The organism is Hymenobacter tibetensis (assembly GCF_022827545.1).
In the GTDB taxonomy this organism is placed as follows: Bacteria; Bacteroidota; Bacteroidia; order Cytophagales; family Hymenobacteraceae; genus Hymenobacter; species Hymenobacter tibetensis.
Genome location: NZ_CP094669.1, coordinates 4,546,372 through 4,604,042 on the forward strand (window position 1 = coordinate 4,546,372; position 57,671 = coordinate 4,604,042).

Consider the following 57,671-nt stretch of genomic DNA (forward strand, 5'->3'; position numbering starts at 1 on the left):
CCCGCTTACTAACTACTGGTGGCATTCCGGCCGCCCGCGTCACCGCCTCCGGCCGCTCCCAATACCTGCCTGTTGCTACCAACGACACACCCGCCAATAAGGCCCTGAACCGCCGCACGGAAATCATTCTGACACCTAAGCTCAACGAGCTGTTCAAAATTCTGGATAGCAATTCCGCTACTCCTGCAGCTGGCAAATAAGAGGCTGGCATCCAGTATAAATTTTCTATATTTTCATTTATTATTCTTAAGGCCAACCTTTTACGGTTGGCCTTACTCTTTAATACGCCATCATGGGTTCGTTCACTTTATTTACTACGCAAGCTTATGCCTACCTCTTACTCACTCCGTTTATTGCTTGCCGTAGCTCTGTGGTTGGGGGCCTGGTGTACGGCTGACGCCTCTCATGTTATGGGAGGCGAGTTGTCTTACACCTACATCAACGGCTCGGCGTCGCAGTATCAAGTTCTTACCCGAATCTACGCCCGCTCCCCTGGAGGCCTTGTACCGGATCAGAATAATATCGTACTAAACTGTGTTATGAATGGGTGTTCGGCAACAACTCCGGGCAGTTTTTCTGTGCTTGTTAACCGCTCTAGGCTTACTTCTCGACGATTGGGTTGCGCCAACACTGACCTGTATGTGATAGGAGAATATGAAACGGTAGTCACGCTACCACCAGGCCAATGGAAACTCAGCACGCTCTTGGAGAATCGTGTTTTCAGCAGTAATCTGACGAATCCAATGGGCAACGCTGCGCAACTCAGTGCTTTCCTAGACAATTCCAATGGCTTGCAAAACTCATCCCCTAAGTTCACCTCCTTCACATTACCGTATACCTTACCTGCCAATCAGCCGTACCGACACAGCTTCAGTGCGTTCGAGCCTGATGGCGACTCGTTGGTGTACCGGGCAGCACAACCGACTACTGGGTCGTTTACAGCACCAGCAGCCTGTGGCACACCCATCCAATATGCCACTTATCCGGCAGGGCAATTTCAAGACCCAATTACAGGACAACTGGTGTCTTATCCGGCTGGTCAATTCAGCATAGCTTTTCCGGTTTTGTCGTTTCAGGCAGTTAATGGTGTGGCTGTTCCTTATTATAACTTGAATGCTACCACCGGTGAACTGCTTACAACACCACTAGCACAGGTTGGCGACTATTCAGCACCCGTACAAATAGATGAATATCGCCGCCTTAATGGCATATGGATCCTAATTGGGCAAGTAACCCGTGACGTTCCTTACGGAGTGCGTAACCCTGGCACCAACCGGAATCCTACCATCAGCAGTTTGCAGATGGCAGGTGCCGCACCGCAGCCCGTTGAGCAAGCCGTTGTGGTGCGGCCCGGTCAATCGGTATCCTTGACCCTTACGGCTACCGACCCCGATGCCGGCCAGGCCCTACAACTCAGCAGTGACGTAGCGGCAGTTGTTCCGGGTGCTTCCTTTCAAGCGCAAGGCACCAACCAAGGAGTGCTTACCTGGCAAGTACCAGCCACCCTTCCACTTGGCCGATACACCGTTGCCGTGACGGTCGCCGACAATAATTGCCTGCAAAGCGGCTTCGAGGTACGAACCCTCACGTTTTTGGTATCCAACCGAACCTTGGCCACGCAGGGTGGCCGCCCGCAAGTGCTATCAGCATACCCCCTACCCTTCCACGACCGGGTACAGTTCAAGCTACCTACCGCGGCAGTACAGCCCGTAACCATTACCGACAACCTAGGCCGCTTAGTTACGACGCTCAAAAGCCGCTCTGATGGCAGCGTGGAATGGCTTCCGAGTACTGATGTAGCGCCAGGCACCTACTTCGCTCGGCCAGCCGACGGCGGCTACGTCTGCCGACTGCTTCGTCAGTAAGCTCGATAGGTGTTCCACCTGCATTTCCTAGGTAGCGCACTGGCCGCAACAGAAAAGGCTGGCTCCCACAGGGAGCCAGCCTTTTCTGTTGCCATGAAAACTATCCTCTACTTGGTAGTGGGCAGCGTTACGCTAAGGCGCGCGAAGTAGAAGCCGCCGTTGTAGCCAAACTGGTTGGGGTTGTAGATGGTCCGGCCGCGGTTGGTGTTGTCGAGGCTGGAGTTGTAGTTCAGGAGTGGATCAACCGAGAAGTTGTTGGGGTCGTTGCGGGGGTTTACCTTGAACTTGTCGGGATACACGTTGAAGATATTGTTGGCGCCAACCGTAAGCCCAATCTCCTTGAGTAGCTGTACACTAACGGTCAGGTCGGTTACCCATTTAGCCCGGAAGGTCTGGTCGATGGACGAGTACAAGAAGTTGGGGTTGCCATCGGGGCTGCCGAGGCGAGCGTCTTTGTATTGCACCTTGCCAAACTGCACGGTCCGTACTTCCACTCCGAAGATACCCTTCGAGTAGTTGGCGGTCAGGTTGATTTTGCTGCGGGGCTGCGCTGTTTCCAAACGCCCGCGTTGCTGCCGGTCGAACAGAGTGTTCTGTAGGTTGGTGGCACCCACGGTGGGGTCGTTGTCGATGGTGGAAGAGCTGCGGACCCGCTGCACGGTGGTTTTGTTGAAGTTGGCAGCTACCGTCAAGCCGAGTCGGCCTTCGCCGAGGGGTAACCGCTGGTTGGCAACAATATCAACCCCGCGGGTGCGCGTATCTACAGCGTTAGCAAAGAATTGCACCTGGCTCACGGGCAACGTGCCCAGAATGGTGGCAACTGTGGGGTTGGTGCGGCTAAACTGCGACGACAATACAATCCGGTCGTCGATATCAATTTGGTAGGCGTCCACGGTCAGGGTCAGGCTTTCCAGGGCGCGGGCTGTCACGCCCAAGCTATAGTTCACCGATTTTTCTTGCTTTAGCGCTGGAATACCAAAGCCTTGTTGGCCCGCCCCGGTTGCGTTGAAGGTGTTGCGCACGATAGGATTATCGTTGTTCACGGTAAGCACTTGCTGCGCATTGCCTTGCACAAATTGCGTACTGGTGTTGGTGAAATAGCGCTGCTGAAGCGAAGGAGCCCGGAAGCCGTTGCCGAAAGTACCACGCACGGCCAGCTGCTCCAGGATGCTGTAGCGCCCCGAGACTTTACCGCTGACGTTGGAGCCAAAGTCGCTGTAGCGCTCTGCTCGGCCGGCTATGCCTACCAGCAGCTTCTCGGTTAGGTCGCTTTCCAGGTCGATGTAGCCGGCCACGTTGTTGCGCGAACGGTTCACTTCATCGGAGGGCTGGTACCCCGGAAACACCTGCGCCCCGGCGGCAGCTGGCGTCCCGGTGGAAGTAGGCGTCACGTTCACGCGGCGGCCACCGTAAATGTAGGAGCCTGGGTCGCCAGCTTCTATCTGGTAGTTATCGTTGCGGTATTCTCCCCCGAAGGCCACGTTCAGTGTGCTCAACGCCGCCACATCGGTGAAACGGCGCGAGAAGCTTAGGTTGGTGGTATTCTGCCGAAAGGCAATAGTGCCGGCGTAGAAAGTAGTGGGCGTATACCCTACCAACGACGCGTTGAGCGTGTTGCTGATGTCGAAGCGAATCTCGTTGCGGCCGAAGGTATTGCTTAAATCAACGTCGAATCCGGCCACCGTAGCCCGCAAACCAGCTAGTATAGACTGGTCGTTGATGGTGGTGTTGATGAACGGCAGGAAGCCATTCGGATAGAGGTTCAAATCAACTTGCGTCACTTGGTTGGGCAGCCGGTAGAATCCGGCGGCTTTGCCCGTGCGGTGGGTGGCGCCACCCGTCACGTAGGCTTCCAGCCCAATACTCGGCAAAAAGGTGTAGCCCGCATTCAGGAAGCCCCCAATATTGCGCGACTCCGACTGCCCGAGACGTAAGTTGCGGCGGTTGTAGCCGTTCTGTGCCACCAGTATATCGTCTTCGGCTTTTAATGCGCGGCGTTTGGCTTCGGTATCAGCGGCAGTACCACCGGGGAAGTTGCCGCTATTGCCGCCCAAATAGATGAGTGGAGCCGTATCCACGCCAGACCGATTGGTGTAGCCTCGGTTGCTGAACTGGCCGCTTAAGTCCACATATCCCCGCCCCGCCAAGCCAATACCCACGTTGGCATCAGCTTGGTAGAGGCGGCCGTCGCCTTCGTAGGTTTCGCCCACCGTGCTGGTGGCCTGAATGCCGGTGGTGTCGTCTTTGAGTTGGATGTTGATAACGCCCGCAATGGCGTCAGAACCGTATTGGGCCGCTGCTCCGTCGCGCAGCACTTCTATGCGCTTGATAGAAGCGTTGGGAATCACGTTCAGGTCGGTGCCGACGGAGCCCCGGCCAACCGTACCGTTGATGTTGACCAGCGCGGAGCTGTGCCGACGCTTGCCATTCACTAGCACCAGCACTTGGTCGGGGCCAAGGCCGCGCAACGAAGCGGGGTCTACGTGGTCGGTGCCATCCGAAATAGCCTGCCGAGACGACTGAAATGACGGCGCCACATAGGTCATGATCTGCGCCACATCGGTTTGGGCGAAGGCCTTGATTTCGCGGGCCGAAATAACATCGACCGGAGAAGTGGTCAGAATGTTGGAGCGGCCTTCGGTGGCCCGGGAACCGGTGACCACCACTTCGTTCAGGTCGGTAGCAGCATCCGTGAGGCGCACGTCAAGGGTGGTACGCCCATTTACGGGCACTTGCTGGCTGGCCGATCCAACAGCGGAAAACACCAAGGTAGCGGTACCAGGCACCTCAATTCGGTAGCGGCCTTCGGCATCGGTGGAGGTGCCATTGGTGGTACCTTGCTGGAGCACGGTCACGCCGGGCTGGGCCCCGCTGGTGCCGGTTACCCGGCCGGTTACCCTGATAGTCTGGGCTACTAGTGGCACTACTGTGCACAGAAAAAACCCTAAGAATAGGAGTAATTTTTTGCTCATACGAACGGCAGTAAAACGGTGAAGGAAGAATGGAACGTGCGCGCAACGGAATCAGTCAACAGCTCTATTGCCTCTGCTCACTCTATTGCACAGAACAGGAATCTGTCTAATATAACCACAGCATTTTAATACTTCCTACGCTTGTTGATCTAGCTCGGAAGTTTTATTGCTGAAGCTACTTGCAGAAACCAAGTCTCCACGCCTACTTCATCTTGATTTACAGTGTCTTACACACCACCCGCACTTTCCATCCATACCGCGTAGCGCCTGACGCTACGTTGCACATCAGCGCCACCAATAGCCCGTCAGGGGCCCCATAGCCACATCTATGCGCTGGCCAGGAGCCGGCAGTAGCAACGGCACATCGGGCTGCGCGGCAGCCACTAAGTGGTCGGCTGGCTCTTGCCAACTATGGAAGGCGAGGTTGAAAGTAGCCCAATGCAAGGGCAACAGCGGGCCGCCGCCTAGCGCACGGTGCGCCACCAGTGCCTCAGCAGGCCCCATATGAATTGCTTCCCATTGCTCGTCGTACGCCCCGATTTCCAGCATCACTAAATTAAAGGAACCGTAAGCGTCCCCAATTTCGCGGAAACCCGACTCGAAAGGGCCAGAGTCTCCTCCAAAGAAAGCGCGGTGTTTGGGTCCTATCACGCACCACGAAGCCCACAGGGTGGTGTCGCGCGTGAGGCCCCGGCCCGAGAAGTGCCGGGCGGGCGTGGCCACCACAGTATGCGTAGAGCCCACCCCGATTTCCTGCCACCAGTCCAGCTCATGAATCTGTGTTGCCGGTACTCCCCACCGGCGCAGGTGCCCTCCTACCCCCAACGGACAGAAAAACGGCACCCCCGTACGGGCCAGCATCCGAATAGCATCTTTGTCGAGGTGGTCGTAATGGTCGTGCGACAGCAGCACGCCGTCTAAAGCAGGCAGTTGTTCGAGCGGAAGGGTGGGAGCAAAAAATCGTTTGGGGCCCACTGCCACTGGCGAAGCGCGCAACCGCCACACCGGGTCGGTGAGGAAGCGTTTGCCGTCAAGCTCCAAGAGCGTACTTGAATGGCCAAACCACGTCACGCGCAACGCTTCCGCTGGCACAGGTTCGGCTAAGTCGGCGGCATTGGTTGTGAAGGGACCCAACGCCTGGCGTGGCACTCGCTCCTCTCGCCCGAGCAATTGCCGGCGCAGCATACGTCCATAGTCCATGGACATAGTGGTGGGAATGGTGTTTAAGTATTTTTTGCCGTCGAAGCGGGAAGGAGTTTTCATGGATGTCGTTGCTACTACTATCCTCCTACACGCTTTACTGGCTTATTTACTTTAATTGCCCCACGTTGTTTACCCTATTTCAGCAAGGTGCGCACCACGGGCAGCGCCTGCGTGGCCCACTGCTGCATGTGCTTACCCGAGTAATGAAGCCGGTCGGGAGTGAACTGCGTGTTGTCATCACTGGCCGAACGGGTGATTTCGGTGATGTCAACAAAGGCAATGCCCAACTGCCGGCATTCCTCCTGCGCCACGGCGTTGAACTGGTTGATTTGCTGGCTGACTCGAGCTTGGTCGTAGCCTTGCCCAAATGGCGAGCGGCCCCAGTCCGGAATAGACAACACAACCACCCGCCCCGGCCGGCCCGCCGCAAATTGAACGGCGGTTTCAAGTAGTTGCCGAAACTCCATTCGGTAAGTAGCCACTGGCTGCCCCCGAAACTGGTTGTTTACTCCAATCAGCAAGGACACCAGGTCGTAGGTTTTCGAGTTGTTGGCCGACCGAATGGCGGCCTGCAAATCAGCAGTGGTCCAGCCAGTACGGGCAATGATGTCGGGGGTAGCTAGGCCCTCTGATTTTGCCAACTGTGCTAGCTGCACACTCCACCGCTCCGTTGCGCCCGCACCTTCGCCTATGGTATAAGAATCACCGAGCGATAGGAAACTAATTGTGGAGGCCGGAGCGGTGGGGCCGGCCGGCGGCATTACTACCGGCTGTGGATCATCGGCTGCTTTAGTGCAGCTAACGATACTCCACAGCACCATCACCAAATACAAGTGGAGTGCGCGCATGCAGGAAAGGCTATCAGGTTCAGAAGCCGCATATACGCCGCGTCGGGCCGCTCAGATTGGCAAAGTCCCAACAACGTATGGGCCATTCTTGCCAGGTACGAAAGCGCTAGTCTCTACCGCACCCGGTAAGTCATGCCCAAGCGCAACGTCCGGGAGTAAACAGCTGCATCACTCCCATACAGGCCGCCTTGATAATTGATCAGGCCGTATGAATAGCCCGCCGTTACACCAATTTTCTCGTACCAAGCCGTTACCTCCGCGTGCAAACGAACGTCGCCCCGGCTCCGAATAACTTCACTTTGATTGATTTTCCAAGAGGTGCCGTTGTTGTACTCAAAGCTGCCGCTTCCCTTCTGTTTCACACCGAAGACATACGCCGCCTCCGGCCCAGCTAGCAGGTCTAGGTTCACCGTTCCCACCTGAAATCGATGCCCTGCTCCTAGGAATGCCGTCAGATTTTGGGTGATTATGGCAATGGTACCGTCAGCTGGATACCAGCTTCTAAACGAACTAAACAGGCTAGAAGAGTAATCCACTTGGTTGACTGCTGCCTGGCTGCGCATCCGGTCATAGCCTATGTCCAAAGCAAACAGTCCATTGTGTGAGCCAACGTGCTGCATGCGCCCTCCTACCATGAATCCTGTACCTACTTCCCGGCCATACGAATTAGATGCGAAGCCATTAGGACCCGTACTTAAATAGTCGTTGTAATAGCTGATGGTGGAAACAGAGGCCGCGCCCTGGCCACTAAACCGAAATAGCCCAAGGCCAGCCCGGCCGTTATATTCTGTGTGCTGCGCAGCGACAGGTCCTGCCAGACCCAGCAGCAGTGGAACTAGTATAGTTTTTTTCATAAAGAGAGGACATAACTGGCCAGACACAAGAGCGGGCTCTCCTGAAGGAGAGCCCGCTCTTGTAAAAGGTTGCATTACAGCCTCCTGCTACTTTCAGTTTCGCGCCGCACTTGACTAGCCAATAGCCTGCTTCAGATCCTCAAGCAAATCCTCGATATCCTCGATGCCCACGCTCAAGCGGATCAGCGAGTCGGAGAGACCGGCTTTGCGGCGCTCCTCGGCCGGAATACTGGCGTGCGTCATAGTAGCAGGATGCCCAGACAGGCTTTCCACACCCCCGAGGCTTTCAGCTAGCGTGAAGAGTTGCAGCTTTTCGAGCACAGCCACGGCATCTTCTTTTTGGTCGCCTTTTAGTACGAAGGAAATCATACCACCAAAGTCGCGCATCTGGCGGGCCGCCGCTTCATGGTTGGGATGGTCAGGGAAACCAGGCCAGAACACTTTTTCCACTTTGGGGTGGGCTTTGAGGTATTCGGCTACGGCGCGGCCGTTTTCGCAGTGGCGCTGCATCCGAATGTGCAACGTTTTGAGGCCGCGCAGCACCAAGAAGCAGTCTTGTGGGCCAGGAGTACCGCCGCAGGCGTTTTGCAGGAAGCGCAACCGTTCGTGCAGTTCGTCGTCTTGCACCACTACGGCACCCATCACTACGTCGGAGTGGCCGCCCATGTACTTGGTTAGGGAGTGCATCACCATATCAGCTCCCAGGTCTAGGGGAGTTTGCAGGTAGGGCGTAGAGAAGGTGTTATCAACTACCAACAGCGCCCCCGCCTTCTTGGCCACGGCCGAAGCGGCAGCAATATCAATGACGTTGAGCAGCGGATTGGTAGGCGTTTCCACCCAAATCAGCCTGGTTCGCTCCGTCACAACAGCCTCTACGGCTGCCATATCGTGCATCGGCACGAAGTGAAACTTGATGCCGTAGTTGGCGAACACCTTGGTGAAAATGCGGTAAGAACCGCCGTACAAATCGTTGGTGCTGATTACTTCGTCGCCGGGTTGTAGCAGCTTGATAATAGCATCAATAGCCGCCATACCGGAAGCGAAAGCGAGGCCGTGCTTTCCGTTTTCCAGCGCGGCCACGGCGTTCTGGAGCTGCGTGCGGGTAGGGTTGTGGGTGCGTGAGTACTCGTAGCCTTTGTGGTCGCCGGGCGAGCGTTGCACATACGTCGAGGTCTGGTAGATAGGCGTCATGATAGCCCCCGTTTCGGGGTCTGGGTGCACGCCGGCATGAATGGCTTTGGTTCCGAATTTCATGAGAAGGGTCTTGGAATCTTAAATACTAGGAGGGTGGAGCGGCAAAGGTAGAAAGGTTGAAATCTTTCCCACGTGCCTGCTACAACACACGCCGCAAGCGAATGGCCCATTACCCTCCTATTTTATTTTCGGCAACGCTATCGGCCATACTCACACTCCCACTCCATACTTCTATCTTGCCGGTAAAATCTTATTTTCACTTCTTCCTTTATCTACTTGAAAAAACTATTACTTCTCCTCTCATTGGCGTGGGTGCCAGTTGCTGGTTTCGCAGCCGTCACGCCCACCGACTCTATCGCTCGTTATAAAGCCGTAGTAGACTCTATGCAGGCCACGTTGCACTACGCAACCGGCCGCGTCACGCTGCCAGAAGGCGTGGGCGCCATTACCGTGCCTACCGGCTTCCGCTACCTTGATGCCGCACAAAGCACCCAGGTACTCACCAAATTCTGGGGCAACCCCAATGGTGAGTCGCTGGGCATGCTGTTTCCAGCCAACAAAGGCCCCCTCGATGAGGGCAGTTGGGCGTTTGTGGTGGAATACGAACAGATGGGCTACGTAAAAGACGACGCCGAAGACATCGACTACGACGACTTGCTCAAAGACATGCAAGCCGATACCGAGGAAACCAACACGGAACGTGCTGAAGCCGGCTACGAGCCCGTTACGCTGGTAGGCTGGGCCGCCAAGCCCTACTACGACAAAAGCCTGAACGTGCTGCACTGGGCCAAAGTGCTGAAGTTTGGGGAAGCCACTGAGAACACGCTCAACTACAATGTGCGCCTGCTAGGCCGCAAAGGAGTGCTCAACCTGAACGCCGTGGGCTCCATGGGCCAGTTGGCAGAAGTGCGCGGCACCATTCCAGCAGTTATCAAAAGTGTCACGTTCACGAAAGGCTTGCAGTACGCCGACTTCAACCCCGAGCTAGACGAAGTAGCGGCCTACGGCATTGGCGGGCTGGTAGCAGGCAAGGTGCTGGCCAAAATTGGCTTTTTCGCTATAATCTTGAAATTCTGGAAAATCGGTATTGCGTTGCTTGCTACCGCCTGGACGGCTATCCGGCGCTTCTTCGGAGCTAAAACTACGGAGGAGCCTGCTCTAGCTGGTGGCCCGACTCCGGAGCAAGAGCCGGAAGCGTAGCCTTAAGCACCATTCTTACGTTCTTACCTTCGGGCCGGCTCCACAACGCCGGCCCGATTGTTTTGTATTGCCTATGGCTTTTCTCCGCGAGCTTTTCCAAAAGAACGCTTCCACCCTGCTCTCCATGTTTTTGCTGGTCGCACTGCCCGTGTTGGGTAGCTCTACGCTCAGCTACATGTTATACCGCAACCAAGCCTTATTAGAGCATCTCACGCTCGGCCAAAGCTTGGTCTACTTCGGCATTATTGCCTTCACAATGGCCTTTGCCATTACTCCTACCACCTTTGTGGCCCTGGTTACGGGCTTTTACCTGGGGTGGGCTGGCCTACCGGGCATGGTGCTGGCCTACGCGCTGGCTTCGCTGGCCGGATACCAAGTAGCAGCCTCCCTCGACCACGGTAAGATGTTGCAGTTTCTGCACCATTTCCCTAAAGCCGACGCCGTCATGCGGGAACTGAAGCAGGATAGCTGGCAACTTATCATTCTGACACGCATTTCGCCGGTGCTCCCTTTCGCCCTCATGACGTTCGTGCTGGCCGTCATGCGGGTGGATCGTCGCCGCTTTTTGCTGGCCTCCGTGGTGGGCATGCTGCCCCGTAGCTTGTTTTTTTACTGGCTTGGTACCAAAGCGCAGGATGTTTTCGCTTTGCTCAAAGACCCTGATACAGGCACGGCCGGCAAACTACTCGTTATTGCCTTAGTGGCTATATCCTTGTTCGGGCTGTATTTCCTATTCAACCGTGCTCTGAAACGCGCCTTGGGCGGCAACAGCACCAACAAACAGTAAAAAATTTAAAACTGACTTTCAATGGCTTGCGCCTCTACCAGCCAAAATTTGCAGCCAATTACAGCAAGGAGCTTGCTGAATCGAAATTTAAGCTGTTATCTTTGTGCTCCGCAAAGGAAAAAGGGTTGTGTAGCTCAATTGGATAGAGCATCTGACTACGAATCAGAAGGTTTAAGGTTCGACTCCTTACACGACCACAAAAAAAGCCCTCAGCATCACGCTGAGGGCTTTTTTTTATCAGTTGACGTTTTTACTGAAAAACGCCAGTTGACCTCACCATGCTGATACGTCGCCTGAATCTGAATAAATCAGCACTCTGTGTTAGCAGGCTTGGCTGAATTGAAGCAGTTTTGCGTTTCTAGAAGCCCACACTGGCCTTACCTAACTCCTCTATTTAAGCTAAGGCAACTCTTTGTTTAGCTACTGGCGGCGCTTTAGTTGCGCGCCGATTGAAGCCATAGAGAGGGCGTTACTTAGTTACAGCCGGTTTCACGTTTCGATACGCAGAGTATCCGCCGCCGTTTTCAGTGGCCCGCAAAACTATATGGTCGCCGTTGTCTAATTCTAACACCCGGGCCTGGCCGCAGTTGTTCCCGTACCCATATGGATCCATGTTTTGTGAATTGAAGCCAGGCCCGTTGTCCTGTTGCCGGCCAAATTCCATTACGAAGTTACCGTCCTGGTCGTACACGGTGGTGGCATTGCTCTTGTACTTCGAGAATTGCCCGTCCTGGAACACGTAGCATAGTTTGCCGGCAATGTCTAACCCGGCCGAGAAGTGGCCGCCAAACACTTTGTCTGTCGTGATGTCGGGCCAGTAGCCCGGCACGTTGTATATCCCTGGGCTTACTTCGGTTTTCATGACCTTGTTGGGCAGCAACAGCTTGAACCACCCCGATACGCCCGGCTTCAGATAGCCTAGGTGGTGGCACCCCAGCGGCCTGTAAGCCGTTTCCATGCCAGCGAATGCCCCATTCGGAAACTGCGGGCACGTGTACTGACGATTCCACCCGGGCACGGGTAACGGCGTTTTGCCTTCCTGCCCTACTGCCTGCGTGAGTTCATCGAGCACAACCACTTGCTTTCCGAAAATAGGGAAGCCGTTGGCATCATTGGCCAAATCAACAAAAGGGCGGAACAGCACGCGGGTCCGCCAGCCCTGGCCCCGCACGAAGTGGTTCTCGAAGGTTCTGATGCCCTCTGGATACAAGGTCCAAGTGCGGCCTGTGTTAGGCTCGAAATCAAACCATTGTGAACTCCGAATTGGAGCGCTGCCATCTTCCGGCAGCTTGATCATCTCGCACTGATAGCCCGGTGTGTTTGGCATGCCGTTCGGATACGGACCTTTGTTGGGCTCATTGAACCGAGTATCCTGGCAGAAGATGACGGTGCTCTTGCGCCGGCCATCCTTCGACGTATACGTTTGGGCACAGTGCGGCGAGAGTAGGTACTTGGGCAAGAGCAAGCGCCAGTTCCGGACGATGCTGAACGAGCGGATATTGCTCCAATTCCCTTGCATCAAGTACATCTCGGCGTGCAAGTGGCTCTTTTGGGCTTTGTCGAAAGCGAGGTTGAAAAAATCCGGTAGATAACCAATCCGGTCTGCTTTCAGGTGTTGCGTCATCGTGGCGTTCCAGTGCTTGATTTCGAAACCGCCGGGGTTACCTAGCCAGATACTACCATCTGGAGCACGCGCACTAAAAGAAACGTAATTCTCCCAGTCGCCATCCTGTAGTGGCTCGTGGTTGAGCAGCGTGTAGGTGTTGTCGGTGACTACGGCGGTTGCCGTGTTGCCACCTGCCGCACCGTGCGCAAATTGCTCGACCCCGGCTGAGTTCAGCTTCACATATTGCATTCTCGTGCCGCTGACCCCAACCAACACGCCATTATCCGCCTCGCCCATTACACCGGCCAGGAATGGAATGGCGGTTACCTGAACCTGCTTGAAATTTGGGGCAGCGGGGTTCGTGCTTTGATTGACAAACTTGATGAGTTTGGTTGTGGTCCGCTTGGTATACGGCACGCTGTAGTCCTCGCCGCACACCACCCAAAGAGCTCCATCAGGCGTGAACGCCATGCGCCGCGGCATGTCAATCGAAATAGTCTGGATGACCGCATTGTTGGGGAATCTGCGAATCTCGATGCGGTCAAGCTTGTCGCACGAAATGGCTACCAATTTGTTGGCTCCTTTTTCGGCGGCAATACCGGAATTCTTCCACGTGTTGACGAACTCTTCCCGACGATTTTTCCAGAGCCCCTCATTGCCAGGGTTAGGCACTTGATGACCTTCCCAAGCCATTACTTTTCGCAACATCGTGTGGTCGGCGTATCCTACAAGGTCTTTACCGCCCTTGATTTCAACCGGAAGCTGCGTGGCCAAGTCGAACACCCCAACATATTTCTGGGTGTAGGTCAGGCGGGCGTTGTTGTTCAATAAGGCGAATACATGCGTACCATTGGTGGCCACATCGTAGCACTCCGAGTTGATATCGGTTCTAATTGCCCGCCGACGGTTGATTTCTTTCCACGGATGCACCACCAAAAGCGGGGCGTTTTCATTGAACCCCTTGGCGCATACCAACCCGTAGGTACCGCTGGCTGCCGCCCGGTAGGCGTTGTACCCACTTTCGGGGAACACCGAGTATCTGGGGTCGGCCGTGGTGCTACCGAGGACGCCCAGATAGTTGATGGTCCACTGACTGCGGCTTTTAGTGGCCGGCCGTACTACGGGTTTCAGGTGCCAAGCCGGCTTGTAGGGCTCGGCCGCGAAGGAACGGTCACCACCACCAAAGTCACCGAGGAAGACGGCGGCGCGCCGAAAGTTGCCGCGGCCCAAGTAAGATGCTTTAAGCCAGTGCGCGTTGGCCGGCACCGTTCCCTTATTCCGGAAGGCACCGTTGCCGAAGTGCCCGACGTACTTCTTGTTGATGTCGTAATAATTCCCAACGTAGATATCGATGTTGGACGTCACTACCTTACCGGGAATTACGCGCATAAAGCCGCTAATCGTGAAATCAGCCTTACCGTCACCAAACTCGTGGTGATAATTCTCGTTGCCACCGAGTGCCCAGCCGACCTTTGTTGCAGGGTCGTCGTGCCACAGCAAGTTGTCTCCTTCCACCGGCAGGGTTTTCGCTGTCCTGACAACGGGTGCGGGCGCCGCCTTGCTTTTGCTGCGAACGTGGTAGGTGCTCCCAGCCGGGGGGGCAGGCAACGGGGCTTGCGTTACTTGTTGTTGCATGGTGCGTGCGGAAGGTTAGGGCTGTAGCAGCGTGAAGGTAAACGCGAAGTCGCACTCCTGGATGCCGTTTCAACTCAGGGTCTGCGTTTCCGGTATGCGTACTCCACTAGCGTTTTCTAACGTGGCAACGTGGTCCGGTAGTTCAGCCAGCCGAGCGAGGCCGGTTACGAGCATCAAGCACCGTGCAGATAAGCAGCAGCTACCTATTTGGCCTGCGGAGCCATGTAGGCACTTGCTGGTGGTTGTCGCTAAGAGTCTGGCCGCTTGACTTACTTGCTGGTGGCGCGCCACTAGCTGCCGGTAGTTTGGAAAGCTTTTACTCTCGCTTCAAGCGAAGCACACCCGGAATCTGTACTTGAGCGGGCAATACTCCGGTACGAGCAAAGTCAGCCCATAGCGTACGTACTTGCTGCCCTGCTTGGTGGATAGGGTCCCAGTTGGCATGAGCGAGTAGTGGCGTAGCGCCCCAGCTGGCTTGCGTGCCTAGCAGCAGCGGCAAATCAACAGTATGCGCAGCTCCAAACGTGTCACCTGCGGGTTGGAAGAGCATCAGAAAGTGGTACGCACGGCCGCCAGCCCGGGCGTGCCGCTGGGCAAATGCTTCAGCCGGCTTCAGGTAGATCATGCCTGAGGTGACGCGTACCAACAAGCGCGAAAGCAGGGTACCAACGAACGACAGCCGCCGTAGCCAGTGGAATTTCGGGTCTATGGCGGCAAAGAATCGGGTTTCCTCGGCGGTAGCGCCAATCAGCACGTCCACTTGGGGAGCTACTGCCTCCCAGGCCTGCTCTATTTCAGACTCGGCGGGCAAGGGAAAAGCTCCGTATTGGGTGCCGAAGGGCATGCCACTTTTCAGCCCAAATCGGCGTACGGCTTTGTTGACAGCAGTTTCGCGCGCCAGCACTTCGTCGATGGAGGCAGTGGCGGGGAACGTGCCTATTGCGGCGGCCATGGCTTGGATCATAGGCTGGCGGTTGCGCGCGAGGCCTAGGGGGGCACTGTGCATGATAACGCGCCGGAACAAACCCGCAGCTCCTTCCGAAACCATGAGGTGCGCAATGGCATCCGCGCCGGATGAGTGCCCGAGTAGGGTTACCAAGTTTGGATTGCCCCCACATGCGGCAATGTTGCGCTGCACCCACCGCAAGGCTTCCAGCAGATCTAATAATCCTAAGTTAGGCGGAGTTCCACCTTCACTGCCCAAAAATCCTAGCAGCCCCAATCGGTACGTAACGGCCACCACTACCACCCGCTGCTCGCTCACGAGGGCCGCAGGGTCGTACAGGGGCACGTCGCCGGCACCGGTTACGTACGAGCCCCCATGCACCCATAGTAGCACGGGCAGAAATTCCGCTGGCTGCCGCTCAGCCGGCACCGTGACCGACAGCCGCAGACAGTCCTCGTCGAAAATAGCATCGGTATAGAAGTCTCCGAAGGCCAGGGCCAGCCGAGGGTCGGCCACTTGGGGACACGCGGGAGCCGGCGCAGTGGCGAGAATAGGTGTAACTGAAGGCGGCTCGGCTACGCAGGGCTTGAACCGCTCGGCGCGCGCATAACGGATTCCGGAAGCCCGCACCACTTCTCCATCACGCCACCCGATAATAAGGCCGGCTGGAGCATGAAATTGGGGAGGCTCGGTTGAAGGCATACAATAGCGGTGAGTTGTAATAGAATAGGAACAGGAACCGAAAATGAGTGGCGTTGTAGTAACCGCCCATACCCCGTCGGCATCTGTTAGTGCTCCGGCGGGTTTAGTGGTTGATTACACCCCGCCATTTAGAAGTGGCTTGATTGTACTGTAAGCACTCCGCAGGGTTGCCTTTCTTGGAAATTCGTGCCACTGCTCTTACTTCTCTCGAAAGATGGTTTCTAGTGCAAGCCCATACAGCAGAACAGGCTTGTATAGCAGGTAGTCGAGAATAGTCCGTGCATGCTTGCACTAGTTGGCACTCACAAAGGTGCGACGTTAGTGCACGTTGTTCTTTTGGTTCTTGGCACAAGTTGGCAAAGAAGCTACCTGTGTAACAGTGGTTGATTATTTCGCATTCTTTTCCAAAACGTACCGCTACGTACGTGCCTTCAATAAGGGCATTTCCCGGCTATCCAGGCGGATTTGTGGCAATCGAAAGCACGGGGTGAATAGCTGAATCAGACAATTGAAAAAGCCGTGGTATACATCCCGTTAAGTCTGTTTACTGAATGCATAGTCTACACTCTTTGCCGTGCATTCACTTATGTGTCATATATTTACCTTAATTAATACCATGAAAGGGTGAAATTATGGCGTCCATCACTGCTACTTTAACAAGAAAACTTCATGCAACTAGCACTGCTATTTTCGACAAAACTGTTGGGGAAGGTCGAATCAACTGGCCAGCTTTAGCGTTAGCTCGTTTTGTACTGGCTTTTATTGTTGCCGCTGCTCATATCTATGACTACACTACAGTCGATACCCCCCTTACCTTAATTAGAAGATTAGATGCTTTCCAGGCTATCCTCGGTTTTCTGCTGATAAGTGGCTTATCTATTGGTCATTCTATCCTTAAAAACGCTGAAGGGTATTACATAAGAAGAGCACAACGCATTTATCCAGTTTACCTCGTCTGTATTGCATTACATTATGCTGTCGTGCCCGAGCCTTTTACTTGGAACCTAATTACCAAGCTATTAGCTAACATATTTTTTCTCAACCAGGCCGTTACTGAAACCTCTTATATAGGCCCAGCCTGGACTTTAGCGTTGGAAGTGTGGCTATATGCACTAGCGCCTCTCTTTTTGAGGGCTTCCTATAAAACTATGCTCACTATAACTGCTGTGTCTTTCTTCAGCTACGTAGTCTATACTTGTTCAAGAACGCTGCTTGATACTCCTTATTACGCTGGAGTATCCTATGGACTTAATCTACTGTTTTTATCTTTTATCTGGACTGCAGGCTTTATGCTAGCTATTTTCAAGCATAAAACGAAAGCCATTTCCCTGATAGTAACACTAATTCTAGTTACACAATGGTTCTTAAATACAGCTATACAAATTGCCTATCGGATTAAGAACAACCAAGTGAACGAATTATGGGAAAACGATGCGTTAGATTTCTTCATGAGGGCAATTTGCCTATTGTTTATCTATTATATGGTTGTTGGCAACAAGAAAATACCCACGTTTTCTCCTCTGAGCAGAAAGGTGGCTGATTTTCTAGGCAACATTTCTTACCCTTTGTACCTATCGAATTTTGCAGTATTAATTCTGTGTGAAAGATTTGCTATAACTAATTGGATCGTTCTAACCTTCTGTTGCTTGCTTGTAGCCTCTCTGATCTACCAACTATTTGATTTTTACAGTAAAAAACGGACAGCATAGCACACATCATGCGCTTGCTTTCATCTTAGACGTTAAGAAGCATGCGTCAGTTTGAAAGCCTTGGTGCTTTTGCAGATGTGTTAGTTATGTCTTGGGTGGTTCCACTACAGTAACCTTGCAAAAGCGACAGGTAGCTTAACAGTTATTTTTATCGACAACGGGCACGATACTGCCTATCAGCTACTAAGGAAGAATTCTATGCGTGCTTTGAACGAAGCACGCATGGGATACGCCTTTGCGTAGGCAACCCACCGGTGCGCGCAAAATCTGCTTGTACCTATTGACTAGTTTGGTGCATCTGCTCCCAGTCGGCATTGGCGAGCAGTGGTGTAGCTTTCCAGCTAGATTACGTGCCTAGCAACAACGGCTAATCGACGGTGTGTGCGGCTCCAAACGTGTCACTTGCTGGTTGGAACAACATCAAAAGCGGTACGCACACCCACAGGATCGGGCATGACGGCTAGCAGGCTTTAGATAGAGTATACCTGAGGTAACGCGGACTAAGTAGCCCGAAAGCAAGGCACCAATGACATATAGCCGGCGCAAACACCTGAATTTTAAGCCAATCCATGCAGGGAAGCAGGTTTCCTCGGCGGTGGCTTCGATCAGCACGTTCACCTCATGTCTATAGCCTGCCAAGGTTATTCTACTCTGGATTCAATAGGCAAAGGGCCCGCGTCATACTGCGGGCCGAACGGCATACCACCTTTCAGCGCGAATAACTGGCGCTTGCCCCTTCCCTATGTGGCCTGATGAACGAAGCTGCTCTAGAAAAGCGTTTGCTTACCTCCTCCGTTAGCTAGCAATTGATAATCAGACGCAAATGGCTGATTATTTGCTGCAAGTGCATAGGCATTGAATAGTTATAGGTAGCTCCTACTAGAGAAGCATAGCCTGTTCCAGCACTTAATCTATCCATCAGTGTATACGACATCCAACGTTGCGCTTTACCTTTAGGCCATGAACCGCAAACAACTTATTGCTCAAGCTGCCTTGCAGCTGTTCGCGGAAAGAGGATTTGAGAATACCTCCACGGCGCTGATTGCAAAGGCGGCGGAAGTGTCGGAGGCGCTTATTTTCAAGCATTTCGGCAACAAAGACCATTTGCTCGACTATATTATTCGGAGCGGCTACAAGCGCATTATCGAGCAAGGCCGCGGACGCCTACCCGAGAAAGCGCCGCTAGAACTTATTTACCGTATCATCGACCTGCCCTACACGCTAGTGCAGGAAGAACCGGCTTTCTGGAAGCTGCAAAACCGCCTGGTTGATGTTGCCGTGGCGCGTACCCAGCACGAACGGTTTATGCAACCACTGCCTGGTCTGCTGAGCACAGCCTTCCAGCAGCTAGGCTACCAAGAGCCCGACAAAGAAGCCCGACTCTTGATGCTATTGGTAGAGGTGCTATGGAAGAGCCTCGCCACCCAAGACCACGGCGACATTCCCGAGATGTTGGCTTTCATTAAAACGAAGTATCAGCCCCAGACGTGAAGAGTGAGGGCCCCGCACCCTAGCGCGCTAGCGGTACTGCGCCATACATTTCCCAACTCACATGCAGTTTTGCCCTCCAAGGCGCCGATCCAGTTGCTCTCACGCTGCTGGTTCGGCGCCTTGGTCGTTTTGCATTTCAGTTGCCCCAGAGTTAGCGCTTGTTCATAGGGTCCGCCTTGCATATCATCACATTAAAAAGCTTACACTCGACAGTAAATAATTATAAATATGCTATATTTGTTTGTTTTATGAATTCAACGATTGTGAGGCAACAATCATTTAAATAGCTGATATTATTGAATATATCTAAGTTTTTTTTTAGTTATACTAGTAATTACTTATTTTTGAAGCAGCCTGCATGATGCTATATCAGCTTGTTAGTTTATCCGCAGTCTTTATCCTGTCCAGTTTTCATGTCATTAGTAGCTTATCGGTCGGAGTACCAGATTAAGGTGGATGTGGACTTGAACCGGGCCTTGTATCAGCGCTTTGAAGAACTGAGCTTGGCGGCTGAGTTACCCTACTACCTAAGTGACTGGCAGCGGGCATTATCCGCCCTACAGCCCGGCTTCACTGTGTTGCTTGATTTACGCCGTACGCTGGGGCCCAATGTGCGGTTGATACCCACTTATCTGAGCCTGCATGAGCTGTGGCAGAAAAAAGGAGTGGGAGTAGTGGCTGAACTACACCCTAGCGTACCCAACATGCGGCAAATAAGCCGGGTTTTGCAGGAACAAACCAAGCTACCCACGCGGCAGTTTACCAACCGGACGGAAGCCGAAGCTTTTCTGGATGGCTTCCGGCTAGGCCTGGCGTATCAAGCGTGAAAGCCGGTGCGGGGTTGGGGTTGGCTGCTTATCTTTGTAGCAGTATATACGGGTTGACCCAACGTTTTTGGGGGCATCCGTGTTACATACGGGGCCCCGGCCACCGTTTGTTTGTTCTCACTTTTCGCTGATGAATTCCATTTCCACCGATATCTGTATTATCGGGGCGGGCCCTGTAGGCCTGTTCGCCGTTTTTGAAGCCGGATTGCTGAAACTGCGCTGCCATGTAGTAGATGCCCTACCTCAGGTAGGTGGGCAGCTTTCCGAAATTTATCCTAAGAAGCCCATCTACGACATCCCGGGCTTCCCCGACATTCTGGCCGGCGACCTAGTGCGCAATCTGATGCGCCAGATCGAGCCCTTCCACCCCACTTTCACGCTCGGTGAGCGGGTTGAGCGTTTCGCTAAGCTCGAAGATGGCTCGTTCCAGCTTTTCACCTCCGACGGCACCGAAATCCTGTGTAAAGCTATTGCCATTGCGGGCGGCCTGGGTTCGTTTGAGCCGCGCAAGCCAGCCATCGAGAGCTTAGAGAGCTTCGAGAGTGGCAAAGGTGTGTACTACATGGTGCGCGACCCCGAAACATTCCGCGACCAACGCTTGGTTATTGCCGGCGGCGGCGACTCGGCCTTGGACTGGACTATTTTCCTGGCTGATGTAGCCAAGGAAGTAACGCTCGTGCACCGCGGCACTACATTCCGGGGTGCTGCCGACTCGGCTGAGAAAGTGAAAGCCTTGCATGAAGCCGGCAAAGCGCGTTTGGTATTGAGCAGCAACGTCACGCATGTGCATGGCAACGGCAAACTCAACTCGGTTACCATCACGGCCAACGATGGCACTGCCGAAACACTGGACGTCGACTCCTTCATCCCGCTCTTCGGCCTCACGCCCAAGCTCGGGCCGATCGAGGACTGGGGCCTAGAGCTGGAAGACAATGCTGTAAAGGTTAACACCGTAGATTACTCTACGTCTGTGCCCGGCATTTTTGCCATTGGGGATATCAACACGTATCCTGGCAAGCTGAAGCTGATTTTGTGTGGCTTCCACGAGGCGGCTCTCATGTGTCAGGGTGCGTTCAAATACATCAACCCCGACAAAAAATACGTGCTTAAATATACCACCGTCAACGGGGTACCTACGCTTTAATCGGTTGTTGGATGGGAGTTGTCAGTTGCGGGTTCGTTCAACGAGCTATTTTCGCAGCCGACAACTCCCATTTAGCAATTGACAACTTAGAAAACATGACCGACGAAGTACGCGTGTACGTGGAGGAGGCCCCCGGCCAACGCACGGAAGTTGTAGGACCCACCGACATGGGGCTGAATCTGATGGAACTGTTGAAAGCCAGCGGCTACGATATCCAGGCTACTTGCGGAGGCATGGCCTTGTGCGGCACGTGCCACATAGAAGTGCTAGCGGGCCCCGACCTGGACGAGCCCGGCGACGACGAAATGGCCATGCTGGAAAGCCTGCCCATACTAAGCCCCGGCAGCCGCCTTTCCTGCCAGATCCGCATTACGGAGCGCATTGATGGGTTGGTATTGCGTTTGATGCCTCAAACAGCCTAGCTCGGTATTCTCAACCGATACCGGGCATCATATGGCACAGGCACCTCTATGCGTTGCGCCTTACTTGCTGGTCGAACATTATGTACCGCAGCCTGCCCGGCTGCGGTTTTTTGTTTACGGTTAGTCTCCCTACCATTGTCGGCCAAGCGTAATGCCTCATACCTCAACTCGCTGCAATTCGGTGAGTGGAGTTTTTGCGCGAAGTAGATGCTATGGCAACGAAAGCACTTGAATTTTGCCGTCTGTACTTATGCAAATAGCTTTCAGCTTCCTTGTAGGTGGCGAGAAAGCCTAGACTTCTTTCTGTTGCGTACACGCCTGCGTAGCAGTTGCTTCTGCATGGTTTCTATACAAACCAGAACGATCAGCTTCGTGAGCTGACCGTTCTGGTTTGCGAGCTTGTACCGTGCGGACTACCGGCGGCGGGTGCTACGCTTTCTGGCAGTGGATTTAGCTTTGCTTTTGCTGCTCGCCGACCGGTGCACCGTCTTACGGCGGCTGGCACTGCTTCGGCGCGAAGAGGTGCGGTGGGGAGTTGCCACTGTAGGAGCGGCTAACACTTCCGGCACTTTGGTTTCTTCAACCAACTCGGGGCTGCGGGCTAGCATGGTGGCGGCGGCCTGTGTGGCGGCCGCTTCTTCCTGCGCAACGTGCTTGATAGCCGCAGCTTGCTTGCGCCGTACGGGCATCAGGAAATCGCGCTCTGCGCGTTCTTGAACGGAAAGGTTTTCTTCGCCAGGAAGGGAAGTCGGCGTAATGGAGGCGGCACTTTTGTCGCTTTGGGCTATTACCGGGGCACTACTTAACAGTAAACCGGCCAGCCCTATCATCAGTCGTATCTTCATAAGCGGTTTTCTAATGAGGGGGCAAAGGTACCTCCCGACACCCGCAAAGTCAAAGTTGCCCATAAAGTTGCGCCTTGCCACTCAGATATTTGCTGCGAAAGCTCATCTGTGAGCAAGTCATGGGTAACCAGGGCAACCTTGATACGTACCCTTGACTTTCACATATTTAACTTAAAAACACAACTTACTGCAAGAGCTTCCGAGCGTAGCGTACCCACCAGCTAGGGCTGGGGCACAATCTGAACCCGTGTGCCGGCCGAATGAGCAGTGAATTCAGGGGCGTACAGGCACTGAAGCTGGCTAAGGCCTCCCGAAAAGTTACCGGCTTGGGCGGCCCGCAACCGATACTCGAACGTATGGGTGCCCTTGGGGAAGCGACTAATGAAAAAGTTGGTAGCCGCGTCGCGGGGGCTCTCGTAATAACCTAGCCCCGATTGGTACCGGTATCCGGATGTTTGCGCCATCAAGTCTAGCCCAGCTGCGCGTTGGTCTTTCAGGTGCACGTATTCCAGGTCTCGGTCGGAGCGCAGCACGAGGCGGACCACTAGCACGTCGCCCACGCGTAGCGGTGAGGTGGACGTGAGGCGCTCCAACGAAGGGCCCGCGCTGGTTTGTTGCTCCCGATACAGCTGGCGTTCCACCTGCAATGGGGTAGCCGCCGGCGTAATTTTGTCGATCTGCTCGAAATACTGCCAGTAAAGCGCACCCCATGCTACGCCAGCATCGGTTTTCTTGATACTTACTTTGCCTTGAACAGGTGTGATATCGGCTGCGGGGAACGTGTTTTTGAAGTACCCGGTGCCCGCTTGCTGGCTAGTTGGGGTAACGGCCTTCCCTCCTATTGACACCTGAACGGGTTGGGTGGGTTGAAGCCAATCGGAGCCGCGCAAGAGCAAGGCGTAGCAGGCATCGGCGGTGGCGCGAGTACTGGGCCAGTTCTGGGTTTGCTTTTGCTTGAGCAACCAGAGCTTCATTTCATCTACTGCTTTTTGGTTGTTGCGCACCTCGTCAAACGCTTCAATGAGCGTGGCTTGTGTTTCGGTGGGGGCCTCCTGCCAGTGGTAGCCGCCCCGCACTTCTTTCCAATACATGCCCAACTCTTCGCTGTGCAAGGCGTTTTCGGTGAGAGCCGTCAACATATCGTTCACGGCCGCGGGCTGCGTTTTTTGGCGATGCAGCGCCAAGGCCGTTTGGGCTTGGAGGTAGCGCGTTTGGGTTTTCCAGAAAGTGGCTGCCTGTTGCTGATAATAGGCCAGCGCAGGTTGCGCTGGGTTTATACCTGATGCTGTCGGCCAGAAGCTACGAGCATACAGCGCCTGAATCTGCACGGCAGAAACGTGTTGTTGCTTTAGGTTCACACCTGGCAGTTTGCGCAGTTCGGTGTAGTCGCGTTGCAGTTCCTCATCAAGGTAGCGCAGGGCCTTGTCAACGATTTGCTGGGCCTGGCTGTTCTGCGCCACGTTCAGTGCCCCGAGCTTTTGCAGTTTGCCGAAACCCGCCACTATGAGCTGGGTGATGTACCGGTCGGCGGGCATGCGCTCGAACCAGGGAAAAGCACCAGTGGGCTGCTGCATCTTGGCTAGCTTGTCAAGCGCCCGGGCGGTTTCGGCCGTTAGGCGCGGCTCATCAAACAGCTCCGCTAAACGGCGCATGCGCTCGGTTTCCGATTGGGCGTCGCGTACCCAGGGAGTTTCCTGAAGCAGCAAGGCTTTCAGCTCCTGGTTTTGCTCGAGCTTGCTGCTGAGAGCCACTTTGCCACCTGCCTGGTTGGCACGGTTCCACTCGGCTACTACGGCTTTGAGGCGTGGGGTACTGGCTAGAATTTTGGCGGCCAGCAAATTGGCGTAGAGCCGACTGAACACTTGCTCGGAACACTCATAGGGGTATTCCATCAAGTACGGCAGCGCCTGCACGGCGTACCACGCGGGGTTCTGCGTCATTTCCAGCGTCAATGAGTAGTTGCGGCGCGTAGGCGAAGTAGTGCTGGTTAGCTTTTTCAACTCAAATTCCCGCGTAGCCGGCCCCACAACGGGTAGCGGCAGGCTCTCGGTCACGAGCAAGCGGTTTGGCAGCACAGGCAACGTGTTTTCCTCGCCGTCGGATACCGTGGCTAGCTGTGCCGCGTCGGTAGCCCGTTTGTTCTGACGACGCTGCTTCTTTTGTTTCTTTTCCTGCCCTGGCAACTGTGCTTCCGCCACCACCCGGTAGGTTATGGCTTCGAGCGGCACCTGTCCTTGGGCGGTTTCCGGAATAGCAAGGCTCCACGCTACGGCACTGCTTTGGTTGGCTTTTAGGTTGAACTTCAACTGGTTGTCGCTTTTCAGCAGCTTGCTTTCCAGCGGCTGCTGGGTGCGGGCATCGAAGAGGAACAGTTGAGCGGCCCCGCTGAGCGGCTGCTCGGTGAGGTTGCTGAGCTTGGCGGTGAACGTGAGTTGGTCGCCTTCGCGGAAGAAGCGCGGAGCGTTGGGCGTCACTTGCAGTTGTTTCTGCGTGACCAACTCCCGGCTTAGCAAACCGGAATGCAATTGCTGATCGTGGGCCAAGGCCAATAGTTGCCAGCGCGTTACGGCCTCCGGCATTTGAAACTCCACCACCGTTTCGCCTTTGGCATTGGTACGCAACTCGGGGAGCCAGAAAGCGGTTTCGCGGAAGTCCGTGCGGGCTTGCACGCCGGCCAAGTTGGGCTGGGACGGAGGTGCGGGAGCAGGAGCCACACTACCCGATATTTCCTGCCGCTGCTGCGTACCGTAGCCCACTACCACCACTTCGTTGAGCTGAGAGGCATCGGCGGCCATGGCAGCCCGGCTCGCCGCTCCCCTGACTCTAATACCTCCCATGCTTTGTAGGTCCATGGGGTTATCGGTATTGCCCTTTACAGTTACAGTATAGGTGGCCTGCATGTCTTCGCCGGCAAAGCCCCACATGTTGATATGCGGATACACTGTTGCCAAGGCTGATAGATCAGCATATTTCCTATTGAACAGCTCCCTCGACTGCACCTCCCCAAACTGCCCGCGCCACGCCAGCGTTGCCGGGAAATACGGTGTGGGCAAGGTCAGCTTCGTGAAAAGATGCGGCCGAAATGCGTCCAACGACTTGTCGTAGAGGGTGGCGAGCATTTCGGCCGCGGCAGGTTTGCCATTGGCTTGCTGAATGGTGACGCGCCAGGTTTCCTTCTGGCCGGGTTGGAGCTTGTCGCGGAAGGTGGCAATACTTAGGACCAGCGGCACGGGTGGCGTAACCACCTGCACGGTAGCGGCATTGGTATACAAGCGGTTGTCGCGTACGTGGGTGAGGTGCAGGTACAGTTGGCTGCCCTCCAGCGTAGCAGTAGTCGGGACTTCCACCACGCGCTGCTCTCCCGCCCGAAGCGTAAGCCACTCACGCCGCACGGTTTCGCCTTCCACTTCCGCTTCCAGCAATACCCGCGCCCCTTCCTCGGAACTGCCTAGCAGAAAGCGCGCCGACTGACCGGGCACTACACTGTCCTGCAAACTCACAAACCAGTCGGGGGTAGGAACGGGCAGCGTGGTAGTGGTGGCAGAATAAAGCGTGAAAAACTGCTCGACTTCCGCCGCCGGTTTCCCTCCCACTGCTGGCGCCGTAGCTTCCAGCATGTAGCGGCCCGGCGCCTGCTGGGCCAGCGGCGCGACCAAGCCCGTTAGCTGCGGCGACTTCTCGGTATCGAACTCCTGCGTCAGGACGAGGGTGCGGGCCCACGTGGTGTCGTTGTCTTCGTTGGCGTAGGCATCAAGCGGAAAACGGCGCTTGAACTCTTCTTCGCGCAGGGCTTCGTACTCGGGCCGCTCCCACACGCGGGGGCGCGTGGCACGGGCAGGCGGCGTCAGCCGATAGAGGCGCAATTGGACGCGGGCGGGCATAGCCTCCCCGGTAGCATTGGTGCTGAGTAGTTTCAAGGTCGGCAGCTTGTCCCGATTCAGGAGCTCCGGCACATCCAGGCGCAACGTCAGCGCATCGGTGCCTAAGTTGATGCGCTGCTCACCAGAGCGCGTTTCACCAGCGGCGTCCGTAACATCGGCCTTCACTTCGAACACGTAGCCGGGTTGCCAGGGGCGGCGCTTAGCGGCCCCAATTGCCTCCCCTTTCGCCACGAACTCCACGTTGAAGTGGCCCGCAGAATCGGTGCGGGTGCTACCACTCACGATTTCCACTTCCGGCTCACCGCCAGGAAAATCTATCCGAGAGCCATAGTCACGCCCGAACATCGGCCACATGGTGTGGCGCACCACGCGGTACTGCACTGTTGCCCCATCAATAGGCTGCCCAGCATACGCCGTAACGTTGCCGCGGGCAGTCACGCTACGGCCCAGTACGGGCGTACCCGCCACCGGCTCGAACGTTACCTGAAACGTGGGGCGCTTGTAGTCTTCCACCACAAAGGCTATCATCCCGTGGTCGGTCTGCAAGGTCATGGTTCCGTTCAGCAGCCCCGTCGGCAGCACGAAGGACCCGTGAAAGCTGCCGAAGTCAGAGGTGGTAAAGGATAGGGTTTGCACCGCTTGCCCATTCACGTCCACGAGGCGCACCGATATGGACGTTTTGTTGCGCAGCTCCGACTTGCCAGCCAGCGTTTCGGTTAGAATTCCTTTGAAATAAAGCGTTTGGCCAGGCCGGTATATGGCGCGGTCGGTGTAGAGGAACGTGTGGCGGCTAGTCTTCTCCTCGGGGCGGGTTGCACGCCGGGGCCCGAAGTAACCGTTTTCCGCTGTCAGCAACGAGTCGGACCCTTTGGTAAGCAGGATAGCTCGTGGCTGGCTGTTTTGCTGATCGGCCAAGCTGCCTGGAAGCTGCACCACGCCTTCCGTGTTGGTTGCTGCGTAGGCCGCACTGCGCTGTTGCTTATAGTTGCGGGTTTTTTGGTCGTAGTACCGGAAGAAAGGCAGCGCATTTACCTCAGCTACCGGCTGTCCACTTTGGCGGTCTAGCACCAGCAATTCTATGCCCTGCTGTGCACCACCCCGGCGCACTTCGCTGAGCTTGCTCACACTAAGTTGTGCGTAGGCAGTGCTTATGCCGGATTTCTTTGCGGTAGGATTTTCGGGACTAGTGCTGACCACGATGAGGTAGTGACCAAGCGGTAGGGCGGGTCCTGCCTGCTGTACGGTGTGCAGTTTATAATCCAGTGGAGCTGGCACTTCCAGCGTCCAAACGGCGGCGGGCGTGGCAGTAAGCACACGGCTGTATATTTCCTGAAAATTCTCCTCTCTATTGTAGGGGTTGTCATGCAGGCGCTGTATGCGCTGGGTAGTGGTTACCCGATAGGCCTTAGCGTACAGCCGCGGCGCATTGCGCACACTCAAATGCAACAGCCATGGTTGGGCGGGCAGCACCACCTCTTCGGTAGTGAAGCTCAAAACCACTGCCTGAATGGCCAGCCTTAATTCGCGCGCCTGTTGCGCGCCATATGCCTTCGGAAAGCGGCTTTCGGCCAGCAAAGCCAGCTCGCACGCTTTGGCGGGTTCATCGGAAGCTAGCACGGAAGCTGCTTCAAACAGAAATTCCGTACTAATCGGTAATGACTTGTACGTGTCGGCGGCCCGGAGCAGGGCGGTGCGGTACAGCTCGTTTTGGCCCGGCAGTTTGGCGTGCCGCTGCACGAAACGTAGGCGCTTCAGCTCCACATCAGCTAATGCAACGCGGTTTTGCGAGTTGGTGAGGCGGAAGGCGGTCAGGTGCTGCAACACTTGCAGTGCGTGCCACTGCCCATTCAGGGAGTCACCCTTAGGCGCCTTCAATTGCAAACCAACAAAGTCGGCGGCCGAACCAAGCAATGCGGGGTCGTTCAGCTCAAACTGCTGGGCTGGCCGCGTAACGTAGTACGTATCGTTTTGCAGAGCATCGATGGCGCGGTGGGCTAGCAGGTCGTAGAGCGTGGGGCGCAGTGCGCGGCCCTCCGGGTTGCCACCCCAAACGGCGTAGCCTAAGGCTTTTAACTGTACTTGCTGCTGGCGCTGGGGTTGGTCGGTGAGGGAAGCGCGGTAGTGCTGCACCACCGCGTGGCCGAGGCGGGTGGCATCCCAGGTGCGCAGGTCGGTGGCACTGGCATCGGTGGTATCGGGGCCGGCGGCACGGGTACGTTTGAGAAGTTGGTAGCGGTGCTGCTGGTAATAAGTGGCGTACAGTTGGGCCAGCAGGCTATGCAGCATGGGCCGGGCCGGAAACGTGGCAGTTTTCAGGTCTGCTTCCACCAGCGCAATGGCTTGGTAATCCGCTTCCTCTTCTTTAGCATCCAGCAGCCGCAGCTTGTAGAGCAGCGCCCGCAGGTACTCTGGCGCATGCTGTTGCTGCCGGGCTTGTTGGTAGATGGGCTCCAGCAGTTTGGCAGCCGAGGCCGTCTGGTCTTTGGCCAGCAGCTGGTCGATTTTCTTCCACGTAGCGGGGCTGCCGTTGCCAGGCGGAGTAGGGGCCGAAGAACCAGTAGTAAGCAGCATGAGTGAGGCGAATAAGCTAAACAGGAAACGACGCATAGAGTAGCAACGGTGAAGCAAGACAAAGTGGTAATAGATAGATGCCGGCTAAAGCAAGATTCCACACATCGTTGTCATTTAGTTTGTGTAGGCAGTCTTTATTTTTCTTTTCGCATCCAATACGCTCAATATTGAATTTTATCCTTCGTTACTTTCCGTACTCCCTACTTCCCTGCCACGCCTTCTATGACGCACACCTTACTGAAAACGCTATTGCTGCCAGCCACGCTGCTGTCGGCCATTACCATTGCGCAGGCCCAGATTACGGTTGGGCCGCGCGTGGGCCTGGGCTTAGCCAATATGCATCACAGTTCCGGTCTGGGCACCAAGCCCAAGGTGATAGGGCAAGCTGGCATTATGGGTAATGTGCAGTTCGGCAAGCTGTCGGTGCAACCGTCTCTCCTCTTTGCGCGAAAGGGCTTCAAAGTGGAGGACAGTGGCTCTCCAGTGGTATTGGGAGGTACGTTCAGCTACAAAACAGAAGCTGATGTCCTGTTTAACTACCTTGAAGTGCCGCTGAATGTGGTATACTCGCTGACGGGCGAACAAGGCTTCCAACTCTTTGCGGGCCCTTACATAAGCATTGGCTTGAACGGCAAGTACAAAGGCGAAACGGAGTATGAGGAAACAGGTATCGGAGGCGTAGTCAACCGCTACTCGAGAAAGGATGACTATACCGTGCAATTTGCTGACGAGCAGGACGAAACCGTAGACAAAACCTATTACAAACGCATAAATGCAGGTCTGAACGGTGGCATCGGCTACAAAGCAGGTCCCATTCAAGCGCAGCTAGGCTACATGTTGGGTCTTTCAAACATTCGCTCAAACAGCTCTAATCCCGACAGCAAAGGCAGTATCAAAGACCGCACTATACAGCTTTCGCTTGCTTATCTGTTTGGTGCAGGCAAGTGACGTAGCGGGGACTCGGGTGTAGCGCTACGGCTGGGCCCTCGCCGCTTCACTTGTCTGCCTATGCTTACGCTGTGGGCTTGCCATCTAACACCCGCTCGGCCTGCGCTATATGGCGCTTGATGTGCTCGACCAGCATTTCCGATACGTCTGTGAGACGCGGGTAAAGCAGTGGTATAATTGGGTTCGGAATACGAATGGCGTTGGCGTTGACGCGGCGGGCCTGTGCCAACAGCCCTTCCAGCTCGTCGAGCTGGCGGATAAACACCTCCACCACCGTGCGGGGCAGCCGCGACCCGCTAGGGGCATATTGCTGCGGCGATTTCATTGCTTTCTGGCTCGGTGGCGTACGCATTGCCTCCGTCATTTTGCGCCCGATGAAGCCGTGCCGTACGGTTTCGGCGGGGGTGCTGCCGCGTTCTTTGGCTTGCTGAAGCTTGCGCGTGATAGTAGGTAAGTAGCGCCCGCCCACAATATTAAGATGCTCCAAACACTGTCCAACGCTCCATTTGCCGGGCCCCGGACGGCGGTTGAGCTGGTCGTCGGTAAGGGGCCGGAACCGGCGTTGGGTGATTTCGCGCAACCGGGTGATGTCGGCGCTCAAAGCATCGAAGAAATCGACTGTGCGAAGGGAGGTTTGGCTCATACGAGGTGAGGGCGACGGTACAGGAGCGAGCGAACAACTACGTAATGATACGGGCCTCAATCGGCATCGGCAATTATGCTGGCAACAGTCGGCGGAATCATCTCGAAATCCCGGTATCTTGCTGCCATGCGTGCCTTCCAGTTTTTCATCTTTTGCCTGCTGCTACCCCTGCTCCGAAACGGGTCGGTGCTAGCCCAGGCCGTGCCCAATCCCGGCGAGAATATTGCCTCCCTCGTTACGTTTGGGGCGCAAGCCGACAAAAGCTGGGGTGACGACGACTTCACGCAAACGTTCTTTTTCCTGATTCCGAAGCAGAACCGCCAGCCCGTCTACATCCGCGTCTTTGACCCCGACTGCGGCGGGCAGTTCGACGAAATGCGCTTTAATTGGAACACTACCACCGAATTCAGCTTGTACGGCGGCACGGGTGCGCACTCCGGCCCCGATGCCCGGGCCACCGAACCCAAGGGTGCGTTTCGGTCGGGCACGCTGCTCAAGCAAGTGAAGTTTGGCGTTGATAAAGCGTATGATGGCAAGTGGTACACGTTCGGGCCGCTTAACCCGCTGGAAGGAGAATTGGTACCCGAGTTCGATGGGTATGTATTCAAGCTGATTGCCCAAGGCAAATCTGGTGACGATGGCAACCTGTACCGCTACTTCCTCAGCACCAGCCCCACGCAGAACATTGCGGTGGAAGGGGGCAATGCCTTCACCTACGAGTATGCCTTTCGCCTCGTACCGCAGCGGCGCGCCATCACGCACCTCTACCCATTCGTTAACGACCGGGTGGTCAGCATCCGCCAAAGCAACTTCGACCTCGACGGCGACGTGGGCATCAAGATATTCAGCGTAGCGAAAAATGGGCACCCTGCCGAGGTGAGTCAAGACAATGTGTGGGCTCGGAGCGTGCATCCCATCAGTGAAAAAGAGCACGGCCTTTCGCTGGACATGCGCCTTACCTCTCTTACCAAGGAAGGCAACGACCTAGTATTCTACGTCACCGACCAATATGATGTGGCCTTGCCATTCTTCGCCATTCCCCTGGGTGGTCCGCCCCGCTACCGCTACGACGTGGACGTGAAAATCAGAAGATAAGCACGGCGCAACGCGAAGTAGCGCAGGCCACGCTCTTGGGCTGAACGGCAGGTGCCGTGCTGTTTTTCTTATTGGTTGCTATGTATTGCTATTGAGTACCTATCCATATTAAGTGTCTATATGAAGCCTAGCCGTTGGCTCCGCCGCTATTTTGGGTTTTCACGCCGCGAAACCTCGGGCTTTGTGGTGTTGCTGGGGCTGTTGATTGGCCTTTTGTTTCTGCCAGCACTGCTACGCCCACGCCTCGCTACCTATGATCCAACGCCCGATCAGCAGCAACTGAACACGTTGGCAGCTGAGCTAGCTGCTCAACGCCAAGCACGACCCTCCTTTGCGGGCACCAGCCGCTATCCGCGGCGTACGTACCCGGCACGGGTCCGGGTGCCACAAGTGCCCCTGGCCCCCTTCGACCCCAACAGCTTCACGACCATAGACTGGCAAGCCCGTGGCCTGCCGGAATGGCTGGCCAAACGGCTGGTGAAGTACCGCGACGTAGTGGGTGGCTTCCGGGCCAAAGAGCAGATTCGTAAGGCCTACGGCCTCTCCGATACCACGTACGCGCGGCTGGCGCCCTACATGCAACTGCCGGAGATGCTACCGCCCCGCGAAGCTCGCGCCACTGCCAGCCGTTATCCTTCTGCCGCTGGTAGTGGCTTTACAGCCCAGCCCGATGGCGCCCCCGTTGGCAAGTTTGCCCGCAAACCCCGCAACCTACAGCCTTTCGACCTCAACTCCGCCGATACCACTCAACTGATGCAGATTCGGGGGATTGGGCGGGGCCTTTCGGCGCGGGTGGTGGAGTACCGGCAGCGGCTGGGCGGTTTCCTGCTCGAAGACCAGTTGCGTGAAATCTACAGCCTACGTGATGCGCCCGACCTGGTGGACAGCTTACGCAAGTACACCTTCGTGCGCTCCGGCTTCACTCCTGAGCTTATTGACATCAACAACGCACCCTTCGAAACGCTACAGGCGCACCCGTACTTGGGCAAGCGGCTGGCGCGGGTGGTAGTGGCGTTCCGGCAGCAACACGGGCCTTTCCGCCACCCCACCGACCTTCGTCAGATCCGTATCCTCGACGAGGCGACGCTGGTGAAACTACAGCCGTATCTGGTCCTCAAATAAGAGAGCACGAAGGCGAGCAGAGCCCAGGTAAAAACGAGAATGTGAGCCGCGAAGCGGGTCTTCGCGTATTGCTACGCACGGGTGAGGTAGATGGAACGCCATTTCTCTTGAAAGTGGCGCCGCCAACTACCTTGCCTCTTCTCTGTTGTCCTTTCTCACCTCGTTGTTCCATTATGTTCTTTTTGCTGCGCGATAAACTGTTTCCTCTTCTAGTGTTTCTGCAATCCGTGATATGCGGGTGTGCGCAGAACGAGGGACGGGGCGACTTTTCCCGCGTGCGACAAGACTATACCGTGCGACAAGTAGGCAAAATGTCGAAGACCATACTTGTAGAAAGCTCGGGCTTTGCCCTGGCCAACGACATGGGCGACCTTTGGACGCACGGCGACGGAGGCACTGCCGCCAGCCTTTACAAAGTCACGCCGCAAGGCGACTTGCTGCAAACACTTGACCTCACTCCCCTGGTCAACATCGACTGGGAAGACTTAACCCACGACGACGACGGCCGCATCTTCATCGGCGACTTCGGCAACAACCAGAACAAGCGCCGCAACTTGGCCATCTACCGCCTTGCGGGTCCTAATCTGCGCCAGATTGATACCATCAGTTTCCGCTACCCCGACCAGCGCGACTTTCCACCCCGCAAGAGTGCGCGCAACTTCGACTGCGAAGCATTTTACTACCACCAAGACAGCCTGTATCTGTTCACCAAGAACCGGGGCAAAGGCAATTGGGTGAAACTGTACTCCCTGCCCGCTCGCCCGGGTTATCATGTGGCCACGCTACTCGACAGCATCAAAATCAACACCTGGATAACGGCAGCCGCCCTCAGTCCTGACAGCCGCACGGTGGCCTTACTTGGCTACGGCCACCTCTACTTAATAGAGCGGCAGCCCGGCCGCCGCCTCTTCGATGGCCAGAAAAGCTGCTTGGCTATTCCTAGTTCCGGCCAGACCGAAGCCCTGGAATTTCTCGACAACACCACCCTTGTTTTCAGCAACGAAAAAGGCCGCATCTACCAGGCCACTCAGAAGGTGGATGCCACCAAAAAGGCCTCCAACTGAAACCGTAGAACAATTTTCGGTTGGAGGCCTCTGCCTACGTGAGACAATAACCCACAGCAGGCTGCGCTTACGAAAGCAGGTGTTATTGCGCTTTCGGCTCGGTGTTCTGCGGGCCGGTTTGGCCGGGCGCGTCTGACTTGGGGCCGGTTGGGTCGTTGTAAGAACCACCGCGGCTACCGATACCCGTGCTCACGCTGCCTTGCTCGCTCTCCTCGCCGTCGGTGCGCACATACCCCGTGCGCGACTCGTCGGCGTCGCGGGCGACATCAGACTTGGTGTGCTCGTTGCTACCCGCTACGGCGGGCTGGTTGGGTACTGGTGCAGGGTCGGCTTGGAAGCCACCAGGCGTGGCAGCTTCTTCTTTGGAGTCGGCGGGCAGGTAGCCATCGTCTTGGTTGCGCTGGCCGGTTAGGTTGGCACCCGCGTTGGTAGCAGTGCCACCCGCTAATGATGACTTGCCGTAGTCTTCACTGTAGCCACCGCCAGTATGTTGCGGCGCGTCGTTGTCGTTGGCGTAATCCGGCGAAACGGTGGAGCCTTCTGGAGGGGTTTCGGGCTGGGTACCGAAGGCACTGGTGCTGCGGTTGGTCGGGGTACTGGTATCGGTAGCGGTATTGAGTTCGGCTTTGCCGCCGTCGTAGCTGCCACGCGTGGGTGGCGCCGACGTTATTTTTCCGCCGTACACTTCATCGGCGCGGTATTGGTTGCCGTAGCCACCTTGGGTGTGGCCAGCGCCTTGCGGGCCGAATTCGCCACGGCCGGGACTAGCCTGCTGGTTTTCGGTGCGGTCTTCGTCGGCGTACGCATCAGAAATGCTGTTGCTGGCTTCACTGCCCGGCACCTCCTGCGGCGCAAAGTTGGGAGCGGGTGGCGTGGTATGGTCGGGAGCGGGGGTGTTGTGAGGTTCCATGAGCGAGAAAGGCAGGGAGTGAAACAGCGGCTGCGGGTTCTGCCACGGCGGGCGCTGTTAAGTACTTACTGCTACGCTTACGCCGGGCTTGAGGTTGGGCTTCGCCTTTTTGGATTGGGTGAGTTCCGAAATACACCTTAGATTTACCCACATCTTTTTACCCTTTCCACTACCCAAACAACCTTATTACCCTTATGAAAACCGGTAAAGTAAAGTTCTACAATGAAGCCAAAGGATTTGGTTTTATTATTCAGGACGAAAATAGCCAAGATATCTTTGTGCATCAGACGGGGCTAATCCATGAAATCCGTGAAAACGACCGGGTTTCGTTTGAGGTTATCGAGGGCAAAAAAGGCCTGAATGCCGTGAAGGTGGAGCGCATTGCGGTGTAAGCACTTTTGCTTTGCGCAAAAAGCAACGCCCTGGCTGATCAGCCAGGGCGTTGCTTTTTGTATCATATACTGTATCCTAGGCTTGAAGCCTCCTGTCAAAGGCTCCGGCACCCATAACAGAACATCTTACGGCTGAGGGGCCGCCGCTTTGGCCACCCGCACGCCCACTGCCATCAGGCCCGGCAGCTGGTCTTGGCGCATGTACTGTTCCAGCACGATTTTGTAGGTTCCGGCCCGCTGAAACTTTTGGTTGGGCAGCGCCAGAAACTGGTGGTCGTAGATGTCGCCGGTGCCTTTGCCGCGGGGCTCACCCGTCTGCGCATCCATGAGTAGCATCTGATGCAGCAACTGCGACACCTGCTTGTTGGCCGGGTCGGTGAGCGTGTGCTTCACATACAGGTTGTAGTACCCGTAGTCGGAGGCATTGCGGATGTTGAAATACACATCGTATCGTTGCGTGGTATCCGCAATGTCGAAGGTGAAAGCAGGCTTCTGCCGCACCGACCAGGTGTATTTATCGAAGTCGATATTCTTCTCATACACTTGGTTTTGGTCGCAGGCAGTTAACAGCAGAGTGAAGGCCAGCCCGAAGGCCGGCAACAGACGAAACAGCTTAAGCATGGGCGTCAACGAATCAGGAAGCAGCGGGAGATGGAGAAGACGGACCAGCAGCCCCACCCTCCGACCGACGACCACCACGACGGCCCGAGCGTCCACCTTCCCGGGGCGGCCGGTTGGCACTGTTGTCGGCTCCATCAGGACGGTTTGGAGCAGCATCTCCGGACGCCGAAGCGCCCCGGCCACCGCGCCGCTCATTGCCTTGCCGGGGTTGCCGGGGCTCGGTAGGGCCACCCGCTGGCTTGCCAGGTTCGGCCGCATTGCGCCGGCCCTCAGCGTTGCGAGGCGAGCCTTCCGCGCGCGAACCATCACCAGCGTTGCCGGAACGGTTGCGGTTGTTGCGCCGGTTTAGAGGCCGGGCAGCAGCACCGCGTGGGCGGCGGGTTTCTTCGCCAGCAGGAGTTGTGCCAGCGTCTTCAGTTGTTGCCGGACGAGCGGTAGCGGCAGGGCGAGCAACGGGGGCAACCTGCGGAGCGGCGCTGTCGCGCGGAGCTAGCCCGACGGTTTCTTCGGACTTGTTTTTCTTTTTGCCGCGCTTGCTGCGTTTGCTGGCTTTGATTTTGTCGTCGAGGCGCTCCAACGAGCCTTCCACAATGGCCGTTACTTCAGGTGCCTTTTCTTCTTCTCGCACGGGCACTAATAGCGTTTCCACTTTCTCGCCACGCTTGTTCATTTCCAGCACTTCGCGCACCCGCTCGGTTGGCAGCACCACCCAGTTGTTGTCGCCGCGCACTGCAAACCACATCTTCTTTTTAAAGATGTCGGTCTTTTGCAGCACGTAGTCGCCTTTCTCGGTTTGGAGCGGACGCTGCACCTGCGGAATGTCTTTCAGCGCGTCGAGGTAGGTGTCCAGCTCGTAGTTGAGGCAGCATTTCAGACGGCCGCACTGCCCCGAAAGCTTCGCTGGATTCAGGCTTAGGTTCTGGTAGCGGGCCGCTGTCGTGCTCACGCTTTTAAAGTCGGTTAGCCATGTGGAGCAGCATAGCTCACGGCCACACACGCCGATACCACCGAGGCGGCCAGCTTCGTGGCGCAACGAAATCTGGCGCATTTCCACTCGCACTCGAAACTCGTCGGCGAGGCGTTTGATCAAGTCCCGAAAATCCACCCGGTCTTCGGCCGAGTAGAAGAACGTCGCGCGGGTGCGGTCGGCTTGGTATTCCACGTCGGAGAGCTTCATGCGCAGGCGCAGCTCGTCTACTACGGTCCGTGCGCGGAACATAGTGCCTGTTTCCAGGTCACGCACGGCGTTCCAGCGCTCCACGTCCTGCTCGGTAGCTACCCGCAGAATGTTGTGGATGTCCTTGGAATCGAGGGGCACCTTCTTCTTTTTCATTTGCAGACGCACCAACTCGCCTTTCAGCGAAACGTGCCCTAGATGCCAGCCATTGCCACCCGCTTCTACCACTACGGCGTCGCCGGTGACTAGGGGCAGGTGGTGCGTATTACGGTAAAAGTCTTTACGGCCGCCCTTAAAGCGGATTTCGACGATATCAAAGCCTTTGAAGTCGCTGGGGGTATCCAGATCCTGGAGCCAGTCGAACACATTAAGGCGGGTACAGCCGCTGCTACAGCTTCCTTTCGAGCCACAGCCCGAGGTAGTAGTAGAGCAGCCGCCGCCAGAAGAGCAGGAAGTACAAGCCACTGATGTAAGTATCTATATAGTGAAGCAGCGCTGGGCGCCGCGAAAAACCGGTTTCTACAAAGATACAGAATTCAGAAGCGGGGCGCGCTTGCCGAAAATCCGACAACTATTTGCTGCCATGACAAGCACCTCTACTGTATTATTCAAGTAATACTATGTTTAATTCCGCGCTCTACAGATTATACTTTTTTCATTCTTCATCCGGGCTTCATAATGGCTCCTATTCATTGGAAACGCACAATTATTATAATGAATTGGCATATTCCTAAATCAGCGGACGTGTATAATTATGTCAATATATCTAGTTATATTTTGAAGTATCGATAACAAATACCTACTTTTTCAACATCAATTGCTCTTTTTCTCCACAACCAAACCAACCAAACCATGAAAAAAAATCAATTACTCGCCCCCTTAGCGCTCCTGATGGGCGCTACTATGGCTCTGTCATCCTGCGAAAAGAAGCAGGAGGTGGTAGCCAAAAATGAAATTTCAGAAGAAAATCTAACGCAGATTCAGTCTCTCGGATTTAGCACTCAGGAAGCACAGAAAGTGGAAGGCGGCATCTTGGTGGAAGGTGACATTCTGCTGACTGACGAGATGCTTAGCAGCACGCCAGAGTATTCTATGCTGCGTGTAGGCCAAGACGAGCAGTACCGCACCAACAACTTGGTTAGCACTTCAGGTGGCACTCGCACCATAACCATCCGGGTTTCTACCAGCCTGCCATCGGCGTATATCACGGCCACCGACGAGCTGATCCGGCGCTACAATGCCGAGAACCTACGTCTGCGCTTTGCGCGCGTCACCTCCGGTGGCAGCATCGTCCTGACGGCTGCTCCTGCTGGCTCGGGTTATTTGGCTTCAGCAGGCTTCCCTTCCGGTGGCAACCCGTACGGCCAAGTGCAGGTTAACTCTGGCGCCATTGGCACGGCCAATGCCTCCACGTACATTGCTACTATTCTAGCGCACGAAGTGGGCCACTGCATCGGCTTCCGCCACACCGACTACGCTGACCGCTCGTATAGCTGCGGCGGACAATACACCAACGAGGGCGCTAGCACTGTGGGCGCGGTACTGGTACCAGGCACCCCTTCCGGCCCTGATCCAAGCTCTTGGATGCTGGCCTGCATTGGCTCAGGCGCCAACCGGCCTTTCAATTCCAACGACCGTACGGCTCTCAACTATCTGTATTAATAGTTTTCGGAGCTTCCTGAACTAACTTAAGCTACTAGGAGCCCTTCTCAGCCTACACCGGTTGGGGAGGGCTTTTTGTTGCTTGCAACTGCATCCGATTCTTGTTGCCTTTGCCTGTCTGAGTTGAACATTCGGCTCACGCACCGGCCACTACCTACACCGTGATACGGTGCTTGCTGAAGTGTAAATACGACTACGAGCAGCCACCGCTATACTGCCAGTGTGTGTCAACACAAACACCTAGTGCTAGAGGACTATGATGCGGCGCGTTATGGTGGCGCCCGTTGCGGTACGGGCGCGCAGCAGGTACACCCCAGCACGCAAGCCGGCCGTGTCGAACGTATTGATGGTGCCTTGCACTGTGGCTTCGCGTAGGGCGCGGCCGAGGCCGTCGTAGAGCTCTAGATGCAAGGATACCCCGGGCTCCCCTATTATGCGCAGAGGCTCGCCGGCTGTTACGGGCACCGGAAACACCAGCAGGTCGTTGCGGCGCACCACGTACACCGACTCATTCTGGCTGTAGAAGGCGCGGCCACGCGTATCCTGAAAAAGCACACGGTACTCATTGAAGCCCGTAGCGGCGTCTAGGTCGGTGAGTTGGGAGGACAGAGCAATGGGCTGACTCAAAGTTTGAATCGTACGGAACTCGCCCTGCTCTCGGCGCTGCAAACTCACTGCCTGCAAGCGGAAAGTGCTACCCAGCTCCAGTAGCAACTGCGCCGTGTCGGCAACGGTCTGCCGCGGCACAAAGGAACGGAGGTAGCAGTTGAGGCCCGTGTTGGCCACATCAACAGTGGTACCTCGCCCACTACTTGATGCTCTAAATACGGGCTCAACGGCGTAGTAGGTGAAAATATTCTGCTGCGCCTTGGGCAGCACAAAAGCCGTATCGGTAGCAAGCAGAAACGGTTCCAGCTGCTTGGCCCCGAGGCGAGATACCCGGTAGCCAGTGGCACCAGGCACTTGATTCCAGTATAGCAATGTCTCATCGGCGCAGGCATATCCCACTTGCAAAGCCAGCGGCCTAGCAATGGCAAACGTATCCGACAGGTAGGCAGTACCGCCGGTGGTCGTGAGGCGAAGTTGGGCCAGTGTGGTGCTAGTGGGCACCGCCCACGCGTAGCTACGCTGCGCTAGGTCGAGGCTACTGCTAATAGTTTGCCAGGCAGAAGCCCCTATGGGCCGGAAGTCGAGGCGCGCCGTGGTGGCGGGGCCGCTCCATTGCCAGCGCACTTGCTCGATAGTGCCGGGCTGGAAGCTACGGGTTTGAAGCGGCAGAGTCCACTCCAAGCCTCCTTCGAATTCGTAAGCCACACTAAAGGCCTGCGGACCCACTGCCACGTTGAAGCCGCGCACCAACACCACATATCTACTAGTTTGTGCGGCGGGCAAGGTTATCTGCTCTACGTTATTAAGATGATCAGGCCGGCGGCGGGCGGGCAAGGCCAATGAATCGAGATGTGGAAAAGAGCTTAGCGCCCAAGGAAACCAGCGCTTTTCGTCCCGGTCTGTGAGTTCAACCAACTCGATATCTAAATCATTGATTAGGGCTTGCTGAGCATTGGGAGCGGCTTCGGGGTCGGTCCAGGTGAGGGTCAGCTTTAGGTGATGCGCACCAGGTGGCGCCACCAAAACGAACTGCTCTACCTCGCCCTGTTCTACTGCACCCGTTTTATAACGTCCGTCGAGCAGCGTGCGCACGGTACCCAGGGCATCAGCTTGCCCAAAGCCGGCTACAAAATCCACTTCCGGCCGCCCCAGGTCGTCGGCGCTATTAAGCAACGCGGCCTTCACCAATGATGCCGGAGGAAGTGCTCCGTTGTGCTGGTCGCGGTACGCTTGCTGAGCCAGCAAGCTGATACCCGATATAAGCGCCGCTGCATCGGAAGAACCATCATCGCCGAAGGCTACCAGTTCCGGCTTGATGCGTCCATCGTAGGCAGGGCCACGTGAGCTGAGCGGAGCCACTTGCCCTAACGCGTCGGTAGCACCTACGCTCAGCGTGTTCTTCGACATCTTGAATTGCCCAGTCAGGTTGGCCACATTATTTAAGCCCTGATAAGAACCCATGGTACCGGTTTGGTTGCCCGAGTTGCCAGACGAGAAAACATGCAGCAACGTTGGGTTCCGCCGGCTTTGCGCATCATACGCCTGCGACTCAAGACCATAATAATTCTCGATGGCCGTACCATACGAATGGTTTTGCACGCTCACCCCTTGCCGGGCTAGCAGGGCATCCTCTTCGGGAAGCAGGTTGGCATAATCGGCCGACGCAATGCGGGCTTGCCAAGCAGCCCCTTTGCCGCTCGGTGCCGAGTTGCCGCCGCCCGCAATAAGCGTAGCCATGATGGTAGCGTGCTCCGACCGGGTAGCATTGGCATTTACTTCCACTACTCGGCCCTTGAAATCAATATCCGTTGGGTCGAACATGTTCTCTTTTACTGACACCGTAAGGCCCTCACCCGTAATTCGAGGATAACGCCGGTGCACCGCTGCTATGCTGTTTACAGTTGGGTTGGCGCGGTTTAATTGCCGCTCGTCGTGGGCTGGCCGGTTGGGCACATCCACAAACGTAACCAACGGTGAGGCTAACACCACTTGCAGTTGCGCGTGGGTTAAGCCCGAAATCAACACCAACGCCGGTTGCGTAGGCTCGGCCTGCACGTGCGCGCCCGGCAATTCCTGCTGCGCCCACTGAATAAACGCCGGTCGGTTGGTTACGCTTACCCGCACATTTTGCCGGGCTCCTGCTGCTTGGCGCTCCGCCAGCAACCGTAGCGTAGGTGCCAGCTTATCAGGCAACGCCGTCGGCATGCTCTGAGCCAACATGAAGGCTGGCCTGGCCAGCAGTAGCATTACGCCAATCAGGAAACTGCCCCGAAGCCAGCCCCGGATAGCGTAATAAGCCATATATGAGTAGTTGTCTTGTGCCAATAGCCGACTAATTGAGTACCTCAACAGGCTTTTCCAAAGTTAAGAGAAATGTCCTATCAGCATTCTTGCCTTACCCCCGCCAGCCCTACAAGATTGTGGCTTCAACCAACCTGGCAACAAGGGATTCAAACAGCAGTGACTTACGACAGCGCATGTCAACTGCTCACTATGCCAAGCTGGGCAGACAGGTTATATTGAACTCGCGACTGTTCTCCAATCAATGACTCATTGCCTAGTAGTACCACGTTTCTCTTTCATCAACCAAAAAGAGCCTGCTTGAAGCAGGCTCTTTTTGGTGTTTATAACGCGAAGACAAGCTTAGGGCGTCAAGACCACCTTTAAGCAGTTGTCCTTCTTGTTGCGGAAGATATCATAGCCATGTGCAGCTTCAGCCAGCGGCAAGCGGTGCGAGATGATGTCATCGAGTACCACTTTGCCTTCAATCACATACTGCAGAAGCTTATCGATGTGCTTTTGCGCGGGCGCTTGACCACCTCGGATAGTAATGCCCTTATCGAAGAACTGGTGAATCGGGAAGTTATCAAAGGGCGAGCTATACACACCCAGCACCGTCACAACACCACCGCGGCGTACTGCGCTCATGCACGCTTCTAGCACCTTGGGGGAGCCTTTTTCCAGGTTAAGAACAGCCTTGGCCCGGTCCAGCAAATCCCGGTCGGGCTCGAAGCCAACGCACTCCACGCAAACGTCGGCACCCCGGCCTTCGCTCATGGCCCGGATCTGTTCTATTACATTTTTGGCGTTATCCCACAGAATGATTTCCGAATTGGTAGCTGCCTTGGCTTTGTCGAGACGATACTGCTGGGTATCGATGATAACTACGCGCGCCGCGCCACGCAGCCATGCCGATTTGGCCGCCATGATGCCCACCGGCCCCGACCCGAAAATGGCAATAAACTCGCCCCCTTTCACATCGGCCCAGTCGATACCAGAGTAGCCGGTAGGAAAAATATCCGTCAAAAACAGCGCCTGCTCGTCAGTCAATGAATCGGGAATGACACGTGGGCCGAAGTCAGCATACGGTACGCGCACAAATTCAGCCTGGCCACCATTGTAGCCGCCATAGATGTCGGTGTAGCCGAACAGGGCGCCGCCTTTTTCGGTGAGCAAGCCGCCTTCGGGGCCGTAGTGGTCGGGGTTGGAGTTTTCGCAGTGGCCCGGCAGCTCGTGGTTGCAGAAGTAGCAGGTACCGCAGGCTATTGGAAAAGGTACTACCACTCGGTCGCCGACCTTGAGCTTCCCTCCCACCCCTTTGCCTACTTCCTCCACAATCCCCATAAACTCGTGCCCTAACACCATAGGGCGGGGCTGTGGGATACTGCCGTTGTAGATATGCAAGTCGGAACCGCAGATGGCCGTGCTCGTGACCCGGATAATAGCGTCGCGGGCGTCTTCAATTTTGGGATCTTCTACGGTGTCGACGCGAACGTCTCTCATCCCGTGGTACACGAGTGCTTTCATAACGAGGTCAGGTTTTGGATGTGGAAGAGCGGCGTGGCCGAAGCCAGATGGAAAGCTAACGGACGGGCTTAAGCCCAGGTTATTGTTCAGCTTAGCCCCATACCTCTCCCAACCTAAATTCAGGCGCACACCACTGCCTCCTGAGAGCCGCACCCAGAATTGCACCTACCCTTACATATACGCTGTAGCAAGCCTTTTGCGCAGCAAAATAAAGAACCGTATGCCTTTGTTTTTGCGGCTACACCATACGATTCTGATATCTGGAGACGTAAAATCCTCTGTGGCTTTCTGCCTATAACTTATACACTTGGATGCCAGCCGACGTGAAAATATAGGCGTAGCCCTCCCCAAGCAACACCTGCTTGACTTCGGTAGCTGGCAAGGGTAGTGCCAACGTACGCTGCGTGAGGTTATAGAGGTGGAAGAGTTGCACCGCGCCATCCGCTAAAAAATACAGCTCGTCGCCTCGGAAGCCAATGGTGGTCAGGCCGGCGAAGGGCAGCTTTTTGCGGTAATTACCCAGGTTATCAAACACGTAAATACCATTCACCCGATCAACCAAGTATAGGTTGTTCTGATACTCGCGCAGAAACCGAAAATCGGGCTGGGAGCGGCCGATGAGCAGATCCAGAGGCGTATTGCGGGTGTTACGGGGCTGCGTCGGATCAAACTGCCGCAACGTCAGGTCCGACTCGTTGAGCAGCCAGATCCGGTCGTTAGGCGACAGAGTAGTGGCGCGGGCAGTGCCTTCCAGCAAGTCAAGCAAATTCAGTTGGCTGATAGGAGCGGCAAACCGGTCGAGCAAGAGCAACTCCTGGCGGTCGTCGTAGAAAACCAACACCTTGGTGGTGTTCCACGCCTCAATTTGCGCCACATGACCTGGCAACGGAGGCGAGTAGGTGTTCAACTGCTGGCCATCGGGTCCGTACTGGCGCACGTTGTTTTGCGCATCGGCCACATAAAGCGTCCCGCGCCGGTCCAACGACGCAACCCCTGGTTTGGGCAGCGCAATAGAGCTCACTAGCTTCCAAGCTGCCGCTGGCTCTTTGGTAGGGGCCGCTTGCACAGGTGCGGCTGATTGCCCAGCTGGGGCCACCGATGCCGGTGTGGGCACCGTGGTTTGGGCCTGACACCACAATGGCGCCTGCAAAGCAAGAAGCAATACACAAAGCAATGCTTTCTGAATCGGCCTACTCACATTTGGCCTTGCATGACGGTTCTCCGTCTTGAGCGTCCCGTGCTCAGCTCTTAGCTTTCGGAGTGAGAACTTTCTTCTCGAAGTGCTGCAAAACCAAATCGGTGCCATCATACACGCCATAGGAGCAATAATTAACCCATTCACCTAGGTTCAGATATCTGCTTCCCGGCGCTACCACCACATCAAGGGGTAAGTGCCGATGGCCAAACACGTAATAGTCGTGGTGAAAGAAGTTTTCCAACTCCCGGCAATACACCAACAGCCATTCCTCTTCCCCAAAATATTTTTCGTCTTTCTGCGTGTTCTGCACGCGGCTCCGTCGACTCCACCCATTGGCCAGCCCAATGCCAAAGTTAGGATGCAGCCGAGCAAATAACCACTGCGCTACCGGCGAGGCAAAAACGCGCTTAAGCACTTTGTACGTGTAATCTTTCGGTCCTAGCCCATCCCCATGCCCGATGTGAAACTCTCGTCCACCAATGAGTTGGCTAACTGGGTGGCGCAAAATAGGAATGCCCAGCTCTTTGGTGAAATAGTCAAACATCCACATATCGTGGTTGCCGGTGAAAAAGGTAATCGGCACGCCAGCATCCGTTAGTTCGGCCAATTTGCCTTGCAGGCGGATAAAGCCACGCGGAATAGCGTGCCGGTATTCAAACCAGAAATCGAAGATGTCGCCGAGTAGATAAATGGCGGCGGCATCGGGCGCAACACTGTCCAGCCAACGCACAATGCGCCGTTCCCGTTCTAGTGAACTGGCAGCATCGGGAACCCCGAGATGAAAATCAGAAGCAAAATAAACGCGCCGACCAGGAGGCAGCAGCAACTCAGGCAGGCGTGGCGGCGGTTTCGTCATCCAATAAAAACAGAGCAAGGCTGCGCGGGCCATGAGCACCGAGCACAAGAGTCTTTTCAATGTCAGCCGTTCGGCTAGGGCCCGTTGTGAGCGAAATCATGGACGGCAGATGCTCAGGCCCATACTTCAGCTGCAAGTTGCGTAGGGCATCCCCAATGTCGGCTACCACCTGCGAAGTGCGTGCCAGCACGAGATGTTGATCGGGGTAGATACTAAGCCGGCGTCCACTGCTCGTAGCGGCCGAAACCAGGACGCTACCCGTACGGGCTATCAACGCCTCACATGAAGTCAGGCCAGCATCAGCTTGGGCCACGAAGTCGCTTTCGTCTTTATGAAAGACAAGCCCCCCTGTGTGTAGTAGCTTTTTTATTTCTGGCTCCCATACATAGAGGTTTTCTAGTTGCTTCTCCTTCTTGTATGTGAAGAGCTGATCGTAGAAATGCTCTTCCGACTCACAGAAGTATAGCTGCCCCCCTACTCGCACAAAGCTTTCGGCAAAAGCAACGGCAAGGTCGCCGCTACCAGGCGGGTGCAAGGGTGCAGTGAAATCGGGCGCGGGCTTAGGCGGAGTAGGCTGCTGGAGCGATTCGCGGATGCGGCGCAAAATGATGTCGCGGGACGATTCGGGCATACTTCAAAGGTAATAAGACCAATCATAGTAGTTGTCACGTCTGCTGCTATAACTGCAAAAGCGACAAGCAATGCTTGGATTATATATGCTGTACGCCCTTGCGTTCCTGTGCATCAAGCGCTACTCCCTCCTCTTTTTTAGATGTGCTACCTACAAAGCAACACACATAGACCTATCAAAATAGTCTTAAAGCATCAATTTGTTTGACGCATGCTTACCTTATTATAATACAGCAATCTTTGTTTTTATCATAATGATTTATGTCCTATATTTCCTTAACGATTAAAGCACATACATTTGGTTTTAATCGTTAAATTTACGCTCCAAAGAAACAGGTCATGGAGAAAAAATACAAAATTATAGAAGCAATATCTACGATTGAGGATTTTCGCCATATTGCTATAAAAGGCTTTGCTTTACTAGCTTTCATTATACTAAGTATTAGTTCTTATGCTCAATCCATAGATACTACGCTAGTGAATGGCATGCGCAACATTTCACTGGAAAATGTGGATGTGGCCCCATCAGTCGTTGATACTAAAAGTTGGTTATTGCTCAATCCTGACATTCAAATGGAATTGGATGGCGCTGTACACAACTTATACAACTCCAAGCACGACCAGGCGGAAAAGCAGTTCCGTTCGTTACGCCGCCGCTATCCGCAACACCCCATGCCTTATTTCCTGATGGGACTAAGCGCGTGGTGGAAGATTATGCCAAGCAACGTTACCAACACCATTTACGACAAGAGCTTTTTTGCCTACATGGACACTGCCATCACCAAAGGTGAGCGGCTCTATGACCTCGACAACAAAAACTACGAAGCCTGTTTTTTTCTTGCGGCGGCTTACGGTTTCGACGCCCGTCTGCACGCTGAGCGCCACGACCTGCGCAAAGCAACTATCAGCAGCAAACGTGCCCTCGATTACTTAGACAAAAGCAAAGAAGCGAATGGTTTGAGCCCAGAGTTTCTACTCGGACAAGGGCTATTTAATTATTACGCTGCCTGGATTTCGGAAGAACATCCGTGGTTACGCCCCATCCTGCTACTGTTTCCAAAGGGTAACCGGCAGCTTGGGATGCAGCAGATCAAGAATGTGGCCGACAACGGCATGTATGCGGGTCCTGAAGCTAAGTTCTTCTTGATGAAGATTCTGGGGAGCGAGCGGGAAAACAAGTCTGCTGATGCATTGGTGGTAGCCCGGCAGTTGGCCACTACCTACCCCGACAATGGCTATTTTCAGCGCTACTACGCCATGATGTGCTTCAACAACGGGGAGCACCGCCGCTGTGAGCAAGTAAGCCTCGATATTCTGGACAAGTTGAACCGGGGAATGCCTGGCTATGAAGGTTTCAGTGGCCGCTATGCCACCTATTATTTGGGCTGGCTAAATCAGAACAAGTACAAGAATTCCACCAAAGCCAAAGACTACTTCCAACGTTGTGTGGTGTTTTCAGAAGCTACCGGCCAGACTGGGGTTGGCTATTACGTGCACGCCAACTACAACCTCGCCAAAATAGCTGATGAAGAGAATAACGTTGGAGCAGCGCGGCGCTACTATCAAGTAGTGGTAGAAAAGGCAGAGCGCAAGTCTGATATCTATCTGGAAGCCAAAGATTATCTTAGGACCCGCAAAGTGATGAAAGCCGATATACGGCAGCAACAGGGGCCTTCCTACACTTCTGAATACAAGCCTTCTAAGAAGACATCCGCAAAAAGCCGGCTGTCTTCTCTGGACGTAAAAGCAAACTAATACTCAACTAACTTCTTTTTAGCGCGGGTATTTGAGCTGTTGGAACAGTTTCGGTGTCCACGTTTTGCGTTCACTGTCTTTAAGTGGAAAACTCAACCCAATACTTCAAGACAGTGTGGCTTTCATTTTACACAAGCATAGTAACTGGATTGTAGGTAGCCAAACAGCGTAATTGACAACGAGAGTAAGTTAGATCAAGGCAATAAACTAAAAAAGCCAGCCTATACGGGCTGGCTTTTTTAGTTTACTGTTTATCGAATATTATATCGGGGTTACTACGCTACCGCCAGAACCAGCAGAAGAACCGCTATTATTAGGCAAGTCAGCATCGATACCAGGCAAATTCAAGTCAGGCAAGTCGTCGCTAAGGGGCACCCCATTAGAATGCTCCTGCTTCCGCTCACTTAATGTCTCGCTACGGTCGGTACCGGCCATGTGGGCTTGGTAGTTGGTTTGCACGCCATGTGGCCGCTTGCCTACCAAACGCTCTAAATCATCCTGAAGCAGCACTTCCTTGTCAAGCAACTCTTTGGCTACTACTTCCAGTTCGTGCCGACGTTCAGTCAACAACTCTTTGGTGCGGATGTATGCATTTTCAATGATGTTGCGCACTTCCTCGTCTATCATCTGCGAGGTAGACTCGGAGTAAGGCTTCGAGAACCCGTACTCGTTTTGTCCCTTCGAGTCATAATAAGAGACGTTCCCCAGCTTGGAGTTCATCCCATACATCGTCACGATAGAGTACGCCATTTTGGTGATGCGCTCTAAGTCAGACAACGCACCGGTTGAGATTTTGCCGAACACAATATCCTCGGCGGCACGTCCACCCAAGGTCATGCACATCTCGTCAGTGAGCTGCTCGGTGTTGTATAGGAACTGCTCACGAGGCAAGTACTGAGCATACCCCAGCGCAGCTACCCCACGAGGTACAATGCTCACTTTCACCAACGGATCAGCATGCTCCAGGAACCAACCCGCAATAGCGTGGCCAGCTTCGTGGTAGGCTACGATGCGCTTCTCATCGGGGCTGATAATCTTATTCTTCTTCTCCAGACCTCCAATAACGCGGTCAACAGCGTCGGTGAAGTCCTGCATGGTAATCATCTTCTTGTCGCGACGGGCAGCAATAAGGGCAGCTTCGTTGCAGACGTTGGCAATTTCAGCCCCAGCAAAGCCAGGAGTCTGGGCTGCCAAACGACGGGCCTCTACGTCGGGGCCTAGCGTTAGGGGCTTCAAGTGCACCTGGAAAATCTCGGTGCGGCCATTGATGTCTGGCTTATCAATGCTGATCTGGCGGTCAAAACGGCCGGGGCGCAGCAGCGCTGAGTCGAGCGTATCGGGGCGGTTAGTAGCAGCAAGGATGATGACACCAGAGTCAGTACCGAAACCGTCCATTTCGACCAGCAGCGAATTGAGCGTGTTTTCGCGCTCATCGTTGCCGCCGGGCATGTTGCCACGCGAACGGCTACGGCCTACGGCGTCAATTTCGTCGATAAAGATAATGCAGGGAGCTTTCGACTTGGCTTGCTTAAACAAGTCACGTACCCGAGCAGCACCGACACCCACGAACATCTCAACGAAGTCGGAACCCGAAAGCGAGAAGAATGGCACGTCTGCTTCGCCAGCTACAGCTTTAGCCAACAGGGTTTTACCGGTACCAGGAGGGCCAACCAGCAAGGCACCTTTCGGGATTTTACCGCCCAAAATGGTGAACTTCGAAGGGTTCTTGAGAAACTCTACAATTTCTTGTACTTCCTCTTTGGCCTCTTCCAAACCGGCCACATCCTTGAACGTGATTTTCACCTTGTCGCCACCTTCAAATAGTGCGGCACGGCTTTTCCCGATGTTGAATATCTGACCACCGGCCCCAGCGCCACCGCTCATGCGGCGCATCAAGAACCAAAAGCCTACGAATAACAGGATAGTGAAACCCCACGTAGTTACCAGGTCGCCATAGCCAGTACGCGTATCGAACGTGATGCCGATGCGCTGCTCTAATGGAACGTTAGCTTGCAGCTTCTCGAAGTCTTCCTTAAAAGTTTTTCCGTCAACTACTCGGAAGCTGAACTGCGGGCTTGCCTCGAAGGTAAGAGGCCCACGACGGCTCAGAAGAGCCTTGTATTTGTCGGTTCGGACGGCCTCGTTCTTCAACGACACCTCCACTACCGACCGATCGGTGAGCAAGCGTACATCCCGCACGTCGCCGGCGGTATACATTTGCTCGAATTTCTGCTGATTTATCTCTACTGTGTTGCCGCTCTGGTTGAAGAACAGCCAGGCGCACAGAAATAAAACCAGCCCGGCGAGCAGCCAGAGTTGCATGCCAGGTTTTGGGGCCGGGCTAGGCAACATAGGCTTCTTTTTTTTGGGCGTGTTATCTGACATGAAACTAAGATTGGCTAAGGCAAAAGATCAAAGGCGGAACACCCCGCCAGTGTGTTTGTTCCCGCTAACAGACGGAAACCAGCACACTTTACTTTAATGAACTGAAAACAGTCTCTTCTTCGATGTGCTGAATTTCGGCATCACCCCATAGCTCTTCCAGTGCGTAGAACTGCCGCCGGTCGCGCAGGAATACGTGGACTACTACATCCACATAGTCGAGCAGTACCCACTCGCGGTTCATACGACCTTCGGTTTGCCAAGGGCTCTGACCAGTAAGTTTCTCTACTTCTTCCTCCACCGAACGCGCAATGGCATCGATTTGGGTATCTGATGAAGCCGAGCAGATAATAAAATAATCCGATACGGCATTTTTAAGCTCCTTGAGGTTCATCACAACGATATCCAGGCCTTTTTTCTCCTGCATACCGCGTACTACTACATCTGCCAACTTGTCCGAATCCTGTTGAACCAGGGTACTTTTCATGGGGTATTGTTAGGTTTGATCATCACAAAGTACGAAAAACACGTGGAGGCTATTATCCCCCAAACGCTATTCACGGGCCGCCAAGTGGTTTCGTTGCCCGAATGCGCTTCAACCAACAGTGAAGCGCAAGCTCTTATTCACAGAAACCGCGCCACCGACGGCTGCGTGGTAATAACCGACAAACAGACCGCCGGACGCGGCCAGCGTGGCAACCGTTGGGAGGCTGCGCCCGGCGAAAACCTGACAATGTCGGTGGTTTGGCGCCCCACCTTCTTGCCAGCGCCCGACCAGTTTCAACTCAGCCAAGCAGTAGCATTAGCAGTGCACGACTGGGCGACGACGCTTCTTGGCCCCGACCCCGCGCTTCGGGTGAAGTGGCCAAACGATATTTTTTTCGGGAACCGCAAGCTAGGTGGTATCCTGATTGAAAACACGCTTAGTGGCACAATGATTCAGCATAGCGTGGTAGGAATTGGAATGAATATTAATCAACGTGAATTTCAGGTGCCTACCGCCACGTCTTTAGCGGCTCTAACCGGACGGGCCTACGACCTGCCAATTCTAGCAAGCCGCCTGCTCGAACACCTAGAACGGCGCTATTTGCAGCTACGTGCTGGGGGGCTGGGAGTTCTCCGACAGAACTACCGGCAAGTGCTTTACCGCTACCGAGAGCCTCATCTGTATGAGGTAGATAACCATCAGGTAACAGGTGAGATTGTGGATGTGGATGAGGCCGGGCGCCTCGCTTTATCGATCAGCGGGCAGTTGCGTCATTTTGATTTGAAAGAAATTAAGTACATCATTTAGTATCACTGTTTGGTCGATGTATAAAAGCTATACGCAGATATTTTTATAGCTAGAACAAGCAAAAGGCAACCTTTAGCTGTTGGATAACGAGTAGACAGCTAGAGGTACGAGGCCAGCGCACTCACGCGCAACGCAACCTTTTCGCTCTGAGTGTCATCTATGTTTCGGGTTAGTTAGGCACGGTGCTTGTCTTACTTCATCCACAAACGCGAGTTGCTCTTAAGAACTCTTGCGCTAAATACCAGAAAAAGCCTATATTTGATAGCTTGCCACTAGGCAGCTTTTTTGCAACGCTTCTTTCATATGAAAATTTCTACCCGCTTAGTTGGGATGTTGGCCTTACTACTGGCGCAACTGTCAGCGCTTGCTGCTACCGTTACGGTGGAAGTTGGTGATAACTTCTATCGCCCGCAGAACGTGGTTATCCGTCCGGGCGATATAATACGGTGGACTAATGTTGGCAACCAAAGCCATCCTACCGTTTCGGATTCTTCGCCGGCGTTGTGGTCAACTTTCACAATCAGCCCAGCCAACACCTCTTACACGTCACAGCCGTTTATCACACTCGGCTCCTTCAATTATTACTGCTCAGCGCATTCTGGTGGGACTCCACGCGCAGGCATGATTGGCAACATCATGGTAAGCAACACTCCGCAAGCAACTCTTGATGCTAAGGCCGCTGGTGCAGCATTAAGTGTATACCCTAATCCGAGCAGAGGACTGGTGGTGGTAACCCTAAACCAGAAGGTAGGTCCCGAGTACAAGTTGCGCTTGACCAACATTTTGGGTCGGGAAATCCGCTCTTTTTCGTTACGGACTGAAGCGTCCAACACTGGGATGCCACTTAATCTGTCTGATTTGCCAGCTGGCATGTATTTTTATAGCCTGGTGCTAAACGAGAGAGTGTTATCTACGAAAAGATTCGTATTACAGAACTAGTTTAGCTATTCGTACTTCTTCTTTTAGGAGAGCGGCCACCTTCTGTGGCCGCTTTTTTTATGTACCAGCTCAAGCAATAGCCTTCTAAGGAGTGGAATAGGGCACTGTGCGGCCGGATTTATTGTCTACTTTTGACGTTCTGCATCTTTCATTTCTCGACCATAAGCCCGCGTCAGGCGACGACGACTGGGGCCTGCCCCTCTACTTAATTCTCGTATGCGCTCATACAAAAGCCTGAATAATCTAGTTGGTTGGCTGGTGTTTGCCATTGCCACCATTGTGTACCTAATCACGCTGGAGCCTACCGCTTCGTTCTGGGACTGCGGCGAGTTTATTGCCTGTTCCTACAAGCTGCTGGTACCGCACCCCCCTGGAGCCCCGCTTTTCCTGCTGCTTGGTCGCTTGTTTTCGCTGTTCTCTTTCGGTGATGTTACCAAGGTTTCGGTGCTAGTCAATGCCTTGTCGGCGCTGAGCAGTTCGTTCACTGTGCTATTCCTATTCTGGACTATCACCATTCTGGCCAAGAAGCTGGTTCTGCACCACTCGGGTGCTGTGGGCCACTCGGTACCAGGCGCTCCTGAACCCACATTTGGGCAGAGTCTGTTGATACTGGGCGCTGGTGTCGTCGGTGCCTTATCGTTTGCCTTTTCTGATTCGTTCTGGTTTAATGCCGTGGAAGGCGAGGTGTACGCCATGTCGTCCTTGTTTACAGCGGCCGTGGTTTGGATCATGCTAAAGTGGGAAAACCGCGCCCACGAAGCCGATTCCGATAAATGGCTGATTCTGATTGCCTATGTAGTAGGCCTCTCCATTGGGGTGCACTTACTGAACTTGCTGGCCCTGCCAGCCTTGGCCTTCATCTACTATTACCGTCGCACCGCTAACCCCACACCTTTGGGCGGCATCATCACACTGGTGCTTAGTCTGGTGCTGGTCGGCCTGATTCTGGTGGGCATTATACCAGGCTTGCCATCGTTGGCGGGCGGATTCGAAGTGTTCTTTGTGAACAGCGTCGGGCTACCCTTCAGCTCGGGCATTGTCATCTTCTTGGTGCTTTTCGTGGCCCTGCTAGTGCTTGGCTTCCGCTACTCGTTGAAGCAGCGCAACCGCCTGCTCAACACGGCCATGCTTAGCTTGGTGTTCATCTTGATTGGCTACTCTAGCTACCTCATTATTCCTATCCGGAGCAGCTACCACCCTACCATCAACGAAAACAACCCCGAGGATGTGCTCAGCTTTGTGAGCTACCTTAAGCGGGAGCAGTACGGCGACCGTCCTTTGCTTTACGGTCCACAATTCAATGCTCGCCCTGTTCGCTACGATGAAGGTGCCCCACGCTATGTACGGGAAGGCAACAAGTACGTAGTAGCAGAAAAGCGTCAAGTGGTGGTCTACGACGATGCCGACAAGATGCTGTTGCCGCGCATTTACAGCCCACAGCCCGAGCATATCTACAACTACCAAAAGTGGGTGGATATTCAAGAAGGAGTGAAACCCACCATGGGTCAAAATCTATCCTTTTTGTTTCGCTACCAGATGGGCCACCAGTTCTGGCGTTACTTCCTTTGGAACTACGTAGGCCGCGAAAGCGACGTTCAACAGTCGGGAGGCTTGTGGCCTTGGCAGGGCGGCAAAGCAGGTGTACCGGAGCGCATGGCCGACAGCAAAGCACGCAACAACTTCTTCGCCATCCCGCTTATTTTGGGTTTGATTGGCTTGTTCTTCCATGCTCGCCGCGATTCACGCAACGCCTTTATTGTCGGCTTACTGTTCGTATTCACGGGCTTAGCTATTGTGGTGTATCTCAACCAGCCGCCCATCGAGCCGCGCGAACGAGACTACACGTTTACGGGTGCTACCTATGCTTTTGCCATCTGGATTGGGTTGAGCGTGCTCGGACTGGCTGAGCTCCTACGCTCGGTGCTGAAAGCCGATACCGGCCGCGCCATGACGGCAACGGTACTTGGCCTTGTGGCGCCTGTGCTATTGCTGGCTCAAGGCTGGGACGACCACGACCGTTCGGGGCGCTACAACTCTGTGGATTCGGCCAAGAACCTGCTCAACTCGTTGCAGCCTAATGCTATCCTTTTCACCAACGGTGATAATGACACTTTCCCGCTTTGGTATGCGCAGGAAGTGGAAGGAGTACGCACCGATGTGCGGGTAGCAGTACTTAGTTACTTGAACACGGACTGGTATATCCAGCAGATGAAGAACCGCTCGTACAAGTCACAGCCGCTGCCTATTTCCATGCCGGCCGACCGCTACAAGCAAGGCACCAACGACTACCTCCCCTTCGCTGAGAATCCCGCCGTCAAGCAAATCAACTTAAAGGAATTCGTTCAGCTAGTCACGCAGAACAGTGACCTGTTGAAGGTATCGTACGACGAGAGCGGCCCTGCTATGATGTCGTTCCCGAGTCCGAATTTTTACCTTGATGTGGACACAACCGCCGTTGAAAAGTTGGGCATTGTACCAGCCGAACGGCGCAAACAGCTGGTATCCCGCATGGAGTGGAATATGGGCAAAGGCGCCATTGAAAAGAAAAACTTAGTGATTCTGGACATGCTGGCGACCAATAACTGGCAGCGGCCGATCTACTTCTCTAGCACTGTGGCTGGCGGCGACTTCATGAACCTTCAGCCTTACTTCCAGTTGGAGGGCATGGCTTACCGAGTGTTGCCACTGAAAGACCCCAACTATCAGCCTCGCGGCGACGAGGGCTACGTAGCCAAGGACTTGATGTATGACAACCTCATGAAGAAGTTCGCCTTCCGTAACCTCAACGACCCAGGCGTTTTCTACGACGAAAACCACCTACGTTTCCCGGCCAACTACCGCGACAAGTTTGCTCGCTTAGCCAACACCTATCTAGCCGAAGGCAACAAAGCCAAAGCCAAGGAAGTACTTGACAAGTGCTTCGCAGTGATGCCTGACGCCTCGATTCCCTACGACTACTACTCTCCGCAGTTTGTCCCAGCATTGGTAGCAGTAGGCGAAAAAGACCGTGCCAACGACATCATGGACAAGATGCTCAGCCGGGCTCAAGTGGCATTGCCTTATTTCCAGACGCACAACCCGGCACTGTTTGATATGGAAAATCAGACGTATCTGCTAAGCGTGCAGAGTGTGTACCGGGCGGCCGAGCAAATCGGTGACCAGGGCCGCGCCAGCAAGGCGCTGGAAATAATGAATCAATATTATCCGCGGCAGTAAGTAAGATACTGAGCTACTAGAATGCGAAGTTCCACTTCGTGAGCGTTGAACGAACCTGCTCTTAGGTTGCCGTTCTTTCGTTCGCGAAGTGGAACTTCTCGTTACAGCCTGTATGCCATTTCCCATGAAAGGTTATTTGTTGCTAGTACTTCTGGCTGTGAGTTTGGTGCACGCCACTGCGCAAAAGCGGGAGTTTTCCGATCAGTACCGCCCTGACCGACGTTTGTTGCTTGATACACGCCGGGAAGCGGACAGCTTGCGTGTATATCTGCGCTTTCCCAATGCCAGTGTGCTGCGGCAAGGCCAGCCCCTCCGCATTAGTGCATGGCCTAGTTTTGACGCTCGCCGCCCCCTCTGGACGGATACCGTAAAGCAGTTGGCCCGTCGTATCCGCCCCGACGGCCAAGGTGCACTGGTGGAATTCTGCCTACCTATTGCCAAGCTAACCAGCGGTACTATGCTCAGCCTGGCCTGCGCGCCGGCCGCCGAAGCCGCTACCGGCGACGCCGCTTGGCTATCTGTTACCACTGCTCGGCTGGCTCGGCCCTACATCCTAACTGATAGTTTGGGCACCCCATTGTTGCGCCGCTACGTCCGGTCTAGTGAGCCTTTTCTTGTGGACCGCTATGGGCAGGATATAGCAGTGTTGGTGCGTCGCTATGCGGCTCCGTTTGTGGCCGCGCTACCTCCCCATGCTGATCCAGCCCGCCAATCCAGCGCTTCTCCTACCCTTCCGGTCAGTGACTCCTTGGCTTTTCGGGCCGGCATGTCCGTGGTGCTACCGGAAGCAGGACTTTACACCCTGCGCTTGGCCGGCGAAAAGCCCTTGCTGGGGGTGCTGGTCACGGATGAAGACTATCCAGAGCTAACGACAGCCGACGAACTGATTCAACCGCTGGTATACCTAACTACTTCAGCAGAGCGAAAAAAGCTGTACGACGCACCCAATCCCAAGCGTGCCGTGGACCAGTTCTGGCTCAGTGCTGCTGCCGGCCAGCAAACCATAGCCCGGCAAGCCATTCGGACATACTATGGGCGCGCCCAAGCAGCCAACGAGCTATTTGTGGCTCACAAAGCCGGGTGGATGACTGACCGGGGTATGCTATATATAGCCCTGGGTCCGCCCGACGCCGTGTACCGGACTGCTCAGGACGAGCGGTGGGTGTATCATGGTACTAACAATGGTGCATCGGCGACTTATACGTTCCGACCTAAACCCAGTACCTTTGCTCCCGAACACTATGAATTGGTGCGCCGTCCCGAGTACGAACGTCTCTGGTATGCCGCCGTGGAGCAATGGAGAAAAGCAACGACGACCGCCCTCGGCCGCTAAAAGAGCGCCGCAGTTACTACGATTCTGAAAATCGTCCGGTGCCCCGTGCCCCGCGTCGGGAGGCAGGGCGCGCTGCCGCTAGTGGCGAAACGCCCGGCGGCTACCGGCGGCCCGAGACTCGCTCGGAGGGCAATGACAGTCGCCCTGAGGCAATACGCGGCAACGAAGGCCGCTCTTACGACAAGGAAAAACCACGCTACTCCAACCGGCCCGCCCCCGACCGTAGCATCGATATGCTGTTTGGCTTGCGGCCCATTATGGAAGCCCTAAGTGCTGGGCGGACACTGGAGAAGATTTTCCTGCTGCGTGGCACCAAGAACAGCCTCACCCAAGAAATCAACGACCTAGCCCGGCAGCAAGGCATTCCGGTTTCGTCGGTGCCAATCGAGAAGCTCGATAACCTGACCCGCAAAAATCACCAGGGCGCGGTAGCTTTCGTGTCGCCAATCGACTACATGCCGCTTGACAGCATTCTAGCTGGGCTGTATGAAGAAGGCAAAACGCCTTTTCTATTGATTCTGGACCGCGTAACCGATGTACGTAACTTCGGTGCCATTGCACGTAATGCCGAATGCATGGGGGTACACGCTATTGTGGTGCCTGCCCATGGTGCGGCCCAAATCAACGGTGATGCCGTAAAAACATCTGCAGGCGCGCTGAACATAGTACCGGTATGCCGGGAACCCAACCTGAAGAACACTCTTATCTTCTTACGCGAATCAGGTGTACAGGTGGTGGCTTGTACGGAGAAGGCTGATGCCAGCCTGGAGACCGGCACTGTTGACCTCACGGGCCCTGTAGCAGTGCTCATGGGCTCCGAAGAAGACGGCATTTCCCCCGAGTACCTACGCCTCGCCGATCATCGTCTCCGCATCCCCATGACTGGCCAAATCGGCTCACTCAACGTTTCTGTTGCTAGTGGCATTATGCTGTTCGAGGTACTGCGTCAGCGCCTAGTAAAGGCATAGCTACAATGCTCTTACAGAAAAAGGCCCTTGATACTACATGGTATCAAGGGCCTTTTTCTGTAAGAGCATTGTAACAACGAAGTATTCTACCCGATGCTTAAGCTCGGGAGAATGTGTCGTTAGTTGTAGCCCACTCCCTTTTTGGCTTTTACATCGGCCACAAATTCCTTCACGCGCTGTTCCTCGGTGCGCTTGCAGATCAGGAGCACGTTGTCGTACTCAGCAATGATGTACCCGTCTAGGCCCTGCACTACTACTAGGCGCTCAGAGGGCGTTTTGATAACGCACTCCGTGGTGTCATAAAGAATGGCATCACCATCGATGACGTTGTTGTTTTCGTCACGACGA

Annotated in this window: 42 protein-coding genes and 1 tRNA gene (2 of these 43 only partly in view); 22 read left to right on the forward strand and 21 right to left on the reverse strand. The window is 54.9% G+C overall.

Annotated elements, in window-relative coordinates; all coding sequences use genetic code 11:
- Both MTX78_RS18215 and MTX78_RS18220 read left to right on the forward strand, forming a co-directional pair.
- On the forward strand, window positions 1-200 hold the 3' end of the coding sequence (locus tag MTX78_RS18215) for an OmpA family protein (RefSeq protein WP_243797214.1). Its footprint begins 817 nt before the window's first position; the window shows 200 of its 1,017 coding nt (coding positions 818-1,017); the start codon falls outside the window, past its left edge; it ends in the stop codon at window positions 198-200.
- A gap of 504 nt (window positions 201-704) precedes the next feature.
- On the forward strand, window positions 705-1,865 hold the full coding sequence (locus MTX78_RS18220; protein WP_243797216.1) for a hypothetical protein: 1,161 nt from the start codon (window positions 705-707) through the stop codon (window positions 1,863-1,865).
- 107 nt (window positions 1,866-1,972) lie between these two features.
- Here MTX78_RS18220 and MTX78_RS18225 read toward each other — a convergent pair whose 3' ends face one another.
- From MTX78_RS18225 to MTX78_RS18245, 5 genes are all read right to left on the reverse strand, one after another.
- The gene (locus MTX78_RS18225) at window positions 1,973-4,837 is read right to left on the reverse strand and encodes a TonB-dependent receptor (RefSeq protein ID WP_243797218.1); all 2,865 of its coding nucleotides are present in this window, start codon (window positions 4,835-4,837) and stop codon (window positions 1,973-1,975) included.
- Window positions 4,838-5,122: 285 nt separating this feature from the next.
- Entirely contained in the window at window positions 5,123-6,100 is a 978-nt protein-coding gene (locus tag MTX78_RS18230; protein WP_243797219.1) for an MBL fold metallo-hydrolase, read from the reverse strand.
- 74 nt (window positions 6,101-6,174) lie between these two features.
- Window positions 6,175-6,888, reverse strand: coding sequence for an SGNH/GDSL hydrolase family protein (locus MTX78_RS18235; protein ID WP_243797221.1), 714 nt, complete (start codon window positions 6,886-6,888; stop codon window positions 6,175-6,177).
- A 113-nt stretch (window positions 6,889-7,001) separates the two neighbouring features.
- Window positions 7,002-7,742 carry a hypothetical protein gene (locus MTX78_RS18240; protein WP_243797222.1) on the reverse strand — a complete coding sequence of 247 codons (741 nt, stop codon included), beginning with the start codon at window positions 7,740-7,742 and terminating at the stop codon, window positions 7,002-7,004.
- Between the two features lie 114 nt (window positions 7,743-7,856).
- Window positions 7,857-8,996: a cystathionine gamma-synthase gene (locus MTX78_RS18245; protein ID WP_243797224.1), complete on the reverse strand. Its 1,140-nt coding sequence runs from the start codon at window positions 8,994-8,996 to the stop codon at window positions 7,857-7,859.
- Between the two features lie 216 nt (window positions 8,997-9,212).
- On the opposite strand from MTX78_RS18245, the gene MTX78_RS18250 reads away from it, so the two are divergent.
- The 3 genes from MTX78_RS18250 (at window position 9,213) to MTX78_RS18260 (ending at window position 11,120) form a co-directional block, all read left to right on the forward strand.
- The gene (locus MTX78_RS18250) at window positions 9,213-10,136 is read left to right on the forward strand and encodes a DUF2167 domain-containing protein (RefSeq protein ID WP_243797225.1); all 924 of its coding nucleotides are present in this window, start codon (window positions 9,213-9,215) and stop codon (window positions 10,134-10,136) included.
- A gap of 73 nt (window positions 10,137-10,209) precedes the next feature.
- The gene (locus tag MTX78_RS18255; protein WP_243797227.1) at window positions 10,210-10,923 is read left to right on the forward strand and encodes a TVP38/TMEM64 family protein; all 714 of its coding nucleotides are present in this window, start codon (window positions 10,210-10,212) and stop codon (window positions 10,921-10,923) included.
- A gap of 123 nt (window positions 10,924-11,046) precedes the next feature.
- Window positions 11,047-11,120, forward strand: a tRNA-Arg gene (locus MTX78_RS18260).
- A gap of 272 nt (window positions 11,121-11,392) precedes the next feature.
- On the opposite strand, the gene MTX78_RS18265 is transcribed toward MTX78_RS18260, so the two are convergent.
- A complete protein-coding gene (locus MTX78_RS18265; protein WP_243797229.1) occupies window positions 11,393-14,164 on the reverse strand; it encodes a hypothetical protein in 2,772 nt (923 codons plus the stop codon).
- 316 nt (window positions 14,165-14,480) lie between these two features.
- The gene (locus MTX78_RS18270; protein WP_243797230.1) at window positions 14,481-15,812 is read right to left on the reverse strand and encodes a carboxylesterase family protein; all 1,332 of its coding nucleotides are present in this window, start codon (window positions 15,810-15,812) and stop codon (window positions 14,481-14,483) included.
- A gap of 632 nt (window positions 15,813-16,444) precedes the next feature.
- On the opposite strand from MTX78_RS18270, the gene MTX78_RS18275 reads away from it, so the two are divergent.
- From MTX78_RS18275 to MTX78_RS18295, 5 genes are all read left to right on the forward strand, one after another.
- Window positions 16,445-17,521: an acyltransferase family protein gene (locus tag MTX78_RS18275; RefSeq protein WP_243797232.1), complete on the forward strand. Its 1,077-nt coding sequence runs from the start codon at window positions 16,445-16,447 to the stop codon at window positions 17,519-17,521.
- A gap of 960 nt (window positions 17,522-18,481) precedes the next feature.
- Complete coding sequence (locus MTX78_RS18280; RefSeq protein ID WP_243797234.1) at window positions 18,482-19,012, forward strand: TetR/AcrR family transcriptional regulator; 531 nt, start codon at window positions 18,482-18,484, stop codon at window positions 19,010-19,012.
- A gap of 413 nt (window positions 19,013-19,425) precedes the next feature.
- On the forward strand, window positions 19,426-19,839 hold the full coding sequence (locus MTX78_RS25550; protein WP_243797236.1) for a hypothetical protein: 414 nt from the start codon (window positions 19,426-19,428) through the stop codon (window positions 19,837-19,839).
- A 130-nt stretch (window positions 19,840-19,969) separates the two neighbouring features.
- Window positions 19,970-20,983, forward strand: a complete 1,014-nt coding sequence (locus tag MTX78_RS18290; protein ID WP_243797238.1) for an NAD(P)/FAD-dependent oxidoreductase — start codon at window positions 19,970-19,972, stop codon at window positions 20,981-20,983.
- A gap of 95 nt (window positions 20,984-21,078) precedes the next feature.
- Window positions 21,079-21,405 (forward strand): 2Fe-2S iron-sulfur cluster-binding protein, encoded by a 327-nt coding sequence (locus MTX78_RS18295; protein WP_243797240.1) that lies wholly within the window; start codon window positions 21,079-21,081, stop codon window positions 21,403-21,405.
- Between the two features lie 413 nt (window positions 21,406-21,818).
- On the opposite strand, the gene MTX78_RS18300 is transcribed toward MTX78_RS18295, so the two are convergent.
- The gene (locus MTX78_RS18300) at window positions 21,819-22,250 is read right to left on the reverse strand and encodes a hypothetical protein (RefSeq protein WP_243797241.1); all 432 of its coding nucleotides are present in this window, start codon (window positions 22,248-22,250) and stop codon (window positions 21,819-21,821) included.
- Window positions 22,251-22,471: 221 nt separating this feature from the next.
- The gene (locus MTX78_RS18305) at window positions 22,472-28,738 is read right to left on the reverse strand and encodes an alpha-2-macroglobulin family protein (RefSeq protein ID WP_243797242.1); all 6,267 of its coding nucleotides are present in this window, start codon (window positions 28,736-28,738) and stop codon (window positions 22,472-22,474) included.
- A gap of 186 nt (window positions 28,739-28,924) precedes the next feature.
- Here MTX78_RS18305 and MTX78_RS18310 point away from each other — a divergent pair, with 186 nt between their 5' ends.
- A complete protein-coding gene (locus MTX78_RS18310; protein ID WP_243797244.1) occupies window positions 28,925-29,650 on the forward strand; it encodes a porin family protein in 726 nt (241 codons plus the stop codon).
- Window positions 29,651-29,714: 64 nt separating this feature from the next.
- On the opposite strand, the gene MTX78_RS18315 is transcribed toward MTX78_RS18310, so the two are convergent.
- Window positions 29,715-30,293, reverse strand: a complete 579-nt coding sequence (locus tag MTX78_RS18315; protein ID WP_243797246.1) for a DinB family protein — start codon at window positions 30,291-30,293, stop codon at window positions 29,715-29,717.
- Between the two features lie 126 nt (window positions 30,294-30,419).
- Between MTX78_RS18315 and MTX78_RS18320 the strand changes: the two genes are divergently transcribed.
- The 3 genes from MTX78_RS18320 to MTX78_RS18330 all read left to right on the forward strand — a co-directional run bounded on the left by MTX78_RS18320 (window position 30,420) and on the right by MTX78_RS18330 (window position 33,574).
- Entirely contained in the window at window positions 30,420-31,388 is a 969-nt protein-coding gene (locus MTX78_RS18320; protein WP_243797248.1) for a hypothetical protein, read from the forward strand.
- Between the two features lie 120 nt (window positions 31,389-31,508).
- The gene (locus MTX78_RS18325; RefSeq protein ID WP_243797249.1) at window positions 31,509-32,510 is read left to right on the forward strand and encodes a ComEA family DNA-binding protein; all 1,002 of its coding nucleotides are present in this window, start codon (window positions 31,509-31,511) and stop codon (window positions 32,508-32,510) included.
- A gap of 311 nt (window positions 32,511-32,821) precedes the next feature.
- Window positions 32,822-33,574, forward strand: coding sequence for an SdiA-regulated/phytase-like domain-containing protein (locus MTX78_RS18330; RefSeq protein ID WP_243797250.1), 753 nt, complete (start codon window positions 32,822-32,824; stop codon window positions 33,572-33,574).
- Between the two features lie 82 nt (window positions 33,575-33,656).
- On the opposite strand, the gene MTX78_RS18335 is transcribed toward MTX78_RS18330, so the two are convergent.
- Entirely contained in the window at window positions 33,657-34,484 is an 828-nt protein-coding gene (locus MTX78_RS18335) for a hypothetical protein (protein WP_243797252.1), read from the reverse strand.
- A 194-nt stretch (window positions 34,485-34,678) separates the two neighbouring features.
- Between MTX78_RS18335 and MTX78_RS18340 the strand changes: the two genes are divergently transcribed.
- The gene (locus MTX78_RS18340; protein WP_243797253.1) at window positions 34,679-34,876 is read left to right on the forward strand and encodes a cold-shock protein; all 198 of its coding nucleotides are present in this window, start codon (window positions 34,679-34,681) and stop codon (window positions 34,874-34,876) included.
- Between the two features lie 126 nt (window positions 34,877-35,002).
- Here MTX78_RS18340 and MTX78_RS18345 read toward each other — a convergent pair whose 3' ends face one another.
- Entirely contained in the window at window positions 35,003-35,497 is a 495-nt protein-coding gene (locus MTX78_RS18345; protein WP_243797255.1) for a gliding motility lipoprotein GldH, read from the reverse strand.
- Between the two features lie 13 nt (window positions 35,498-35,510).
- Window positions 35,511-37,040, reverse strand: a complete 1,530-nt coding sequence (gene ricT / locus MTX78_RS18350) for a regulatory iron-sulfur-containing complex subunit RicT (RefSeq protein WP_243797256.1) — start codon at window positions 37,038-37,040, stop codon at window positions 35,511-35,513.
- A 486-nt stretch (window positions 37,041-37,526) separates the two neighbouring features.
- Between ricT and MTX78_RS18355 the strand changes: the two genes are divergently transcribed.
- Complete coding sequence (locus MTX78_RS18355; RefSeq protein WP_243797258.1) at window positions 37,527-38,336, forward strand: M57 family metalloprotease; 810 nt, start codon at window positions 37,527-37,529, stop codon at window positions 38,334-38,336.
- A gap of 246 nt (window positions 38,337-38,582) precedes the next feature.
- Here the strand turns inward: MTX78_RS18355 and MTX78_RS18360 are convergent, their stop codons facing one another.
- The 5 genes from MTX78_RS18360 to MTX78_RS18380 all read right to left on the reverse strand — a co-directional run bounded on the left by MTX78_RS18360 (window position 38,583) and on the right by MTX78_RS18380 (window position 45,437).
- Window positions 38,583-41,246: a S8 family serine peptidase gene (locus MTX78_RS18360; protein ID WP_243797259.1), complete on the reverse strand. Its 2,664-nt coding sequence runs from the start codon at window positions 41,244-41,246 to the stop codon at window positions 38,583-38,585.
- Between the two features lie 342 nt (window positions 41,247-41,588).
- A complete protein-coding gene (locus MTX78_RS18365) occupies window positions 41,589-42,752 on the reverse strand; it encodes a zinc-dependent alcohol dehydrogenase (protein ID WP_243797261.1) in 1,164 nt (387 codons plus the stop codon).
- 292 nt (window positions 42,753-43,044) lie between these two features.
- The gene (locus MTX78_RS18370) at window positions 43,045-43,914 is read right to left on the reverse strand and encodes a hypothetical protein (RefSeq protein WP_243797262.1); all 870 of its coding nucleotides are present in this window, start codon (window positions 43,912-43,914) and stop codon (window positions 43,045-43,047) included.
- Between the two features lie 79 nt (window positions 43,915-43,993).
- Complete coding sequence (locus MTX78_RS18375) at window positions 43,994-44,806, reverse strand: UDP-2,3-diacylglucosamine diphosphatase (RefSeq protein ID WP_243797264.1); 813 nt, start codon at window positions 44,804-44,806, stop codon at window positions 43,994-43,996.
- Window positions 44,778-45,437 (reverse strand): LutC/YkgG family protein, encoded by a 660-nt coding sequence (locus MTX78_RS18380; protein ID WP_243797265.1) that lies wholly within the window; start codon window positions 45,435-45,437, stop codon window positions 44,778-44,780. The genes MTX78_RS18375 and MTX78_RS18380 overlap by 29 nt, the downstream gene beginning before the upstream one ends.
- A 485-nt stretch (window positions 45,438-45,922) precedes the next feature.
- Between MTX78_RS18380 and MTX78_RS18385 the strand changes: the two genes are divergently transcribed.
- Window positions 45,923-47,191 (forward strand): tol-pal system protein YbgF, encoded by a 1,269-nt coding sequence (locus MTX78_RS18385; RefSeq protein WP_243797267.1) that lies wholly within the window; start codon window positions 45,923-45,925, stop codon window positions 47,189-47,191.
- A 261-nt stretch (window positions 47,192-47,452) separates the two neighbouring features.
- Here MTX78_RS18385 and ftsH read toward each other — a convergent pair whose 3' ends face one another.
- Both ftsH and rsfS read right to left on the reverse strand, forming a co-directional pair.
- Window positions 47,453-49,576, reverse strand: a complete 2,124-nt coding sequence (gene ftsH / locus MTX78_RS18390; protein WP_243797268.1) for an ATP-dependent zinc metalloprotease FtsH — start codon at window positions 49,574-49,576, stop codon at window positions 47,453-47,455.
- An 88-nt stretch (window positions 49,577-49,664) separates the two neighbouring features.
- Window positions 49,665-50,060, reverse strand: a complete 396-nt coding sequence (gene rsfS / locus MTX78_RS18395) for a ribosome silencing factor (RefSeq protein WP_243797270.1) — start codon at window positions 50,058-50,060, stop codon at window positions 49,665-49,667.
- 15 nt (window positions 50,061-50,075) lie between these two features.
- Between rsfS and MTX78_RS18400 the strand changes: the two genes are divergently transcribed.
- The 5 genes from MTX78_RS18400 (at window position 50,076) to rlmB (ending at window position 57,323) form a co-directional block, all read left to right on the forward strand.
- Window positions 50,076-50,867, forward strand: a complete 792-nt coding sequence (locus tag MTX78_RS18400; protein ID WP_243797272.1) for a biotin--[acetyl-CoA-carboxylase] ligase — start codon at window positions 50,076-50,078, stop codon at window positions 50,865-50,867.
- A 303-nt stretch (window positions 50,868-51,170) separates the two neighbouring features.
- On the forward strand, window positions 51,171-51,806 hold the full coding sequence (locus MTX78_RS18405; protein WP_243797274.1) for a T9SS type A sorting domain-containing protein: 636 nt from the start codon (window positions 51,171-51,173) through the stop codon (window positions 51,804-51,806).
- Between the two features lie 216 nt (window positions 51,807-52,022).
- Window positions 52,023-55,022 carry a glycosyltransferase family 117 protein gene (locus tag MTX78_RS18410; protein WP_243797276.1) on the forward strand — a complete coding sequence of 1,000 codons (3,000 nt, stop codon included), beginning with the start codon at window positions 52,023-52,025 and terminating at the stop codon, window positions 55,020-55,022.
- Window positions 55,023-55,146: 124 nt separating this feature from the next.
- On the forward strand, window positions 55,147-56,355 hold the full coding sequence (locus MTX78_RS18415; protein WP_243797277.1) for a GWxTD domain-containing protein: 1,209 nt from the start codon (window positions 55,147-55,149) through the stop codon (window positions 56,353-56,355).
- Window positions 56,319-57,323, forward strand: coding sequence for a 23S rRNA (guanosine(2251)-2'-O)-methyltransferase RlmB (gene rlmB / locus MTX78_RS18420; RefSeq protein ID WP_317258912.1), 1,005 nt, complete (start codon window positions 56,319-56,321; stop codon window positions 57,321-57,323). Before MTX78_RS18415 ends, rlmB begins: the two co-directional genes overlap by 37 nt.
- Before the next feature lie 119 nt (window positions 57,324-57,442).
- Here the strand turns inward: rlmB and MTX78_RS18425 are convergent, their stop codons facing one another.
- Window positions 57,443-57,671, reverse strand: partial view of a mannose-1-phosphate guanylyltransferase gene (locus MTX78_RS18425; RefSeq protein ID WP_243797279.1) — the end only. 860 nt of this gene lie beyond the right edge of the window; the window shows 229 of its 1,089 coding nt (coding positions 861-1,089); its start codon lies off the right edge, out of view — the gene reads right to left on this strand; the stop codon is at window positions 57,443-57,445.

Bases quoted from the DNA above. Each gene is read 5' to 3' on its own strand.
- MTX78_RS18225 (WP_243797218.1), bottom strand. From the start codon at position 4,837: ATGAGCAAAAAATTACTCCTATTCTTAGGGTTTTTTCTGTGCACAGTA.
- MTX78_RS18230 (WP_243797219.1), bottom strand. From the start codon at position 6,100: ATGAAAACTCCTTCCCGCTTCGACGGCAAAAAATACTTAAACACCATT.
- MTX78_RS18235 (WP_243797221.1), bottom strand. From the start codon at position 6,888: ATGCGCGCACTCCACTTGTATTTGGTGATGGTGCTGTGGAGTATCGTT.
- MTX78_RS18240 (WP_243797222.1), bottom strand. From the start codon at position 7,742: ATGAAAAAAACTATACTAGTTCCACTGCTGCTGGGTCTGGCAGGACCT.
- MTX78_RS18245 (WP_243797224.1), bottom strand. From the start codon at position 8,996: ATGAAATTCGGAACCAAAGCCATTCATGCCGGCGTGCACCCAGACCCC.
- MTX78_RS18255 (WP_243797227.1), top strand. From the start codon at position 10,210: ATGGCTTTTCTCCGCGAGCTTTTCCAAAAGAACGCTTCCACCCTGCTC.
- MTX78_RS18265 (WP_243797229.1), bottom strand. From the start codon at position 14,164: ATGCAACAACAAGTAACGCAAGCCCCGTTGCCTGCCCCCCCGGCTGGG.
- MTX78_RS18270 (WP_243797230.1), bottom strand. From the start codon at position 15,812: ATGCCTTCAACCGAGCCTCCCCAATTTCATGCTCCAGCCGGCCTTATT.
- MTX78_RS18275 (WP_243797232.1), top strand. From the start codon at position 16,445: ATGGCGTCCATCACTGCTACTTTAACAAGAAAACTTCATGCAACTAGC.
- MTX78_RS18280 (WP_243797234.1), top strand. From the start codon at position 18,482: ATGAACCGCAAACAACTTATTGCTCAAGCTGCCTTGCAGCTGTTCGCG.
- MTX78_RS25550 (WP_243797236.1), top strand. From the start codon at position 19,426: ATGTCATTAGTAGCTTATCGGTCGGAGTACCAGATTAAGGTGGATGTG.
- MTX78_RS18290 (WP_243797238.1), top strand. From the start codon at position 19,970: ATGAATTCCATTTCCACCGATATCTGTATTATCGGGGCGGGCCCTGTA.
- MTX78_RS18295 (WP_243797240.1), top strand. From the start codon at position 21,079: ATGACCGACGAAGTACGCGTGTACGTGGAGGAGGCCCCCGGCCAACGC.
- MTX78_RS18300 (WP_243797241.1), bottom strand. From the start codon at position 22,250: ATGAAGATACGACTGATGATAGGGCTGGCCGGTTTACTGTTAAGTAGT.
- MTX78_RS18305 (WP_243797242.1), bottom strand. From the start codon at position 28,738: ATGCGTCGTTTCCTGTTTAGCTTATTCGCCTCACTCATGCTGCTTACT.
- MTX78_RS18310 (WP_243797244.1), top strand. From the start codon at position 28,925: ATGACGCACACCTTACTGAAAACGCTATTGCTGCCAGCCACGCTGCTG.
- MTX78_RS18315 (WP_243797246.1), bottom strand. From the start codon at position 30,293: ATGAGCCAAACCTCCCTTCGCACAGTCGATTTCTTCGATGCTTTGAGC.
- MTX78_RS18320 (WP_243797248.1), top strand. From the start codon at position 30,420: ATGCGTGCCTTCCAGTTTTTCATCTTTTGCCTGCTGCTACCCCTGCTC.
- MTX78_RS18325 (WP_243797249.1), top strand. From the start codon at position 31,509: ATGAAGCCTAGCCGTTGGCTCCGCCGCTATTTTGGGTTTTCACGCCGC.
- MTX78_RS18330 (WP_243797250.1), top strand. From the start codon at position 32,822: ATGTCGAAGACCATACTTGTAGAAAGCTCGGGCTTTGCCCTGGCCAAC.
- MTX78_RS18335 (WP_243797252.1), bottom strand. From the start codon at position 34,484: ATGGAACCTCACAACACCCCCGCTCCCGACCATACCACGCCACCCGCT.
- MTX78_RS18340 (WP_243797253.1), top strand. From the start codon at position 34,679: ATGAAAACCGGTAAAGTAAAGTTCTACAATGAAGCCAAAGGATTTGGT.
- MTX78_RS18345 (WP_243797255.1), bottom strand. From the start codon at position 35,497: ATGCTTAAGCTGTTTCGTCTGTTGCCGGCCTTCGGGCTGGCCTTCACT.
- MTX78_RS18355 (WP_243797258.1), top strand. From the start codon at position 37,527: ATGAAAAAAAATCAATTACTCGCCCCCTTAGCGCTCCTGATGGGCGCT.
- MTX78_RS18360 (WP_243797259.1), bottom strand. From the start codon at position 41,246: ATGGCTTATTACGCTATCCGGGGCTGGCTTCGGGGCAGTTTCCTGATT.
- MTX78_RS18365 (WP_243797261.1), bottom strand. From the start codon at position 42,752: ATGAAAGCACTCGTGTACCACGGGATGAGAGACGTTCGCGTCGACACC.
- MTX78_RS18375 (WP_243797264.1), bottom strand. From the start codon at position 44,806: ATGACGAAACCGCCGCCACGCCTGCCTGAGTTGCTGCTGCCTCCTGGT.
- MTX78_RS18380 (WP_243797265.1), bottom strand. From the start codon at position 45,437: ATGCCCGAATCGTCCCGCGACATCATTTTGCGCCGCATCCGCGAATCG.
- MTX78_RS18385 (WP_243797267.1), top strand. From the start codon at position 45,923: ATGCGCAACATTTCACTGGAAAATGTGGATGTGGCCCCATCAGTCGTT.
- ftsH (WP_243797268.1), bottom strand. From the start codon at position 49,576: ATGTCAGATAACACGCCCAAAAAAAAGAAGCCTATGTTGCCTAGCCCG.
- rsfS (WP_243797270.1), bottom strand. From the start codon at position 50,060: ATGAAAAGTACCCTGGTTCAACAGGATTCGGACAAGTTGGCAGATGTA.
- MTX78_RS18405 (WP_243797274.1), top strand. From the start codon at position 51,171: ATGAAAATTTCTACCCGCTTAGTTGGGATGTTGGCCTTACTACTGGCG.
- MTX78_RS18410 (WP_243797276.1), top strand. From the start codon at position 52,023: ATGCGCTCATACAAAAGCCTGAATAATCTAGTTGGTTGGCTGGTGTTT.
- MTX78_RS18415 (WP_243797277.1), top strand. From the start codon at position 55,147: ATGAAAGGTTATTTGTTGCTAGTACTTCTGGCTGTGAGTTTGGTGCAC.
- rlmB (WP_317258912.1), top strand. From the start codon at position 56,319: ATGGAGAAAAGCAACGACGACCGCCCTCGGCCGCTAAAAGAGCGCCGC.